Origin of the sequence: Povalibacter sp. (assembly GCF_036520495.1) — a bacterium.
GTDB lineage: Bacteria > Pseudomonadota > Gammaproteobacteria > Steroidobacterales > Steroidobacteraceae > Steroidobacter.
In genome coordinates, this window is sequence record NZ_DATDJO010000050.1 from 1 (window position 1) to 57,671 (window position 57,671).

Here is a 57,671-nt window from a genome sequence, read left to right on the forward strand (position 1 = left end):
CATCAACGATGGCAAGATACGATCAGCGCGAGAATGGAAGTTGGCGATGAACCAGTTCGCTGTGCTGTACGGAGATCGCTTCGTCAGACCCGCGAACTAAATGCAAACCGCCTCGAACACAGAAAATCTGACACGTCCCGCGCGTGATCAATGGCGTTAGAGCCCTCTGCAAGCATTTCTCGGAGACCGACAGTGGAAATCTCGGCCATCGTCAAGAGCTCTGGAGCCGGACACGTAGTCTCTGTCCGTACCGATAGCGCGACCCAAACGCTTGCCATCCCCGGCAAGGATTCCGGCCCAGGATCCGGCGTAAACGGCGGCGAGTTCTTGCTGCTTGCGTTGGCGACCTGCTATTGCAATGACCTTTACCGGGAGGCATCGCGCCTGGGTATTCCCTTGTCCGGGGTGGAAGTCGAGGCTACGGCCGACTTCCCCGGTGTTGGCTTGGCGGCCACGAACATTCGGTATCGGGCCAACGTGTCGTCGTCGGCTGGTCCACCTGCCATCGCGGATCTGCTTCGGCAAACTGACGCAGTGGCAGAAGTGCACAACACTCTTCGCTCCGGGGTGCCGGTGGTTTTTATTGGGGATCTGCCGTGAGTCAGTGACCGGCCGGAGAGACGGGTAATAAGACAGGCAGTGCTCCTGGGTCCGGGTTCAGCTGTCGCGGAGTTCACTTGTCCTCGTACATTCGGGCACGAAGCTCTTGGAGCCCCACTGCCCAAGTCCGAGAATTGGTACGGAAGCGAAGCTCTGGCAGTACAGCTGCCTCAAACAGGGACCTGGCAGACCACCGCCCCCGGAGCGTTAATCGCAGTGAAGCTATTTTGGTGGAGTGCGGGTTTCCGACCGGGCATGGATTCGAATTTGAATGTCACGATCAGGGAACTGAGTGGTGCCACTGTCACCGCCGTGATCTCCAAGCCAACAAATGCACATGCTCCCTCTCTGGGCGGCTGCACCATGCTTACCGGTATCGACTTCCCTCAGCCAGGATGCTGGGAGATCGCCGGTCAATACCTGGGGCAAAGTCTGTCGTTTGTCGTTGAGACCGTCCAGGCGAGCAGTGGTGCCCAATAAGCGGTTGCAGCCGATCGCGCATAGAACGCGCTCCGGCTGAACCGTGACATTGGGCCGCTTGAGGAAATAGGAAATAGACTCAGCGGATCGAGATCGGAAGAAGGTCTGGAAGCAACGAGAGCGTGACTCCGCTCGCTCCGGATATGCGCTCGAACGAGCGCGTCATTGAATTCGTCGTGCTTCGAACTCGATGATGAGATCGACATCATCTCCCACCCAGCCGTTCGCGACGCCGTAGTTCATTCCCCACTCGCTGCGTTTCAGCGTGCCACGCAGCGACATGCCCATGACATACGGTTTCGATGAGCCGCCGATCGGATAGATGCCGCTCTTGTTGAGCGTGCCGGTAAGCCGTAACGGACGGCGCCTGCCCAGGAGCTCGAGCTCGCCATCGACCTGGAAGGTCTTATCGTCACTCCAGTTCGCAGAATCGGCGGTGAAGATCATGCGCGAAGTGCGGGAGGCATCCAGGAAATCGGAGCCGCGCAAGTGATCGTCGCGTTTGTCGTGGGCGGTGAACACGCTGCCGGTCTCGACGACCACGCGCACATTCTTGAGCGAGCGCGTAGCCTCATCGAAGGTGTAGGAGCCTGACGCTTGTCGAAAGAAACCCAGCGTGTTCGCATAACCGAGGTGTTTGACCAGGAAGCCGATCGTGAGGTGCTCTGGATCGAGCTCGTAGCGCTCCTCGGCTGCGTATGTATTCGCGCCGGCGAGGAGTGCCCAAAGGGCAACGCATGGGAAGCACAAACGCATTGCGTAGTTCCAGCCGGTACTCAAGCGGGGTTCACTGCGAACAGTATCGTTGCACGCCAGCATCTGGATCAACTCCTCACTGTCGGATCGTACGTCGGCGCAGGGTCACCGGGCCGCAAAGGGCACAGTGAAGTGTTTTGGGTGGTGGTGCTGTCCGGGGCCGGCGCTGCGAAGGCGTAGAGCAAGGACGGGCCGAGCTGATGCATGCCGCCGAGCGTCTCCCTGGCCGGAAGGAGACCGGAAACGAAGCCGCAGCTTCCGAGTGCGTCGATCACTGCCGGGTTGGTGCTGATCACGTGCACTGGAACGTCCCATGACGCGTTCAATCCGCTCACCATGGCGGGAGGTTGATGATCGCCGATGATGACAACGATCAGATCGTCACGCCGCTGCGTATGCAAATAGCCCGCGAATGTTCGCAGCGAATAGGCCACTGAGTTCGAATAGCTCGGCGACAGGTCGGTCCAATCGGGCGGTTGCGACAGCGAATCCCGCAAAGAGGCCTGGTCGAACGGTTGCGGGTCGAGCATCCGCGACCAGTCCGCTTGATACGGCGGAGTCGGGTGAAACGGCGCGTGCGTTGTGATGGTTGGGAAGAATACGAATAGCGGTCTGCGCTCGTTCGCTGCGCTCGTTCGAGGCGCGAGCTCCAGAGTTTCCAGCCTTGCCAGCGAGAATTGATCGGGGATGCGCCACCAGCCGAATGCCGGACCGCCATAGCCGAGCGACGCGTCGTCGTAGATCCGGTCGAAGCCGTAAAACCCGCCTTCGGGCCAGGGCTTTTTCAAGCCGGGCATGAGCCCGACACGTCGATACCCATGCTCGGCCAGCGCATCGCCGAACAGGCGACGGGATTGCGTCATCAGCAAGTTCCCACGGTTGGCATCTCGCACTTCGATGCCGGAGAGGAAATTCAGGTGCGCCAACCACGAGCCACCGCCGAAGGTGGGCGATTTGACAAATCCGGAGACGACGGTGCGACCAGTGTCGGTGATGGCGGCAGCCAGTTCGGCTCGCGCCGGCTCGAGTGTTTCGAACAGGTGGCGGTTGTCGTAAACCACGCGTCCGTAGGATTCGACGAAGATGACCAGCACGTCGCTGCCATCGATGAGCGATAGCGTGGATGACAGCGCCGGTGACGGTGGCAGCTGCTGCACGGTACCGCGCTCCAGCGCAGCGGCGCCAATCCTTGCGAACTGCTCTCCGAAGGTCTTGCTGATCGGCATGGCGAAGCGGGGAATGCGGGGCCGCTCTTGCGCCAGCTGTTCCTGCGTGAAACCGACGATGACCGCGATTGCGGCGACGGCTGCGACGGCGCGTACGAGCTGGAACTGCAGAGCACCGGTAATGCAGCGCCACGACCAGAGCGCAGCGAAGTGAAGCATCGTAAGGCCGGCAACGGCTGCCAGGATCGAGACAACGAGCAGCCCGGGAGAGGCAACGCGCGTCAGCATCGCAGTGACCGCGCCCAGATACTGAATGTCCCAGTAAAGATTCACCTGGCGGCCATAGAGGGCAGGCGCGGTCACCTCGGCATAACGAACGATCGCGCCGAGCACGAAGATCACTGCGAGTGCGACGAGCCATCGACGCGATATCGTGTATCCCACCTGCAGCCAGGCAGCCATCAGCAACACGATGCCGGCCAGCTCGATCGATAGCTCCTTGGATGGGCGTATGAAAACCGTCGGCCAGACGTTGTGAAACGTAACGAGTGCGTTGAGCAGGTAAAGCGCGGCGATGACCGCGAGCACACGCCACAGGCGAGTTGCGCCGGATGTCTGGCGGTTAGCCGACCTGATGGAACGATGCATCAGGTTGCCGCCGCCGACGTCAGGCCATGCCGCTTGAGCCACACGATGTCGACGAGGAATGACCAGGCAAGTGCGGCGAGGGCGCACGCGCACAGCACAGCACTGATATTTCTATCGACAAATGGCGCGATTGCTATCACCAGCGATACTGTTTGTAGTGCGGCGACGGCCTTGCGCCGATGGCTCGGGGGCAGTGGCTGCCGAAGCCAGGGTCGGACCCACGCGGCGATGACGAAAGCATAACGAATCAGCCCGGAGACAAGGACCCACGCGCCAGCCTTCTCGAACTGCCAGGCCAGTATGCTCAGCGTGAGTATCAGCAAGGCATCCGTTTCCATGTCGAAGCGCGCGCCGTAGGCGCTGCTCATCCGTGTCCGTCGCGCTGCCCAGCCATCGGCTGCGTCGAGAGCGGAGCTGACCATCGCCAGGCCTAGCGCGACAGCCTGGACTTGCGGCGTCGAGCGAGTGCCCACCAGGCCGAGCAGCACCAGCACCATGGTGCCGCGCGTCATGGTGATGAGGTTGGCTGCGCCAACGCGATCAAACGGATGATGAGTTCGCAAGGGACCGAACACGAGCAGGGTGGCGACGGTGACCAGGACCACGGTTCTCGACAGCAGCGTTCCGCCCAGATCGAGCATCGCATCCGCCATCCACGCCAACGTCACCGCAAACAGGATTACCGCTAGAATGCTTCGTAGCGCATTCTTCAGCAGCAGCCGGGGCCATTCATCCAGCATGTCCGATCGCTCTCTCTCGTTCTGGGTTACCGGGCCGGCCCACGGTGAGATCCGGCCACTGCCGCTCACCGCTCCGCGGGTCGGTGAGCTCATCGTACAGGCGCTCTTCAGCGGTGTCAGTCGCGGCACCGAGTCACTGGTATTCAACGGGAACGTCCCGTTGTCAGAGTACGCGCGGATGCGCGCTCCCTTTCAGGAGGGGGACTTCCCGACGCCGGTGAAGTACGGCTACTGCATGGTTGGCAGGGTGCTGCAAGGTGCGCCGGAGTATCAGGGGCGCGATGTGTTTTGTCTGCATCCTCATCAGGACCGCTTCGTGGTCCCGATCTCAGCGGTGCATCCGTTGCCGCCGGATGTGCCTGCGGGGCGCGCCGTGTTGGCCGCCAACATGGAGACGGCGTTGAATGCGGTGTGGGATGCCGGCGTGCTGCCGGGCGATCGTGTCAGCGTGATCGGTGCCGGCAGCGTCGGGTGTCTGGTGGCCTGGTTGGCCGCTCGCATTCCGGGCTGCACGGTCGAATTGATCGATATCAACCCGGCGCGAAAGGCGATCGCATGCAAATTAGGCGCTGAATTTGCATTACCTGACGACGCTCGTGGCGAAGCGGACGTCGTCGTCCACGCAAGCGGTTCTGAAGCGGGGCTCGGGCTCGCTTTGCGCCTGGCCGGCTTCGAGGCCACCGTTCTGGAGTTGAGCTGGTACGGCGATCGGCGAGTGAGCGTGTCGTTAGGCGAAGCATTTCATTCGCGTCGGCTGGTCCTCAAGTCCTCGCAGGTCGGGAACGTCGCCGGCGTCCGGCGGGCGCGTCGTACGCTAGACTCCCGACTACAGCTCGCCCTGTCTCTGTTGAATGATGCGGCTCTCGACGCGCTCATCAATTCAGAAAGCCGCTTCATGGACTTGCCACATACCATGCAGCAACTGTCCAGCGGGTCGGGCGATGTGATCATGCACCGGGTGAGGTACGACTGATGTATAGCGTTTGCGTTCGCGAGCACATGATGATCGCGCACAGTTTCAAAGGCGACGTGTTTGGGCCCGCACAACGGCTGCACGGTGCCACGTACGTCGTGGACGTCGAGTTTCGCAGACGCGAGCTGGATGCGGATTCGATCGTCGTCGACATCGGGCGTGCGAGCGAGGAGCTGAAGTCCATCGTTGCAGCTCTGAATTATCGAAACCTCGACGAAGTGCCGGAATTCCACGGACAGAACACCACGACGGAATTCCTCGCAAAGGCTATTTTCGATCGCCTCGCTGCTGCCGTGCATGCGGGCAAACTGGGTGAAGGCGCACGTGGAATCGAATCGTTGCGCGTGGCGCTGCACGAGTCGCACGTGGCGTGGGCAGCCTACGAGAATAGCCTTTGACGCAGTGGCGGATGCGCGGCTGGAAACCCGAATGACAAGGGGCCGTGCCCTGACCATGGTGCTGCCGGGCGATCTGCTCACCGCCACCGGCGGCTATGAGTACGATCGTCGCATGCTCGATGGTTTGCGACAGCTGGGCTGGAGCTCGAGTGTTGTTTCACTCGATCCCGGCTTTCCGACACCGACTCCGCGTGCGCTGGAAGACGCGGCAGAGCTGATCTCGGCGTTGCCCGCGAACAGTCTCGTCGTGATCGACGGGCTGGCGTTAGGCGCGATGCCGGACGTCGTGCATGCTCACAAGGATCGTTTGCGCATGGTCGGTCTAGTCCATCATCCGCTCGCGGCGGAAACCGGGCTGGCTCCGGAGCTTGCCAATCGGTTGTTCGGATCGGAGCGCCGAGCGCTGCAAGCCATGTGCAGCGTCGTTGTGACCAGCCAGCGTACTCGAGCAGCACTCGCTGACTATGACGTCGCGCCGGACCGGATATCCGTGATCGAGCCGGGAACCGATCAGCCAGTGACGGAGTCGCGCGACTGCGATGAACAGCCCAGCGGTACGGATGCTCCGGTGCGCATGCTTTGTGTTGCCACCATCACAGCGCGCAAGGGACATGAGTTGCTCATCGAGGCGCTCACCGAGTTGACCGATCTGAATTGGACACTCACGTGCGTAGGCAGCCTGGAGCGCAGCCCGGCGACTGTGCGTGCGTTGAGAGCGCGCATCGCGGCAGCGGGGTTGGAAGATCGCGTCGTGCTGATGGGTGAGATCGATGAAGCCGGGCTGAAGTCGCAGTTTCGTGCCGCTGATCTGTTCGTATTGGCAACATGCTACGAAGGCTACGGCATGGCCATAGCGCAGGCGCTTGTGCATGGCCTGCCGATCATCAGCACACGCACTGGCGCGATCGAGGAACTGGTGGGTCCCGATGCCGGCGCGCTGATAGAGCCTGGCGATCGCACCGCTTTGCGCGATGCGTTGTCGCGAGTGTTGTCCGATGCTGATCTGCGACGACGCTTTGCTGATGGCGCACGTGTGGCTGGCGCCAAGGTGCCGGACTGGGGCATGGCCTGTGAAAAGATGGCTGAGGTCCTGACCTGCGTTTCCTGCGCGCGGCCGGACGCGAGCGGAGCAATGTGATGGGTGGCTTCAGCGCCCAGTGGCTCGAGCTGCGCGAGCCTTTCGATTCACGTGCCCGTAGCCAGGAACTCGTGATCGCTCTGGGTTCGCTGCTACCGTTGCGACCGCTGCAAGTGTTGGACTTTGGAGCGGGTACCGGGGCGAACGTTCGCTACATGGCCCCGCTGCTTGAGGGCAGGCAGCACTGGCAAACACTGGATAACGACCGCGAACTGATCGCGCGGCAACCGTCGCAGCTCGCGGATGAGCGCTTCGAATGCAATGTCTCGCCACAGCATTTCGATCTTGCGGCTGGTCTTGAGTCGCTGCCGCTATCGGGATGTCAGCTCGTGACGGCCTCGGCGCTGCTCGATCTGGTTTCCGCTGCCTGGTTGGAGTCGCTGGCATTCCATTGCGCGGCGCTGGGTCTGCCAGCGCTGTTCTCTTTGAACTATGACGGGCGCGTGCAATGTCTGCCGGAGGACCCGGATGACAGTTGGATCATCGCACTGGTGAATCGGCATCAGCGGCTCGATAAAGGGTTTGGACCCGCGCTCGGCCCGGATGCCACCAGCCACGCATGTCGCGTGTTTGAATCACGCGGATTTCAGTCGCGTACCACGCCGAGCGATTGGGTGATCGGGCCCGAGGGCCAATCGTTGCAGCGGGAACTGATTGCGGGCTGGGTAGCAGCCGCCTGCGAGATGGCGCCTCAGGAAGCCACTTGCATCGAGCAGTGGGGCAAACGGCGCCACGCCCACGCGGAGGCCGGCAGGTCGCGGATTCAAGTCGGCCATCAGGATTTCCTGGCGTGGCCTAAAGCACTCTGCGGATGATCGGCGCGACGCTCTCGGCCGCGGAATGACTGCGCATGTCGCAGTCGAAGAGAATATCCCCACCTAACGCATAGACGCGCGGCGGCGGTCGCACGCAATCCTGCAGCTGTGCGGCGGAGGGGATACGCAGCCCGGGGCGACCTTCGCCAATAACAAAAGGAGCGACGACGATATGCATTCGATCGATCAATCCCGCCGCGAGGAAGGCTGAAACGGTGACACCGCCGCCTTCGACGAGAATGGTCCGCAGGCCCCGCGACCGTAACTCGCCCAATAGCGCAGGCAGATCCAGTTGACCGCCCAGTGTGGCGACCTCGAGCTCCTGCACGTTGGCGGACTCGAGTTCCGAAGGCAGCGGCACACCTCGAGCCCGGACCCGCAGTGTCGGGGCTTCGCCATCGCGAAACACACCTCGAGTGAGCGGTAGTCGCAGTTTCGGATCGAGCACGACACGCACCGGGTTCGGGCCGTCCACCAATCGTGTGGTCAGGCGCGGATTGTCGGCTGCAACGGTGCCCGCACCGACGATGACGCAGTCGCTGAGCGCGCGCAGACAATGCAGATGCACGATGCTCGTCGGCCCGGTCACGAAGTGAGAATGCCCACTCGCGGTAGCAATAAATCCGTCGAGACTTTGCCCAAGCTGGGCCAGGACCAAAGGGGGAGCGGGACGAGCCGCGAGTAGCGGCAGATACATATCCAGACAGACCTGGCGTTCGTCCGACGCGTCAAGGAGTGATCGCCAACCCTGATCGTATCTCAGTATCGGCCGCGCCGCGCGGGTGGCGGCCGGTGTCAGCTTCTCACCGTCAAACGCGAATAGCGCTCCATTTTCTATTTGATCGCCAGCGCGATTCGCAGCGGCCACCGCGCGGATCAGCGGCCATGCCTGTTCGTAAAGATTCGTCATAGACCCTGTTGAAGAATTCGCGGTACGCTGTTGGCGCGTGATCGCAGGGAAACTTCGCAGGGATGCTACCGTACCGGCCAGACGCATACTTGCAAAGACGCTCAACGTGCACGCAATAAACGGTGATCCGGCGCTAGTCGCCATCGAACGCGCCATCCATGAGTTACGTTGTGGGCGGGCTGTGTATTGCTGCGAAACAGACAGTTCCGGCACGGTTCTGCGCGGCATGCTGGTGGCCGCTGCTGAGAGGACATCAGCAGCCTTGTTGGCGCGCGTGGTGGCGCTGGCGGGCGAGGCTGATCCGGCGCTCGCGATCACCAGAGAGCGCGCCGACATCCTGGGTCTTTGCCCATCCACTGACCTGGCGAGCGGCCAGCGCGATGGCGCAGTGTTGAAAGGTCATGCGCTCAGATCGGAATCGGTCGTGGCATGGCTCGCCGGTGCACACCCTGGCAATTCCGAATCGATCGCATCGGGTCGCCGCTTGTCGGTGGAAGCAGGCGACGCATACACCGGCGCTACCCTGAAGCTGGCCAAAAGTGCTCGCTTGTTGCCCGCTGTCTTGATGGTCCCGTCACCGCCGCCGTCGAGCGACGTACTGACGATCACAACCGCTCAGCTTAAGCGGCTCGCTCCGTCGACAAGCCTCGATCTCGAGCGGGTCAGCGAGGCACGGGTTCCTCTCGCGGGTCACGAGGATTGCCGCCTGGTGTTGTTTCGGGACAATCGCGACGCTTCCGAGCATGTCGCGGTGCTGATTGGCTCGCAGCAACACGCGACTGTTCCGGTACGTTTGCATTCCGCGTGTCTGACCGGAGATCTGCTGGCCAGCTTGCGCTGTGAGTGCGGCGATCAGTTGCGAATGGCGGTTGATCAGTTGGCTGCCGTCGGTGGCGGCGTGCTGCTCTATCTTGCACAGGAAGGGCGCGGCATCGGGCTGGCGAACAAGCTCCGCGCCTACAGCTTGCAGGATACGGGAATGGATACCATCGAGGCCGACAGGCACTTGGGCTTCGGCGCGGATGAGCGCAGTTACCTTGCGGCGGCGAGCATGCTCAAGCATTTGGGCATGACGCGTATCAGGCTACTCACCAACAATCTGAACAAGATCGAGGGGCTGAGCAACGCAGGCATCGAAGTGGTGGGCGGTCAACGGCTGATCGGTGCGGTGAGCCGGCACAACGCTCGCTATCTGCATGCCAAGCGCGAACGAGCCGGGCATTTAATGCCCGAGATCAATCTGGACGAGTTCCTCTAGCCTGGTCGCCGGGTTTGTGTCGCAGTGTCGTCAGGGGAGTGCTCCGACACTCGTCAATGAGCGTTGCGAGTTTATCGGCCTGGTAGGACAACAACTGCGCTCCGCGTTCTGCATCTGCCCGAGCTGCATTTCCACAGACGCCGTTCGCGTTGAGGTCCTCGCTCATCCAGCCAAATCCAATGGGCTTTTCCGGACCGAGCAGCTCGTTGCGGGCTGCCATGTCGTGAGTGAGCGCTCTGAAGTCGGCGAGCGCCTGCTGGCGGACCAATTCCGGCCGCAAATGCAACATCAGCGATGTTTCCATTTCGCCGCCATGAATGCCGTGTCTTAACTCCTCTTCTTCGAACAGTGCTGGTGGACTGCCAAAGGAAAAGTAATTCGCGCGCACCACCAGCATTCCCAACTCCTGCCGCAATCGCAGCGCAGCCAGCTGCACGAGCGGGGTGTTCCCGCCGTGAGTATTGAGGATGACGAGCTTGCGCAGGCCGGTTCGCGCAACGCTGCGACCGATCTCCAGCCAAGTGGCGAGCAAGGGTTCCGCCGCGACGCTCAACGTGCCCGCAAACGAAACATGTTCCAGACTGTGGCCGATGGCCACCGGTGGCAGCACGAGCAGGCCTTCCCGCACTCTTTGCATCGTCAAACGCACTAATCCATCGCAGATGATGGCATCCGTGGCGAGCGGCAGGTGCGGCCCATGTTGTTCCACGGCGCTTACTGGCAGCAGCGCAACCGTGTCCTCAGGGTGTAGGTCGAGCAGGTCGCGAGTGGTGCAGTTCTCCCAGTAGCAGGTAGCGATCATCGCGTTAATGTAGCATCACAGCGCACGGATCCGCATTCCATGCGCGACGGCGTACTCCCCTTGCGAGGGCTCTCCAGTGCTCATTCATGAGCACTGATGCAGTGCATCTAGCGCTCAAGGACACTGAGTCCTAACCAGAAAAATTCCGTCGTATGACTGACGACTGGTTGCAGCTGTCCCAGCCAGTTGCTGCGATTGTAGAGCGCCTTCGCAATTAGATGCGTTACGCCGCTTGCTCTCTGAAGTTCGCCACCTGACGTGATCGACGAGTGCAGCGGACGTGAGCTTCAGTGCATTGCCAAGACCAAACGAATCCCGTTCCAGAAACTCAAGCTGTGATTGTTTGGTTCGCTGCCATCTGGAGATCTTTCTGAAGTCGTCGATGTACCAGCGGCTCAGGCTTTTTGGGGGACCGATCCCCAAACTGGCTGCGGGCCAGTTCGCCAGGGCTTTCCAGCGCGACTTCTCGAGCCTTGGCCCATTTCTCCGCGGCGGCGCAATGCATGAAAGTCTTCGCTTCGCTGTGAACCACGAACTTCCCTTTGCGCAAGTGAATCTGGGCCGTGTAGCGCAGCGTCCCATCAGATTTACGGCGCCGCCTGATAGTGGCCATACAATGTCCTGAAATTGGAGGGTACAAGGTATTCTTGTCACCTCTTTGTCCCCTCCGCAACCCACGAATCCCCCCAAATCCGCAGGAATCTCGCACAAACGCCGATGACGGAAAACGCTATAAAACTAGGCACTTTGGACGGAAAACGCAGTGTTTCTCTGGATCGGCGCATCAGCGTTGCCCCGATGATGGACTACACGGATAGACACTGTCGGTATCTGTTGCGGCTGCTGAGTCCGTCGGCTTTGCTGTACACGGAAATGATCACGTCGGCCGCTATCGTCCGGGGTAATGCGACCCGGTTGCTGGCTTTCGATCCTGCAGAGCATCCCGTGGCGTTGCAGTTGGGGGGCAGCGATCCCCGTGAGCTTGCTGATGCGGCGAAAGTCGGGGCAGACGCTGGTTACGATGAGATCAATCTGAATTGCGGTTGTCCCAGCGATCGGGTCAAGAGCGGGCGCTTCGGTGCGTGTCTCATGGGTGAGGCATCACTAGTGGCTGACGGTGTGGCGGCGATGCGCGATGTCGTCGATATTCCTGTCACCGTCAAATGCCGTATCGGCATCGATCCGTCGCCGTCGCCGCAGATGGATGAGTATGAATTTCTTCGCGACTTCGTGGGCACGGTCGCGCGGGCTGGCTGCGACACGTTCGTCGTGCATGCGCGCCGTGCCATCCTGAATGGATTGAGTCCCAAGGAGAACCGCGAGATTCCACCACTGCGCTACGACATAGCCGCGCGACTGTGCGGTGACTTTCCTGCGCTCACGTTTGTTGTGAACGGCGGTGTGCGTACGGTGGAGGAAGTGCGTTCTCACCTGGAGAATTTCGACGGCGCGATGCTGGGGCGCGAGGCCTATCACAATCCCTATGTGCTGGCGCATCTGCACCAGGCGTTGATCGATCCGTCGTGGTCGCTGCCTTCGCGCGAAGCCGTCGTCGAGCAGTACGCGACGTATTGCGGAGCGCGCATCGCAGAAGGGCAGCGACTGCGGACGATGGTGAGGCACATTCAGGGGCTGTATGCGGGACTGCCGAACGTGCGTGCGTGGAGGCGCTTCCTGTCGGAGCAGTCCGCGCAGCCGGCAGCGAACGCGGACGTATTGATCGAAGCACTACGGATCGTTGTCTGATCCGTCATTCCGTCTTCGATTGCAATCGACCGAAGTCTCCCTGTTTCGTGGCCGCGAGCCACGCGGTGACGGCAAACGCGGCCACGGATTGATCGAGCGTCCTGGCGTCGATCTTGGCCAGCGTATCGTTCGCGGTGTGGTGAATGTCGAAGTAGTTCGTCGCGTCGAGGGACAGGTCCAGCACGGGAACACCAGCTTCGCGCAGTGGCCGCAGGTCCGCACCCCCGGATGCGGTGTTCATGCCGCTTTCGAGGTTCAGCGGTTGCAGAACCTTGAGCATCTGTGAGATGGCCGGCAGCGCTTCCGGCGCCACGCGCGAATCGAGTCGCCACACGGGACCCTGGCCGAGATCGGCTTCGAACGCGACCACATGGCGATTCATTTCTTCACCGATCTGACGGGCATATTCGCGTGCGCCAGACAGTCCGAACTCTTCGTTGGCGAACAGCACGACCCGGATGGTGCGTGCGGGTTTGCGTCCGAGCCGACCGATCAATCGCGCGGCCTCCATCACGATGGCCACGCCCGCGCCATCGTCGACGGCACCCGGGCCCACATCCCAGGAGTCGAGGTGTGCGCCGAGCAGCACGACCTCGTCCGCGCGCTCACCGCCGGGAATTTCGCCGATGACATTGGCGGACCATGCCGGCGGCAACTCGCGGGCCGTCGAATGCAGGTGCAGTCGCACGGGTTTACCGGCGTTGACTTGTCGCGCGAGCAGGTCGGCATCAGGATTCGAAACGGCGAACGCCGGAATACGCGGCGCGTCGGCGCGATAGGTGAGGCCGCCTGTGTGCGCGATGCGATCGGGTGACGTGCCGACGGAGCGGATAACCAGCGCCACTGCGCCGAGGTCGGCAGCGATGCTCGGTCCCTGCGAGCGGATGGCCACTGTCGCGCCATAGCCGCTCGCATCGCGCGTGCGCTCCATGCGCTGATCGATGAAGACGATCCGGCCCTTCACGGCATCCGCCGACAAAGCCTTGAGCGCGTCGAGCGATTCCACGCGGACGACGGACGCTTCGATGCCTTCTTCGGCTGTGCCCACGCTGCCGCCGAGAGCCACCGCCACGAGCGGCTGTGGGAATGGCGCGAGAATCGATACTTCCGCTGTACCGCGCACCCAGCGCGGCACCAATACATCCTGTGTGCGGACCTGCGAGAACCCGAGCGTGCCCAATGTGTTCAGCGCCCACCGGACCGCGGCCGTATCGCCCGCGGACCCTGCGAATCGCGGGCCGACCTCCGTGACCAGCGAACTGACGTGCTCGTACGCCCTGGTCCCCTCCGTTGCGCGATCCCGCAGGGTCGCGGCGAGATCAAGATCCCCTTCCGACCAGTCTGCTGACATGACAAGGGCAGGGCACCACAGCGCCAGGCAGGCAAAAAACGCTGCAAAACGTGGAGGAAATTCAACCTTGGCAGTCATCGGGAGAACTCCGGTCGACGTGAACCCCTTCGGACGGGCGAGCTTATGTAGCGTTGTGTATATAATGCCAGCGCTTTCCGGCGATGTGCCGGGCAGTCCCGGCAGAGCCCGCTGTAGCGGCACAGGGCACGCCACTCCGGAGGAGTGCATTGCCGGTAATACGAACGATGGATCGGTCCGTTGCGATATCGCCATGGACCCCGGCGCGGATCCGCTGAGATTGAGCATCAAGAGGTCATGGGCAAAGACATCGAACTGGCCATTCTGTTCGCCGATGTCGTCGGCAGCACCCGGATCTATGAAGTCATGGGCGACCTGCGCGCGCGCGACATGGTGCTGACCTGCGTGGAGATCATGCGCTCGGCCACGGAACAGAATCACGGCACCGTGATCAAGACCATCGGCGATGAGATCATGGCGACGTTCCCCACGCCGAACGATGCGGTGAATGCGGCCAGCCGCATGCAGCACGATATCCGCACGCACTCAGGTCTCAAGGTCGAAGGTCAGTCCATCGCGATTCGCATCGGTGGGCACTTTGGTCCGGTGGTCCTCGAGAATCGCGATATTTTCGGTGCGGCCGTCCATACCGCGAATCGCATGACCAGCCAGGCGAAGGCCGGCCAGGTCATGATCACGAGCGCGATGGTCAGCCGGCTCGCGCCCGAGTGGCGCTCCTCGGTCCGGCAGATCGATGTGGCCACGCTGAAGGGCAAGACCAGCGAAGACGAGCTGTACGAAGTGCTGTGGCAGAAGGAAGACGCCACCAGCATGCTGCCCGCGATCGCGCTGAGTGCCGCGGTTTCGCGCGAAAAGCATCGCCCGCGGCGTCTGAATCTCAAATTCCTTGGGCAGGATCTCGTCGTCGACGATACCCACAGCAACATCACCATCGGCCGTGCCGAAGAGAACGATGTCGTCGTGAAGGGCAACCTGATCTCGCGCCTGCACGCGCGTATCGAGTTCAGCCGGGGCAAGTTCCTGCTGGTGGACCAGAGCACGAACGGGACGTTCGTCACCACGAAGGAGGGCGAGGAAGCCTTCGTTCGCCGCGACAGCATGCAGCTCAAGAGTGAAGGGATGATCGGGTTCGGCCGGGTGCCGGAAAACGGCTCGCCGCTGACGCTGCGGTACAGCTGCGAAGAGTAGGCTCTAGGGTCTAGCCCGGGCAGGAAGTGACCCGACAAGCCCGGCGAAGGTAACGCTCTGTCTCTTCAGGTCCAGGTAGCGCTGATCAAGTCGTCATCCTCGCGTAGGCGGGGATCCATCTTCCTGCTTCAAGTGGATACTGACCAACGGAAATCCCTGTGAGGCTGCCTGCGCGGCAACGACTAGAGAAGGGGCTTGATCAGCGTTTACCTGGCCCCTAGCCCCTGGCCCCTTCTTCCTTACCCCAGTCTCGCCGCCACGCTGCGCTGCTCTTCGCGCAGCTTCTCTGGCACGTGCTCCTGGAACTCATCGAGGTACTTGCCGATTGCCTCGATCTCCTGGCGCCAGGCCGGTACATCGACGGAAAGCAGTGTGCGCAGTGTGTCCTCGTCGATGTCGATGCCGTCGACGTTCAGATCGTCGGGGGAGGGCAGGTAGCCGATGGGCGACTCGATCGCTTCGGTCTTGCCGTCGCAGCGATTCGCAACCCACTGCAGCACGCGCAGGTTTTCGCCGTAACCCGGCCACATGAACTTGCCGTTCTTGTCCTGGCGGAACCAGTTGACGTGGAAGATGCGCGGCAGCGTGCTGGTCTTGCTCTCCAGCGACAGCCAGTGTTTCCAGTAGTCGCCGAAGTTGTAGCCGCAGAATGGTTTCATGGCCATGGAATCGCGGCGCACGACACCCATCTGGCCGACCGCGGCCGCAGTCGTTTCGGAAGCCATGCCGGCGCCGACCAGCACGCCATGCGACCAGCTGCGGGCTTCATAGACGAGCGGTGCGACTTCACGCCGGCGGCCGCCGAACAGGATCGCGGAGATCGGCACGCCATCAGGCGCTTCTGCCAGCGAGGAGTAAATCGGGTTCTGCCTGGCCGATACGGTGAAGCGCGAATTCGGATGCGCCGCCGCGCCCTGACCGGAGTAGGGCTTGCCCTGCCAGTCGGTGGCAGGAGTGCCGCTTTCCATGCCTTCCCACCAGGGCTGGTTGTCCGCGGTCAGTGCGACGTTCGTGAAAATCGTGTCGCGCTGAATCATGTCGTAGGCGTTCTTGTTGGTCTTGCGGTTCGTGCCAGGCACGACGCCGAAGTAACCGGCCTCCGGATTGATGGCGCGCAGCTGGCCATCCTTGCCGACCTGCATCCAGCAGATGTCATCGCCGACGGTCCAGATCTTCCAGCCCGGCATCGATTCCGGCGGCACGAGCATCGCCAGATTCGTCTTGCCGCAGGCTGATGGGAACGCGCCAGCGATATAGTGCGTGTGGCCTTCGGGGCTCTGGATGCCCATGATGAGCATGTGCTCGGCCAGCCAGCCTTCATCGCGCGCCTGCCAGCTGGCAATGCGCAGCGCATGACATTTCTTGCCGAGCAGCGCGTTGCCGCCGTAGCCCGAGCCCACGCTCTTGATCGAGAGTTCTTCGGGGAAGTGCATGATGAAGCGACGCTCGGGATCGAGATCGCCGATCGAATGCAGGCCTTTCACGAACGTGCCCTCGCGCTCGATGCGTCGCAGCGCCTCTTCGCCCATGCGCGTCATGATGCGCATGTTCGCGACGACGTAAGGACTGTCGGTGATCTCCACGCCGCAGCGCGAGTAGGGCGAGTCGATGGGGCCCATGCAGTACGGAATCACGTACATGGTGCGGCCGCGCATCGCGCCTTCGAACAGTGCGTCGATCTTGCGGTGCGCCTCCGCAGGATCCATCCAGATATTGTTGGGGCCGGCGTCCTCGCGCGAGCGCGTGCAGACGAACGTCAGGTGTTCGACGCGTGCGACGTCGGAAGGATTCGAGCGGTGCAGGTAGCAGTTCGGGTGGGTAGTGGGGTTCAGCTTGATAAGATCGCCGCTGGCGAGCATCACCTCGATCAGGCCAGCGTTCTCGGCGTCCGACCCGGTGCACCAATGGATTGAATCAGGCCTGGTCAGTCGTGCGATCTCTTCTACCCAACCATTCAGCGACGCATTCATGCTCATCTCGACGCAAACCTCCGACGGTGGCCGCCTGACAGACGGATCTGCAGGCCGCAAGAAAAAACCGGGAGTGGGAGTATACCGGGCGTCCACGCTGTCGTTGAACCTTTACTGACCTCCTACAATCGTCGTTATGTTCATGATTCTTCAGCCCGCATGTTCCTCCGAGCCGCCCCGGCCTGCAGTTCCGGGATCGCCATGATCCAGGGATTACGTGACACCGCGTTGTTCGACCGCCTGCAGATCGGCATGCGTTGCGTGGGCCTGGGACTTTTTGCCCTGTGCACCACTTTTCGGGCGACTGCTGCGGACGAGGTCGAAGTCACGCTGGTGGCCGAGGTGCGAGAGGAAGTGCCGGCCCCTGGCGGTCGGCGCATCGTACGCCTCGTTCCAGCCAGGACGCTGGAGCAGGGGCAGGAAATTTTCTACACCGTCCGCATCCGCAATCCCGCCAGCGTTGCCGCGAAGAATGTCGAGGTCGTGCAGCTCGTTCCCGAAAACACTCACTACGTGTCCGGGTCGGCGACCGGACCGGGTGTCGAAGTCAGCGTCTCTGCCGATGGCGGGCGGACCTTTGGCAAGGAAGGGCAGCTCACGGTCGTGGATCAGTCGGCCATCGCGCTGATGGAGGCCACGACCATCGATCCTGCAGCGCTCACGCGTCCCGCAAGGCCACAGGACTACACGCACATTCGTTGGCGTCTGCGTAATGCACTCGCCCCAGGCGCTGTTGCATTGGCGCGCTTCCGGGCGGTATTCCGCTGATGCACGACTGGGAAGAAATCTTCGGCGCAGACGGCCCTCTCGCGCGCTCGGTGCCCGGGTTCACGACGCGGCCCGAGCAGATTGCGATGGCTCAGGAGGTGTCCAGCGCGCTGCGCGCGGGTGGACGCCTGATCGTCGAAGCCGGCACCGGCACGGGAAAAACCTACGCATACCTGGTGCCGGTGCTGCTGTCGCGCAAGCGCGTGATCGTGTCGACGGGGACTCGCACGCTGCAGGATCAGCTGTTCCGCCGCGATCTGCCGACCGTCACAGGGGCGCTCGGTCTGCCGGTGCGGGTGGCGCTGTTGAAAGGGCGCACCAATTATCTGTGTCTGCACCGGCTCGAGCTCGCGGAACAGCAGGCGGTCGCGCGCGGACTGCGCCGCGAAGTCGCGACCGCGCTGCCCTACGTGCGCGACTGGGCCCAGATCACGCGCAACGGCGATATCGCGGAACTCGCGCGGTTCAGCGAATCCGAACCGGTGTGGCCGTGGGTTACGTCGAATCGCGATAACTGCCTCGGTGCGGAATGCAGCTTCTTCGATCGCTGTCACGTGATGAAGGCGCGGCGTGAAGCGCAGGCCTCCGATGTCGTCGTCGTGAACCATCATTTGCTGATGGCCGATCTGGTGCTCAAGGAGGAGGGCTTCGGCGATCTGTTGCCGGGGGCCGATGCCATCGTCATCGACGAGGCGCACCAATTGCCGGATGTCGCGTCAGCGTTCCTCGGCTTTGCCGTATCGGGCTGGCAGCTGCAGGCCCTGGCGCGCGATCTTGCGATCGAACTCGTGGCCAGTGCGACGCAGATCGATATCGCATCTTCGTTCGCACAGACACTCGAGCGACGCATCATCGATCTGCAGGACGCGCTCGGTACCGGTCAGCAGCGTCATGAATCCGGGCACTGGCCGAACGGAGTGATCGAATCCCTCGAGGCCTTGCAGTTTTCGCTCGGCGATCTCAACAAGGCGCTGGCCAATGTTCCGGCCGATCAGCCGGGGCTGGCATCGGTGCGCCGCCGCGCAGCGGATCTCGGTGCGCGGATGAGTCTGTTACTCGAACACGGGGATGAAGCAGCCGCGGCCAGCGTGCGTTGGGCGCAAGTGAATCGCAACGGCATTTCCTTTCACTACGTACCCGTCGATGTGGCCGAACAATTGGGCGACTTGATCGGTACGCACTCGAGTGCCTGGATCTGCACGTCCGCAACGCTGGCCGTCGGTGATGACTTCAATCACTTCATCCGTCGCGTCGGAATCGTCGAACCCGCGACGGCCAAGTTCGGCAGCCCGTTCGATTTCCAGCAGCAGGCGCTGTTGTACCTGCCCCAGGGGATCGATCCGCCGTCATCGTCCAGGCACACGCGCCAGGTAGTGGATGCCGCGTTGCCGGTGCTGCAGGCCAGTGGCGGGCGTGCGTTCCTGCTCTTCACGAGTCATCGCGCGTTACGCGAGGCGGCGGACGTGCTGCAGCAGCGACTGGGTTCGACTGCGCCGTATCCGATCCTGGTGCAGGGCGATGCCCCACGCGAGATTCTGCTCAAACGTTTTCGCGAGCTGGGTAACGCGGTGCTGCTGGGCACGAGCAGCTTCTGGGAAGGCATCGATGTCAAGGGTGCTGCGCTGTCGGTCGTCGTGATCGACAAGTTGCCGTTTGCGGTGCCCGACGATCCGGTGCTCAAGGCGCGTCTTGCCGCCATCGAGCGTCGCGGCGGCAATGCATTTTTCGAAGAGCAGGTGCCGCAAGCCGTCATCGCCTTGAAGCAGGGTGTCGGACGGCTGATTCGCGATCGCGATGATTTCGGCGTCATCATGCTCTGCGATCAGCGCGTGCGTTCGCGTGCGTATGGGCGCATCTTTCTGCAGAGCCTGCCGGCGATGCCGGTCACGACGCAGTTGCCCGAAGTGACCGGGTTCCTGACGACGCGCCTGGCCGAGATCGGGTTGATTGTTCCAATGACGAAGAGTGGTTCATGAAAGTTCTTGCCATCGACACGGCCACGGAGCGTTGCTCGGTGGCGTTGCGCATCGACGGACAGACGATCGATCGCGTGATCGATACGCCGCGTGGACATGCCGACATGATTCTGCCGCTGGTGCGCGATGTGCTGGCCGAGGGCGGGGTGCAACTCGCCGAACTGGATGGAATCGCTTACGGCCGCGGGCCGGGGGGCTTCACCGGAGTACGCATCGCCATTGGCGTCGTGCAGGGACTGGCGTTCGGCGCCGGACTCACGACCGTCGGAGTTTCCAATCTGGCCGCCGTGGCGCAGCAGGTGGCCCGGATCGGCGAACGCACACTGGTGTGCATGGATGCCCGGATGAACGAAGTCTACTGGGGTCTCTACGACTGCGCCGATGACGGATTGGTCGTCGGCGTCGGCATCGAGAGCGTCGCGGCTCCTGCGTCCGTGAGCATCGCTATCGGTAATGTCATGCGCGCTGCCGGCAGCGGCTTTGCTGCCTATCCGGAACTCGCACAGAGGTTTTCCGACCTGTCGCCGGTCCATGCATTGCCGCGCGCAATGGAAATCGCTCTGCTGGGCGAGGCATCCTTATTGAGAGGAGAGGGCCGGCCGGCGCATGAAGCGCAACCGGTGTACCTGCGTGACAACGTGGCGATCGCCAAGAAGTGACATGTGACAGGAGTGCGGTATTCACCGTAGGGGCTGCGGCCTTCATCGGACTGTAACAATCGATTGCTGTAATGTTGCAGACAAACGACCCCGCTCATCTCGTTGAATTGCTTTAATTCATGGCAGCCAGACAGATTCTGATCGTTGAAGACGAACGCCCGATCCGGGAAATGATTGCGTTCGGATTACGCCGCAGCGGCTTCGAAGTCCGCGAGGCGGCCGATGTCAGTGCTGCACGGGCGAGCATCGCCGATCGCCGGCCCGACCTGGTTCTGGTGGACTGGATGCTGCCCGAAATGAGCGGGCTCGAACTCACGCGGGCGTTGAAGCGTGACAAGGAAACGCAGGAAGTGCCGGTCATCATGCTCACGGCGCGTGCGGATGAGCAGGACAAGGTGCTGGCTCTGGACGGCGGCGCTGACGACTACGTCACCAAGCCCTTCTCGCCGCGCGAACTGCTGGCGCGGATCAATGCGGTGCTGCGTCGTTCAGCGACCGGCAGCGCGGAAGAAGTGATCGACGCCGAAGGACTCGTACTGGATGCAGGCAGTCACCGGGTCACGGTCGGCGAGCGCACGGTACAGCTCGGTCCCACCGAGTATCGCCTGCTGTCGTTCTTCATGACCCACGCGGAACGGGTGTACAGTCGCACGCAGCTCCTCGACCGGGTATGGGGCGGCAATGTTTATGTGGAAGAGCGGACCGTCGATGTGCATATTCGCCGCCTGCGCAAGGCACTCGAGGCCTTCAACTACGATCGCTTCATCCAGACAGTGCGCGGTTCCGGTTACAGGTTCTCGACGCGCGCGGAGTAGCGCGTGAAATTATTCAGCCGAGTGTCCTCCGCCGGCTGGCAGGCGGCCACGCGATTCGCCATTGCCATTGTGCTGGCATCACTGGTCGGACTCATCATCGGGCGCACCTGGATGGTGCTGGCGCTGGTGCTTGGCGTTTACCTGCTCGTCCAGTTCTGGAATCTGCTGCGTCTCGAACGCTGGCTGTCGCATCGTCGCGTCGAACTGCCGCCCGATATCAGCGGTCCCTGGGGCGAGGTCATTGCCATCGTCGACCGTCTCTATCGTCGCAAGAACTATCATCGTGCGCAGGTCACGGGTCTGCTGCGCGAATTCCGCCGCCTGACGACGGCGATGCCGGAAGGGGCAATCCTGCTGGGGTCCGAACACGAGATCCTCTGGTTCAACGGTCGTGCGGCCGGCTGGCTCAACCTGCATCGCAAGCGCGATGTCGGTATCCGCATCGAGAATCTGATCCGGCACCCGGCCTTCGTCGAATATCTCAAGCACGGCCGGCCTGTCGATGGGGTGGTCGTGTACGAGCCGGTCGACGGTGGTCATTATCTGTCAATCACCGTGGTGCGGACGCGGGGATCGCAGCGTCAGTTGCTGATCGTGCGCGATGTCAGTCGCGAAATGCGCATTGAGTCGATCCGCAAGGACTTCGTGGCGAACGCATCGCACGAATTACGTTCGCCGCTGACGGTGATCTCCGGATATCTCGATGCGTTGTCGGACGACCAGAGCCTCGATCCGGCGTGGCACTCGCCGGTGCTCGAAATGCGCCGCCAGGCGGAGCGCATGAGCAGCATCATCAGCGATCTGCTGGAGCTGTCGAAGCTGGAGTCGGGGGATCGTCGCCATATCGAGCGCCCCGTGGATGTGGGCGGCATGCTGTCGCTCCTGCGGCGGGAAGCGACCTCGGCAGAGCAGGGTTCGCATTCGGTGACATTGCAAGCCGATGAAGATCATTGGCTGCTCGGCGCCGAGAGCGAGATCCATTCGATCGTGTCCAATCTGGTGTCGAATGCGGTGAAGTACACGCCGCCCGGCGGTGAGATATCGCTGCGCTGGTGGGTGGACAAGGACGGCGGCCATGTCAGCGTGCGTGACACGGGTGTAGGCATCGCCGAGGAGCACATCCCGCGGCTCACCGAACGCTTCTATCGTGTCGATTCCGGCCGTTCGCGCGAGATGGGAGGATCCGGATTGGGTCTGGCCATCGTCAGGCATGCTTTGAACCGGCACGAAGCCACGCTCAACATCGAAAGCGTCGAAGGCAAGGGAAGCACGTTCACCTGTCACTTTCCGCCGCATCGCGTGATCTCGCGCGCGGCCGTCGAGCAAGCGGCGGCACTCCAGGCCTGAGGTCAATGGCGCGACTCAAGCGCGTGCGCGCATTGCAGATCCAGGATCGAGAAATTCCCCGTGGAGATCGTGGATCCGTCTCCGCTGGCTTAACCAAGCGCAGTTGAGTCTTCGAGATGCGTTTGCGAGGACGCGCCGATACGAGTAAATCCAATCGCAACGTGACGGCAACATGACTGCAATGTTGGCTTCCCAGACTACACAAATCATTCCTGGTGTCGTCTTGGGAGGCGGATTAGATGAGAGCTTTCAATTGGGTCGTTGCAGGTGCAGTGGCGGTGGCTCTGGCGGGATGTGGCGCGGATGAAATTTCTTCGGCGGGCAGTGCGGGCAACGTCACCATCACCAATCCGCCTGCGACCAATCCAACGCCTGCGCCGGATCCGGATCCGCAAGGTGTGGAGCCCGCCAACGGCTGTCCCACGATCGCTGATCCGGCAGGCCTGAGAGACGACGGCACCATCACCGGACCGACGGGGACCTATCGCGTCTGCGCGTTGCCGAATCGACTGAATGTCAGTGTCACGCTGAACCGCGTTCCCGGTCTGTTGTATGCGCTGGACGGCCGTGTCGATGTTGGAGTCGATCGCGGCGCCGCACCGACCGCCGATGCGCCCGTCGTCCTGACCATCCAGCCAGGTGTCGTGGTCTTCGCGAAGACAGGCGTGTCGTGGCTGGCGGTGAACCGCGGCAACCGTATCCAGGCGGCCGGTACGGCGACGCAGCCGATCGTGTTCACCAGTCGCGACAACGTGCTGGGTCTGACCAACGATGACGCCCAGGGTCAATGGGGTGGTGTCGTATTGCTGGGTCGCGCGCCCATCACGGATTGCACGGTTGCTCCGGCGGCGACACCGGGAACAGTCAATTGCGAGCGGCAGACCGAAGGTTCGGTGGATCCTGCTTACTACGGCGGCGCGACGCCCAACGACAACAGCGGCACGATCCGTTACGTGCAGATCCGTTACTCCGGCTATGTTCTTTCCGGCAACAGCGAACTGCAGTCGCTGACGCTCGGAGGCGCAGGCAGCGGCACGACGATCGAATACTTCCAATCCCACAACAGCTCCGACGACGGCTTCGAAAATTTCGGCGGCACTGCGCCCATGCGCCGCGTCGTCGTGACCGGCGCGGATGACGACGGCCTCGACCTCGATGTCGGTTACAAGGGCACGATCCAGTACGTGATCGCGGTCCAGAAGACCTCCGGCGCTGCGGACTCCATGATCGAGCTCGACTCCGCCAACGCGCTCGAGGATCAGACGCCGCGCACACACCTGAAGCTCGCCAACTTCACCGTCGTCCATCGTAATCCGGCGAGCGGCAACAACGCCGCCATGCTGTTCCGCGGCAAGGCGGATGCGACTCTGGTGAATGGTGTGGTGACCAGCCCGATGGCGTGCCTGCGCCTGAATGGCAGCAACATCCTGACGGCCGATGCTGCTACGGAAAAGGCGGGCCCGCCGCTGTTCCAGTCCGTTGTCATGCAGTGTGCCGCAGCGCCGTTCGTCGGTTCGGGCGGTGTCACGGCTCAGCAGGTGGCGGATACCTTCAGCGCGGGCACCAGCGTCAGTGCTGCGTTCACGGCGACGCTGACCAATACCTTCGTCAATGGTGCAAGCGAGGCAGCGGCGGTGGCCGCGGATCCCAAGCTCGTGGATGCCGCGTTCGACACGACCAACTACGTCGGCGCCGTCAAGGATGCCAATGACACGTGGTACGCAGGCTGGACCTGCAACTCGGTGATCGCGAACTTCGGTTCGACCAGCACGGCTTGCACGTCGCTGCCATCGCTCGCGCAGTAACAGCAACTCCGCGTGCGGCGAGTCGCAACCGTCGTGACTCGCCGCGCGTGGCGCTCGAACAATCCGGAAAAGCAGCAGGAATACACATGGCCAAACCACGCACCTGGGGCTTGGTGCTCGCCGCCACCGCGTTCTCCACCCATGCATTCGCTCAGGCGCCCGTCGAGGTCAATGCCTCGCAGTCGGCAGAAGCAACGCTGGCGTCTACGCGAGAGCCTGCGGCGGCGAACTCAGTCGACGTTTCCATGCCCGGCGGCATTCCCGGGGTCGTGGTGGTGGGTCGCCGCGAGCGCGATGTGCAGCGGGAAACGACGCAGGTCATCACGGTGCTGTCGCAGGACGATATCGCCAGAACGGGCGAAGGCGACATCGCGGGTGCGCTCGGACGCGTCACCGGGCTGAGCGTGGTTGGCGGCGGATTCGTCTACGTGCGTGGCCTGGGTGACCGTTATTCGCTGGCGCTGCTGAATGGTTCGCCATTGCCTAGCCCTGAGCCCATGCGTCGCGCTGTGCCGCTCAACCTGTTCCCGACGGACGTGGTGGCGTCCTCGCTGGTGCAGAAAACCTATTCACCGAACTTCCCTGGCGAATTCGGTGGTGGCGTTATCAATCTGACCACTCTGGCCATACCGACGGCGCCGTTCCTCGATGTGAATCTTGGTGTCAGCGGCGACACCGAGACGACGGGGCAGCTTGGCTACGACTACTACGGCAACAAACGTGACTGGACCGGGTACGGCAATCGCGACACGCCAGCGGCGCTCGCGGAGTTCTTCGCGAGCGGACAGCGTCTGAGTTCGGGTACCGTGGATTCCGGTGCCATTGCCGGGCAGTTGGTCAGTCGCAGTAACGGTCTGGTGCAGACGGTCGGTGAAATTCCAGCGAATTTCTCCGGGAAGATCACTGCCGGCGACGCCTGGCAGTTCGACGAGTCCGAGCTTGGAGTCATCGCCACGGCCGGATTCAGTAACGGCTGGCGTACCCGCGACAACATCGAGCAGACGCCTGCCAGCTTCGATCTGTCCGGACTCGACCATGACTACCGCAAGGTCTCGACCGAGAACCAGGCCGTCGCCAATGCGCTGTTGGGCCTCGGCTATGAGTTCGGCGAGGGCCACACGCTGCGCTGGACCAACCTTTACATCCACGACACGCTCAAGCGCACGAGTCTGGCGGAAGGTAAACAGAACAGTCAGGCGCTCGGCCAGGACTTCCGCGAGCAAACCACGGCGCTGTACGAACGCGAGTTGCTGAGCACGCAACTGACGGGCGGCTTCAACCTGGATCCGGTGAAGGTCAGCACCCGGGCGTCGTATTCGACGTCGAAGCGCGAAGCGCCGTACGAACTGGGCATCGGCTATGTGCGCACGAACCAGGCAGCGAGTCCTTATGGCGGCTATTTCATCAATCGTCTCGACAACGGCCAGAGCGGCTTTGCGGAGATCGCATTCTCCGACCTGCAGGAAGACCTGTGGTCGGCCGGAGTGGATCTCACCGCGCAGCTCATGCCGCGACTGGTGCTGTCCGGAGGACTGGATATTGCGGATACGCAGCGCGACTCGACACGGCGCGCGTTCCAGATCGTGGCGCCGTCGAGCTTCCCGAGCGGCGTCGGGATGCTGCGGCCGGATTATCTGCTCAGCGCGGGAATCATCGACTTCTACGACATCGGACTGGTCGAGACGACGGAGACCGATCCCGCCTTTGCCGCCAGACTTCGCACCGAGGCGGCCTATGCCCAGGTGCAGGCGGAAGTGGCCGTCGGGCTCGAACTCAGCGTCGGTGCGCGCTATGAGCAGGGTGAGCAGGACGTTCGCCCGCTGCAGGTGTTCGACACTCTGACGAATTCCGGTGCGTCGACCAATATCGCGAACGACTACCTGCTGCCGGCGGCGACGCTCACCTACAGGTTCCGCGACGACATGCAGATGCGCCTGCATGCATCGAAAACCGTCGCGCGACCGCAGTTCCGTGAGCTGATGTTCCAGCGGTACTACGATCCGGAGGCCAATCGCACCTATCGCGGCAATCCGCTGCTGACGGACAGCGAATTCGTCAATGCCGAAGCGCGCTACGAATGGTACTTCGCGCCCGAGCAACGCTTCTCCGTCGCCGGGTTCTACAAGGAAATCGATCAGCCAATCGAAACGTTCACCGGCTTCAACGACAACACCACCGAAACCAGCTTCGCCAACGCGCCGCAAGCCGTGCTCTACGGCGCAGAACTGGAAGTGCAGAAGTATTTCCCGCTCGATGAACGGTTCGGCAGCGGGATCCTCGGCTCGCGCCGTGCGGTGGTGATCGCCAACTACACCTACACCAACTCGCAGATCAACGTCGAAGCGGGCGATACGGTGAGCGTGTTCGGCACGGCGACGCAGCCGGCGAGCCATTTCTTCGTCGACGGCTCACCGCTGACGGGCCAGTCGGACCATATCGTCAACCTGCAGTTCGGGCTGGAGAGTCCTGGCCGGTTGTCGCAGCAGACGATCCTGCTGTCGTATGCGAGCGATCGGGTGACGAGCCGCGGCCCCTCGGGAATGCCGGACTTCTACGAATCGACTGGCTTGCGAGTGGATCTCGTAGCGCGCGAAGCGCTGCGCCTGTTCAACACCGACATGGAGTTCAAGCTGGAAGCACGCAATATTTTCGGCGAAGGCTACGAAGAGTTTCAGGAGCGCGGCGAAAACACCGTCTACTACAATCGCTACGATGTGGGCACGACGATCTCTGCATCGGTCACGGTGGCCTTCTGATATCGGCAATGCGGTGATGGGCAGGGCGGTGGGATGCCTGGCATCACCCCCCATGAGCCGATAAAGCAGTGATGCATCCGCGTATCTCCTGTGGGTCCGACTCGCGTATTTCCTGTGGGTCCGACTTTAGTCGGACATCCGGATCTCCAGACCTGTCCGGCTGAAGTCGGACCCCTCAGCAGAGAATATGATGCGCGCTCATCCAGTGCCCGCGAGTGATCCAGCGTCTGAAGTGTGACGGCAGGATGACATCACGCTTGCGGTGGCGCAGTTCCTGGCGAAAGCGGCGGCATTTGTCGATGCATGTCGGGAGCACCGCAGCCACCATCAACAGCGACCTTAACGAGTTCGTCATCCCGCGTTCACGAGGGCAGCATGAACACATGCAAATCCTCGCCGACTGCAATCTCTCTGTAACAGTGCGCCGGTATAAAACCGGTCATCGGCCCGCCGCAGCTTCAAGACCAACGTTGGCGGGCGTACTCACTAACACGGGAGTTCATGACGTGAAGAACATGCTGATTGCTACCGCAGTCACGGTTGCCCTGTTGCAGCTGCCGGCCGGCGCCTTCGCCGCCAGCGCGGACGATCTGGGTCAGATTCGCGAACAACTGCAGACGCTCATGCAGCGGGTCGACAGGCTGGAGCAGGAGAATACCGAGCTCAAGTCCGAGAACCAGACGCTCAAGGCCCAGGATGATTATCTCAAGGCCGAAACCAAGGGCCTGCGCAAGGATACGGCGACGCTGCAATCGGACGCCGGGAAAGTGAAGGGCGCAGACTGGGCTGGTCGTATCAGTGCCAAGGGTGACCTGCGCTATCGCTACGAGTGGATCGAAGATCCCACGCGCAAGGGTGTCGTGGCGGGATTGCAGGGTTTCAACGACGAGCAACAGACCCGTCAGCGGATCCGGGCACGGCTGGGCTTCGATGCCAGAGTCACGGATTCCCTGCTGGTCGGATTGCAGGTGGCGACGGGCGGCGAAGACCCGCGTTCCTCCAATCAGACACTGGGCGGCGTCAACTCGCGCAAGGCGATCGGCTTCGATCTCGCCTATTTCGACTGGAAGTTCGCCGACTGGGGCAATCTGCTCGGCGGCAAGATGAAGTATCCGTTCGTGCGTCCGGGACAGAGCCTGTTCTACGACAACGACGTGAATCCCGAAGGGCTGGCGATGCAGTTCAGTCGCGGCATGTTCTTCGGCAGCGCGTTCGGCTTCCTCATCGAGGAGCGCAACAATGCAGCCCGTTCTTCGAGTTCGAGTTCCGGCACACCGCCGGTGACGATCACGTCACTCACGAACTGCATCGCCGACGCCGGTCGTACGTGCAGCAAGGATATCTACACGCTGGGTGCCCAGTTCGGCATACGGATGCCCGTGGGCGCATCCACCCTGGTGGCCGGTGTCGGTTATTCGGATCTCAGGAACGGCCAGGGCCAGCGGCCCTTCTTCAACGCGAATGCCAATGGCAACACGTTGACCGGTCCGTTCAGCGGTCTCGCCCATGATTTCAATATCATCGAGGGCTTCGCCGAGTTCAACTCCCAGATCGGCGCGCTGCCGCTGCAGGTGTGGGCCAACTACGCACAGAACCAGGATCCCGACGATCTGAACACCGCATGGGCAGCAGGGGTGTTGTTCGGTAAAGCCAGCAACTACCACACCTGGGAAGCGGGCGTCCTGTACGAGGTTCTGGGGAAGGATGCGTTGTTCGCTCAGGTCGTGGACTCGGATTTCGGCGATGGCACGACGGACACCCAGGGTTGGGTACTGCGCGCCGGATATGCCCCGTGGAAGAACGTGTCGCTCAACGCGACGTACTTCCTCAATCAGCGCTTCGTCGATGTGCCGGTCAACGCGGTCTTTGGCACCAAGACCGACTACGATCGCCTGCAGATCGACTTCAACCTGAAGTTCTGATCGTTGAGAATTTCACACGGGGATCACGCGGGCACGGGGCGACGAAGAGATTCTATCGACGGATCTTTCCCTCCCCGTGCTCTCGTCCCGCGGCATTTCCCCGTGGGATTTGCGGTGGTCGCTTTCGATCGTGTCCCCCGTGGAGTTCTTCTTTTCCTGTCGCGCTTGCGGCCGCAAGTTGCGACGGGTATACAAGACTCAAGTCGCCTACAGCCGGTTGTGTCATGGAAAAAGCCGATCTCTCGCATCACATTCTCAGTCGTTACAACGATGACCTCGAACGCGTTCGTACCAACGTGTTGCAGATGGGCGGGCTCGTCGAAGAGCAGCTGAAGCTGGCAGTCGAGGCGCTGGTCGAGGGCGACAGCCGGCTCGGCGAACAGGTCGCGCACGGCGATGTGAAAGTCAACGCGATGGAAGTCGCGATCGACGATGACTGCAGCCGCATCCTGGCCACGCGCAGCCCGGCCGCATCCGACCTGCGATTGATCGTCGCGGTCATCAAGACCATCACCGACCTCGAGCGTATCGGCGACGAGGCCGAGAAGATCGGGTACATCGGTTCCAGGCTTGCGGCCGTCGAACGTCCCGCCGATCGCTATCGTGAGATCAAGCACCTCGGCCGTCTCGTCGGCGACATGGTGCACGAAGCCCTCGATGCCTTCGCCCGTCTCGACGCCGAAGGCGCCGTGGCCATTGCCAAGAAGGACCGGCTGGTCGATGAGGAATACGAAGCGATCCAGCGCCAGGTCATCACGTTCATGATGGAAGATCCGCGCACCATCCGCCGCGCGCTGGATGTGCTGTGGGTCGCCCGGGCGCTCGAACGTATCGGCGATCACGCCAAGAACGTGTGCGAGTACGTCGTCTACATGGTCTACGGCAAGGACATCCGGCACGTGTCGCTGGAAGACGTCGAAAAGCAGATGCAGTCGCGTAGCCAGCGCGCTGCGGATTCTGGTCGCTAGTGGCAATGCTGCTTGCCTGAGCGTGTGCGCGCATTCCAGATCCTGAAGACCGGGGAAATCTTCGGTTCTGCCTCGCCGGCGCTTATTGCAGCGCTTACGGAGAGGAGGGGTGCTGGCGGACGGGAAGACGATCCCGATAGACTCGCCGCATGATGTCACTGCCTGTATCGCGCCGCGTCGGCAACTCCCTCGGTTTCCTGTTCTGCGCATGCCTGATGGGCTATGCGCTCTATGCGCAGTACGTGCTCGGCCTCGAGCCGTGTCCGTTGTGCATCTTTCAGCGCGTGGCCGTCATCAGCGTCGGGGTGCTGTTCCTGATCGCGGCACTGCATAACCCTGGGCGGACGGGCGCGCGCTGGTATGGGGGGCTGCTCCTGTTCGCCGTGCTGGCGGGCAGTCTCATCTGCATCAGGCATCTGTGGATTCAGGCTCAGCCACCCGGAACGGTCGCGGCCTGCGGCGCCAGCCTCGACTACCTGATGGACATCATGCCGGTGACCGACGTGATCACGAAGGTGCTCACGGGCTCGGGCGAGTGCGGCAAGGTCGACTGGACGCTGCTCGGGCTGTCCATGCCCTGGTGGGTGCTGTTGTCGTTGCTCGCCGCTGGCGTGTGGGCGGCGCTCGTGAATCTGCGCCCGGTGGCCGGCAACAACTGAAATTCAGCCGGAAATCTTCATCCATCCCGAATCGGACGCCAGTACCAACTCTGTGGTTACCGGCCTCCAGCGCGGAGTGACGAGGACGCTGCCCTCGTCACTTCTTTCCGAGCAACAGCTCCATCGTGCGTTCGTACGTCGATGTCAGCGTGTCGACATCGGCGATCCGCACGTTCTCATTCACCTTGTGAATCGTGGCGTTGATCACGCCGAGTTCGACCACCTGCGCGCCCGTCGGGGCGATGAAGCGGCCGTCGGACGTACCGCCCGTGGTCGACATCTGCGGCGAACGGCCCGTGTTCTCTTTCACAGCGATGCGAACGGCATCTGACAGCACACCCGGCGGAGTGAAGAAGGGCAGGCCCGACACGAACCACTCCAGCGTGTAATTGACCTTGTGGCGATCGAGGATGCCCGTGATGGTCTGCTGCATTTTCTCGACGGTCTGTTCCGTCGAAAAACGGATGTTGAAGCGCGCCTTCAGTTCTCCCGGAACCACGTTCGGCGCCCCGGTGCCGGCGTTGATGTTCGAGATCTGGAAGGTGGTCGGCTGGAAGAACTCGTTGCCCTTGTCCCAGGTACGTGTCGAGAGTTCGGCGAGCGCGGGTGCGACAGCGTGTACCGGGTTGTCCGCGAGGTGCGGGTAGGCCACGTGGCCCTGGATGCCGTGCACCGTCAGCTTTCCCGAAAGTGAGCCGCGGCGACCGATCTTGATGGTGTCGCCCAGGGCATCGGTGCTCGTGGGTTCGCCGACGAGGCACCAGTCGATCTTCTCGTTGCGGGCCTCCAGCACTTCCATCACGCGGCGGGTGCCATCGACCGACGGTCCTTCCTCGTCACTCGTGAGCAGGAACGCCAGCGTGCCCTGGTGATCGGCATGACGGGCGATGAAGCGCTCGGTGGCCACGATCATCGCCGCCAGTCCGCTCTTCATGTCTGCCGCGCCGCGCCCGTACAGCGCGCCATCGCGGATGACGGGTTCGAACGGATCCGAGTGCCATTCCTCGCGCGGGCCGGTCGGCACCACGTCGGTGTGGCCGGCAAAGCACAGCACCGGTCCCTCGGTTCCGTGACGGGCCCAGATGTTTTCCACCGGACCGTAGGTCAGCCGTTCGACCTTGAATCCCAACGCCTCCAGCCGCTCGGAGATGATCTGCAGGCACCCATGGTCCTCGGGGCTGACCGAGGGTCGTCGGATCAACTCCTGGGTCAATTGGATCGTGGGGGAGAGGACGGCGGAGGATCGGGGCGGACTGCTGCTCATTTTGTAGGCGGTATGAAGTAGTCGTTCGGAAGGCGGGAAAGCGGGCGAAGGGCGCGGACTTATAGCGAACGAGGGGCAGTCGGGCAAGGTGTCTGCCTGCCGCGCCTCTGTTACGGCTCTGTTGCAGTCTGCCCGGGATGCCGGCGCCGCGCTTCGCCGCAGTTACATCTGCTGTAACACGATTGTCATGCGGGGTGGGCAGACTCCCGCGTCATGGTTGGCCGGCACGGTATGCGTGCTGGCCGGTATTCCCCTCAAGAGGTTCAAATCCATGAAGTTGTGGCACAAATTGAGCGCTTCGATGCTGATGAGCGGGATGGCTGTCCTGGCGGCTCCGCACGTGGCACAGGCGCAGAGCATCGTCAAAATCGACGGTTCCAGCACAGTCTTCCCGATCGCAGAAGCGGTGGCGGAAGAATTCCAGATCTCCAAGCGCGGCAAGGTCCGCGTAACGGTCGGCATCGCGGGCACGGGCGGCGGCTTCAAGCGTTTCTGCCGCGGCGAGACCGACATTTCCAATGCGTCGCGCCCGATCCTCAAAGAGGAGATGGACGCCTGCCGCGCGGCCGGAGTGAAGTACCTGGAAATCCCGGTGGCGTTCGATGCGCTGACCGTGGTCGTCAACAAGTCCAATACCTTCGTCAAATCCCTGACGGTCGCGGACCTGAAGAAGATGTGGGAGCCGAGCGCCCAGGGCCGTGTCTCGAAGTGGAACCAGGTGCGTTCGGAATGGCCGGCTGAGAACCTCATGCTGTTCGGCCCCGGCGCGGATTCGGGCACCTTCGACTACTTCACCGAAGCAATCACCGGCAAGGCCAAGGCGAGCCGTGGCGATTTCACTGCCAGCGAAGACGACAACGTGCTGGTGCAGGGCGTCGAGAACAACAAGACGGCGCTCGGCTACTTCGGTTATGCGTACTACATCGCGCACAAGGATCGCCTGACGGCGGTGCCGATCGTGAACGGCAAGGGCCAGGCGGTCAGTCCGAGCCTGGAAGGCGTCATCGATGGCAGCTATGAGCCGCTGTCGCGTCCGCTCTTCATCTACGTGCGCGAATCGTCGGCGCAGCGGCCCGAAATCCAGGAATTCATCAAGTTCTATCTCACCGAGGGCGCGAAGCTCGTGAAGGAAGTCGGTTACGTGCCGCTGCCCGAGAAGGCTTACCAGCTCGCACTCAAGCACTTCACGGATCGCAAGCTCGGCACGGTGTTTGGCGGCGTTCCTGAAGTCGGGGTCACCATCGACAACCTGCTGGCTCGCGAAGGCAAGTTGTAACGGAAGGGGGCTGCTGGGCTCCGGAGCGCCGGGCGGCTGGCCAGATGGAGGAGGATTCCCTTCGCCTTCTGGCCAGTAACCCGGCGCCAGACAGCACTTAGCCTCATGTCAACGTCGCATGTCGGCGGACGAATCAGTAAAGTTCGCCCCGTCACTGAATGGCCCAAACGCCGCAACGGTTCGGCATACCCGACCTGAAGAGTTCGTCGCTTGAATCAGAATATTTCCAGTCCGGGCCAGTTGGTAAAGGCGTTGCGCTATCGAAAGATGCGCGATCGCATCATCGAGTTCTTCCTGCTGGCCGCCGGACTCGTGGCCGTGTTCACGACCCTCGCCATCGTCGCCATCCTGGTGTACGAGTCGAGCGCGTTCTTCGAACACGTGACGATCAAGGAATTCCTCACCGACACGATGTGGACGCCGCTGTTCGCGGACGCCCACTACGGAATCATGCCGCTGGTGGCCGGCACGCTGACCACCACCATGGTGGCCCTGCTGGTGGCCGTACCGCTGGGCACGACCATCGCGATCTACCTCAGCGAATTCGCGCCGTACCAGGTGCGTGAGACCGTCAAGCCGATTCTGGAGCTGCTCGGCGCCGTGCCGACCGTGGTGTATGGCTACTTCGCGCTCACGATGGTCACGCCGGTGCTGCAATACTTCATGCCGGATCTGCCGGGCTTCAACATGCTGAGCGCCGGGTTGGTCATCGGCCTGATGATCGTGCCGTACGTGAGTTCAGTGAGCGAGGATGCGATGCGCGCCGTGCCGCGGTACATGCGCGAAGGCTCCTATGCAATGGGCGCGACGCGTCTGCAGACCGCGCTGCGTGTGGTGGTTCCCGGCGCCTTCTCGGGTCTGGCGGCGGCGTTCATTCTCGGTATCTCGCGCGCGGTCGGTGAGACCATGGTGGTGGCCATCGCCGCCGGCATGCAGCCCAATCTGACGTTCGATCCGCGCGAGCCGGCGGCGACGATCACGGCCTACATCGTCCAGGTCAGTCTCGGCGATCTGCCGCACGGCAGTATCGGTTACCAGAGTATTTTCGCCGCGGGCCTGGTGCTGATGCTGATCACGCTGGTCTTCAATGTCATCGGCTTCTCGTTGACGCGCCGTTTTCGTGAGGCCTACTGATGAGCGCCAACTCCGCCACGTTCCGGGACATGGAAGCAGTGCGTGCCGGCCTGACCCGCCGCAAGATGCTCGACAAGATCTTCGTGATCGTCGGGCTGATCGTGATGCTGGCCTGTCTGGCCGTGCTCGCCGTGCTGTTCATCGATCTGGTGCGCGATGGCTCGCCGCGTTTCAGTGTGGATTTCTTCACCAACTTTGCTTCGCGCAATGCCGAGCGGGCGGGCATCCTCGCTGCCTGGGTGGGCACCACACTGGTCATGGTGGTGACGGCATGCTGCGCCGTGCCGGTGGGCGTCGCGGCGGCGATCTATCTGGAAGAGTACGCGCCGAAGAACTGGTTCACCGCCGTCATAGAAATCAATGTCACCAATCTCGCGGGTGTGCCCTCGATCGTGTACGGCCTGCTGGCATTGGGATTGTTCGTCTACCAGTTCGACCTGGGGCAGAGCATCGCGGCGGCGGGTCTCACACTGGCGCTGCTGATCCTGCCGATCGTCATCGTCGCGACGCGCGAAGCCATCCGTTCGGTGCCAAACTCGATTCGCGAAGCAGCCTATGGATTGGGCGCGACGCGCTGGGAAGTGACGAAGGACCACGTGCTGCCGTATTCCACCGGCGGCGTGCTCACCGGCATGATCCTCGGATTGTCGCGAGCCATCGGCGAAACGGCGCCCATCATTACCATCGGTGCGCTGAGCTTCATTGCCTTCCTGCCGCAGTCGCCGTTCCAGAGCGAATTTCCATTCCTCTCGTTCAAGTGGCTCAACGATCCGTTCACCGTGATGCCGATCCAGATGTTCAACTGGGTGTCGCGGCCGGATCAGGCGTTCCAGGCCAATGCCGCCGCCGCCGGTGCGATCCTGCTCGGCATGACGCTGCTCATGAACGGTGTGGCGATCTGGATCCGCTATCGGTTCCGCAAGAAGATCAACTGGTAAGAGCGATCAGGTGAGTGTGAAGCAAGTGACGACCGAATCAGCCCCTACCAGTGTCGCTGCCGTGCCGGCAGCCAGGCGTGCCCAGGAGATTCCTTTGCAGAACGATGCGTCGGTGCGCGCGGCTCAGGCCACGCCGAAGATTTCCATCAGTGTCGATGACACGCGCAAGGTCCGCACGCTCGACGTCAAGGCGGCGGTCGACAATCTCAATTTCTATTATGGCCAGCATCAGGCGCTGAAGAACCTGACGATTCCGATCGCGGACAAGCAGGTCACCGCGCTGATCGGTCCGTCGGGCTGCGGCAAGAGCACGTTCCTGCGCTGCTTCAATCGCATGCACGATCTGCAGCCGGGGACGCGCTATGAGGGCAGCATCACGCTGCATCCGGACAATCTGAATCTGGTCGGTGCGAACGTGGATCCGATCGAGGTCCGCATGCGTATCGGCATGGTGTTCCAGAAACCGAATCCGTTTCCGAAATCGATCTTCGAGAATGTTGCGTACGGCCTGCGCCTGCGCGGTGTGCGCAATCGCGCAACACTCGCGGAGGAGGTCGAGAAGGCACTGCGCGGCGCCGCACTCTGGGACGAGGCCAAGGATCGTCTGCAGGATTCCGCTCTTGCGCTGTCCGGCGGTCAGATGCAGCGTCTGTGTATCGCGCGTGCCCTGGCGACCACGCCCGAAATCCTGCTGTTCGACGAACCCACCTCGGCGCTGGATCCGATCGCGACTGCAAAGATCGAAGAACTCATTTCGACGCTGCGCGACCAGGTCACCGTCCTGATCGTGACGCACAACATGCAGCAGGCCGCCCGGGTGTCGGATTACACGGCCTTCATGTACCTCGGCGAACTGATCGAATTCGACGAAGCCGCCAAGATCTTCACGAACCCGAGCAAGAAGGCGACGGAAGACTACATCACCGGTCGATACGGCTGATGCAGTGATCGTGCGGATCACCGTCCGGCCATGAAGTCCCTCACATCCACTTCTGATCCTGCCGAGGGTCACACCGCCAAGGTGTTCGACGCTGCGCTGTCGGAACTGCGTCTGCACGTGGTGATGATGGGCGGGCTCGCAATCGACCAGGTCTCCGCTGCGATGCGCGCACTGCTCGACGGCGACGCCGCACTGGCGCAGCTGGTGCTGGCGCGCGAATCGCGTATCAATGAGTTCGAGCGCGACGTCGATCGCGAAGCTTTCAGGCTCATCGCACTGCATCAGCCGGTGGCGAGCGATCTGCGCATGACCCTGGCGGTTTCCCGCATCACCGTCGAACTCGAACGGGTGGGCGACGAGGCCAAGAAAATCGCCAAGTTCGCCGCGCGGCTTGCGATGGGCGAACCGACCGGTCCGGTTCTGGCGGTGGCGCGCTATCTGCGTCACATGGCGGATCTGACGGCAGGCATGCTGAGAGAAGCGGTGCGTGCGCTGGATGAAGCGGACGCCGGGCTGGCGCGCGGCGTGGCGGGCCGTGATTCAGAACTCGATGCCGAATTCGCCGCAGCGCTGCGCCAGTTGCTGACGTTGGCGATGCAGGATCAGCGTTTCTTCAGTGCCACCATCGATACCGTGTTCGCCCTCAAGGGGCTCGAACGCATCGGCGATCACGCCAAGAACATCGCCGAGCAGGTGCAGTTCGTCACCAGCGGTGAGGATGTGCGGTATCGGAAGCAGGGCGGTGCGGTGAACGAGTGATCACCGCACCGCTGCCTCGATCGATTATTCCCGCAACAGTTCGTTGATGCTCACCTTCGAGCGTGTCTGCGCATCGACGCGCTTCACGATCACGGCGCAGTACAGGTTGTACTTGCCGCCGCGCGGCAGCGAGCCGGAGACGACGACCGCGCCGGCGGGAACGCGACCGTAGGTCACTTCATCGCGTTCGCGATCGTAAATCGGCGTGCTGGCGCCGATGAACACACCCATCGAAATCACCGCGCCTTCTTCGACGATCACGCCTTCGACGATTTCCGAGCGGGCGCCGATGAAGCAGCCGTCCTCGATGATGGTCGGGTTGGCCTGCAGCGGTTCGAGCACACCACCCAATCCGGCGCCGCCCGAGAGATGCACGTTCTTGCCCACCTGCGCGCAGGACCCCACGGTCGCCCACGTGTCGACCATCGTGCCTTCGCCGACGTAGGCGCCGATGTTGACGTAGGAAGGCATGAGGATCGCGTTCGACGCCACGAAGGCGCCGCGACGCACGATGGCATGCGGCACTACGCGCACGCCTTCGGCACGGAAGCGCGCGTCGTCATAGTCCGCGTACTTGAGCGGTACCTTGTCGAAGAACTGTGTGAAGCCGGCATCGATGGTGCGGTTGTCGTTCAGGCGAAACGACAGCAGCACGGCTTTCTTCAGCCACTGATTGACGTGCCATGTACCGTCGCGCTTCTCGGCGACGCGTGCCTTGCCGCTGTCGAGCAGCGTAATGGCTTCCTCGACGGCATTGCGCACGTCGGCAGGGGCATTGCCGGGCGAGAACTGGGTGCGCTGCTCGAAGGCAGCATCGATGACTGAAGCGAGAGATGACATGGTGATGAAATGATCCGGTGATGACGATCGCAGCGGAAGTCTACCCGCTTCGCCTGCATCACTTCATCACCGATCACTACATCACTGGTTCGCGACGAAGTCCCGAATGCGCTGTGCGGCTGCCACGCATTCAGGGACGTTCGCGACCAGGGAAATGCGCACCCGGCCGCGCCCTGGATTGCCAGCGATTCCGGGTCGGGCGATGTAGCTGCCCGGCAGGACCGTAACGTTCTGTTTCTCGAACAGTTCACGGACGAACTGTTCGTCGTCTTTGACGCGGGGCCACAGGTAAAAGCTGGCTTCGGGCGCGGCGACGTCCATCACCTCGCGCAGGATGGGCACGACGCGCGCGAATTTCTCGCGATAGAGGCGGCGGTTCTCGATGACGTGCTGTTCGTCGTTCCACGCGGCGATGCTCGCGAGCTGTACGTAACCCGGCATCGCGCAGCCATGGTAGGTGCGATAGAGCAGGAAGGGTTTGATCACCGCCGGATCGCCCGCAACGAAGCCCGAGCGCAGGCCAGGGACGTTGGAGCGCTTCGACAGACTGTGAAAAACCAGGCAGCGCTCGAACTCGTTGTGACCCACGGCAACGGCAGCCTGCAGCAATCCCGGCGGCGGGCTCGACTCATCGAGGTAGATCTCGCTGTAGCATTCATCGGAGGCCACCACGAAGCCGTAGCGATCCGCGAGTTCGAGTGCGCGCTTCAGATAGTCGAGGCTCGCGACGGCGCCGGTCGGATTGCCGGGCGAACACAGGAACAGCAACTGGCAGCGGTTCCACACGTCCGGCGATACGCCATCGAGATCCGGCAGGAACTCATTGTCGCGATCGTTACCCATGAACCAGGGTTCAGCCTCGGCGAGCAGCGCCGCGCCTTCATAGATCTGATAGAACGGGTTCGGCATCACGACTAGCGGCCGCTTGCTGCGATCGGTGATGGCCTGCGTCGCGGCGAACAGTGCTTCACGCGTGCCGTTCACCGGCAGGATCATCGAGTCCGGATTCACTGCTTTTGCCGGCAACTGAAAGCGGCGCGTCAGCCACGCCGCAACGGCCTGACGAAATTCCGGCAGACCAAGCGTCAACGGGTAGCTGCCGAGGGTGCTCAGACTCTGCGTCAGGGCCTCGAGCACGAAGCTCGGCGGCGTATGTCGTGGCTCGCCGATATAGAGCGCAATCGGCGCCAGCGATGCCGGCGGTTGCGCTCCCGCGAGCAATGCACGCAGGCGCTCGAACGGATAGGGCTGCAGGCTGGTCAGCGACGGATTCATGCAATGGCCTTGTTCGCGACGTCCAGTGCGGCCGTGAGTCGGGCGGTGAGGCGCTCGCACGCCGCCGTATCGAGGTGCGTGCCGTTGTCGTTGGTCACATAGAAGACGTCTTCGGCGCGTTCGCCGACGGTCATGACTTTCGACGTGAAGATGTGGATCCGCTCGTTCATGAAGGCCTTGGCAACCTGCGACAGCAGGCCGGGCCGGTCGCCGGCGATCAACTCGATGATGGTGCGATGGTTGACCGGATCTTCCACGAACGTGATCTGCGTCGGCGTCGTGAACATGCGCACCTGACGCGGAGCGCGACGCGTGACCGTCGTGAACGCTGCGGCATCCGGCTTGGCAAGTTCGTGGGACAAGTGCTGTTCGATATCGCGGATTCGGTTGCGGTCGGTGATCTCGGCGCCCGTGTCCTCGAGCACGTGATAGACGTCGAGGCTGAAGCCGTCGCCGGTGGGAGTGATCCGCGCATCGACGATGTTCAATCCGAGCTGGTCCAGCAGCGCAGTGGTGCGTGCGAAGCTCTGCTGCGCCTGCGGGGTGTAAGTGGAAATGGCCGTGCCGCCGCGACCCGACTGCTGTTCCACGGAGACCAGTGATGAGTTGTCGTCTTTCTCGCGCATGGCGAGCAGGCGCGTGTGCCAGGCAATCTCTTCCGGAGTGTGACGCAGGAAATAATCATCGGTCAGGTGCGGCCACACTTCGTCGACTTTCTCTGCCGCAATGCCGGAGCGACCGAGCAGCTCCCGCGCGCGCGACTGAGTTTCGGAAATGAGTTCCTCGCGATCGATCGGGCTTTCGAGGCCGCGCCGCAACGCCTGTTTGGTGCGCTCGTAGAACTCCGAGAACAGCGATGACTTCCAGTTGTTCCACAACTTTGGATTGGTGCCGCGCACGTCCGCGACGGTCAGCACGTACAGATAGTCGAGGTGGTTCTGATCGCCGACGTGATTGGCGAATTCGTGCAGGACTTTCGGATCGCTGATGTCCTTCTTCTGCGCGGTGACGGACAGGATCAGGTGGTTGCGCACCAGCCAGGCGACCAGGCGCGCGTCATAGCGCGACAGGCCCTGTTCGAGGCAGAACGCCTCGGCGTCCACCGAACCGAGGTCCGAGTGATCGCCGCCGCGACCCTTGGCAATGTCGTGAAAGATGGCCGCCATGTAGGCCAGTTCCGGCTTCGGCAGCGACTGCATGATGCGCGACAGGGCCGGGAATTCATGGTCGTACTTCGGCATCGCCAGACGCCGCAGGTTGCTGACCACGAACAGCGTGTGCGCATCGACGGTGTAGGCGTGGAACAGATCGTATTGCATCCGTCCGACGATGCGGCCGAAGGCGGGAATGTAGCGGCCGAGCACGCCATAGAGATTCATGCGCCGCAATTCGTGAGTGACGCCGAGCGGCGCACTCAGGATCTCGAAGAACAGTCGATGATTGCGCGGGTGCTGGCGGAACTCTTCGTCGATCAGCCACAGATGACGGGTCAGCTGACGAATGGTCGCGGCGCGGACGCCACGGATCTCCGGATGCTGCTCGATGACGACAAAGAGTTCGAGCAGCGCGGACGGATAACGATCGAACACGTCCTCGCTGGTGATTTCGACGTAGTCGCTGCGGATCTGGAAGCGCGGATTCACCGGCACCGGCGTGACGTTGGCATCGGACAGGATCGCTTCGCGAAACAGCTGCAGCAGCATTTCGTTCAACAGGCTCACGTCCATTGCCGTGCGGTAGTAGCGCTGCATGAACTGTTCGACGGCGAGCGTGTAGGTCGCGTCTTCGTAGCCGAACATCGTCGCCAGCTTGATCTGGTGATCGAACAGCAGCCGGTCTTCGCGGCGATTGGTCAGAACGTGCAGGGCGAAGCGGATCTTCCACAGGAAGGCCTGGGCGGTCTTCAGCTTGCGCAGTTCGGCGCGTGTCAGGAAGCCGTGATCGACCAGCTGGTCGAGCGAATCGGCATTGAAGTGCCGCTTGGCGACCCAGCCGATGGTCTGGATGTCGCGCAGCCCGCCCGGGCTCGACTTCACGTTGGGCTCGAGGTTGTAGGCGGTGTCGTGATAGCGATGGTGTCGGGCCGTCTGTTCCGCCACCTTGGCTTCGAAGAAATCGCGGGTCGGCCAGACGCGCTCGGGCGCCAGGGCGCGGCGCATGGCCTCCAGCAGCTGTTCGGGACCGATCAGCAGCCGTGCCTCGATCATGGTGGTGGCCACGCTGACGTCGGCGGCGCTTTCGCGCTGGCAGTCGTCGATGGTCCGCACGCTGTGGCCGACTTCGAGGCCGATGTCCCACATGAAGGTGAGGAAGCGCTCGAGATTCGACTGCCACGGCGTCGATTCGCTCTTCGGCAGCAGGATCATGATGTCGATGTCGGAGCACAGGTTCAGCTCGCCGCGGCCGTAGCCGCCGACGGCGATCAGTGCGACGTCGCGCGCGAAGTTCCCGACATGCAGTTTCCAGGCGTTCTTGAGCAGGGCATCGACGAGGCGGGCGCGGTCGCGCACCAGGGTTTCGACGGGCTGGTCGTCGGCGAAGCGTGCCTTGAGGCGATTGTCGCCTTCGGCGAGTGCTTCGCGAAACGCTGCGATGTTCGGTTCGGAGCCGGTCGCCTGCAGTCGCTGCTGCAGGCTGTTGAGGTAGTCCCAGCTCGGATCTGTCGTGGCCGTGCTGGTCTCGTCGATATCGTCGGGCGTCACAAAGGGCATGGGCAATCTTCTTGTGGGATCAACGCTCGGCGGCGCTGAGCGTGAGCACTTCGTATCCCGAGTCGGTTACCAGCACGGTGTGTTCCCACTGTGCGGACAGCGAGTGATCCTTCGTGACCACGGTCCAGCCGTCCGCCAGCAGCTTCACGTCGCGTTTGCCGGCATTGATCATGGGCTCGACGGTGAAAGTCATCCCGGGTGCGAGTTCGACTCCCGGATCGCGCTGGCGATAATGCAGGATCTGCGGATCCTCGTGAAAGATTCGGCCGATGCCGTGTCCGCAGTACTCGCGCACGATCGACAGATGCAGCGGATCGATCATGGTCTGAATCGCCGCGCCGATGTCGCCGATCCGGGCGCCCGGGCGCACCTGACGGATGCCGGTCCACATGGCCTCACGCGTGACGTCGACCAGGCGCTGGACCGCGGGGTTCACCTTGCCGATCGTGAACATGCGACTGGTATCGCCGTGCCAGCCGTCCTTGATGACGGTGATGTCGAGATTGATGATGTCGCCCTGTTTGAGGCGACGATCGCTCGGGATCCCATGGCAGACCACATGGTTGACCGACGTGCAGATGGACTTGGGGAAACCCCGATAGTTGAGGGGGGCAGGGATGGCGCGCTGCACATCCACGATGTAGTTATGGCAGCGCTCGTTCAGCTCATCCGTGGTCACACCGGCGACGACATAGGGGCCGATCATGTCGAGGACGTCGGCCGCCAGCCGGCCTGCCTCGCGCATAGAGGCTTGTTCTGCCGGGGTTTTAATCGTCACCTGCATAGTTTCGGGAACGTCAGTTAGGAGGTAAGGGGGACCGCTGGCCACACATGATCGATGCCATCGAAAACGGGGCGCGGTCAGCGGTGGGCAGTATGCGGGCGGAAGCGCCGGATGGAAGGGTCAGGTTGGGAAATGTGCCGCGAGCGCGAGCGGCAAATTTCCGGGAAAAAACCTGTGGTCAATCATCGAGTTTATGGTATAAAGCGCGCGCTTTTTTGGCAACGAATCCGTCTTTTCAATATCTCTCACACTGGCCGACACGTGCGACGGGGTGCCTGGGAAACCAGGTCGTCGTATGGGACCAGTGGAGGCTCAACCCCCCAAGGAGTTTTCTCATGTCCAGCGTGTCCATGCGACAGATGCTGGAAGCGGGTGTTCATTTCGGACATCAGACCCGCTTCTGGAACCCCAAAATGGCTCAGTACATTTTCGGGGAACGCAATCGAATTCACATCATCAACCTCGAAAAGACGCTGCCCCTGTACAACGAGGCTGCGACCTTCATTCGTCAGGTTGTCGCCGATGGCGGCAAGGTGCTCTTCGTCGGCACCAAGCGCTCGGCTCGCGAAGCCATCAAGACCGAAGCGCAGCGCTGCGGCATGCCCTATGTCAGCCATCGCTGGCTGGGCGGCATGCTCACCAATTTCAAGACTGTGCGTCAGTCGATCAAGCGCCTCACCACTCTCGACGAGATGGCCGCTAACGGCACGCTCGATCAGCATCGCAAGCGCGAAGCGCAGGGCCTGCGCCGCGAACGCGAGAAGCTGGAGCGCAGCCTCGGCGGTATCAAGAACATGGAATCGCTTCCCGACGTGCTGTTCGTTATCGACGTCGGTCACGAGCGCATCGCCATCCATGAGGCGAAGAAGCTCGGCATTCCCGTCGTTGCCGTCGTCGATACCAACTGTGCCCCCGACGATGTCGATTACGTCATTCCCGGCAATGACGATGCAATGCGCGCCATTCAGCTCTACGGCGCCGGCATTGCCGAAGCCGTGACGGACGGCCGGTCCTCCCTGCCCGAAGTGCCGACCGGCGAAGACGAATTCGTCGAACTCGATGCCGAAGGCAAGCTGAAGTCGCGGGCCGATGGGTCCGCACCGCCAGCACGTCGCGGTGGCAAGCCTGCTGCGGTCAAAAAGAAGGCAGGGGTGCGCAAGCGTCCGGCACAGGATGACCTTCCTGCCGCCGCCCCAGCCGATCTCGAGGACGTCGATTCCGATTCGACTGCAGCTGACGTCATGGCGAGCCGCCTGGCCGCCTCCCGTGCCGTCACGCCGGCCGCAGTGGGCGCTACGCCAGCCGCAGTGGAAGCTACGCCAGCCGCAGCGGACGCTACGCCGGCTGTCACGCCGCCTGTCGAGGCGAAGTAATCCATGGCCGTTACAGCAGAAGCAGTCAAGCAGCTCCGCGAGCGTACTGGCGCGGGCATGATGGAGTGCAAGAAGGCGCTCACCGAGACCAATGGTGACCTGGACGCCGCCGCCGAGCTGATGCGCAAGGCTGGTCTTGCCAAGGCCGACAAGAAGGCTACGCGCGTGGCTGCCGAAGGCGTGATCGCCATCGAGCGGTCGGCCGATGCGAAGCGCGCGGCGATCGTCGAGGTCAATTGCGAAACGGATTTCGTGGCCCGCGAAAACGACTTCAAGGCCTTTGCCACGAGCGTGGCGAAAGTCGCGCTGGAACAGCATCCGGCCTCGCTGGATGCGCTGCTGGCGTCGAAGTCCGAGAGCGGTGCAAGCCTCGACGAAGTGCGTCGTGTCCTGATCGCCAAGATCGGCGAGAACGTCAGCGTGCGCCGTTTCGATGTCGTCGAATCGCCTGTCGTCGTGGGCGCCTACCTGCATGGTTCCCGCATCGGCGCCCTGGTCGCCCTGAAGAAGGGTGAAGAGGCGGTTGCCAAGGACATCGCGATGCATGTTGCTGCCATCAATCCGCCGCATGTGTCGGCCGACCAGATTCCTGCCGACCTCCTGAAGAGCGAGCAGGCGATCCATGTCGAGCTGACCAAGCAGGATCCCAAGATGGCCGGCAAGCCGGAGGCGATCGTCGTCAAGGTTGCCGAAGGTCGCACGCGCAAGTGGATCAACGAGATCACGCTGCTTGGCCAGCCCTTCGTGAAGGACGACAAGCAGAGCGTCGAGCAGTATCTGAAGCAGGCGGACAGCGAAGTCGTGTCGTTCGTGCGCTATGAAGTGGGCGCCGGCATCGAAAAGAAGCAGGAGGACTTCGCTGAGGAAGTAAGGAAGCAGGTGGAGAGCGCCAAGGCGCAACCCCGCTGAAGCCGACAGTTCGCGATTGAGAGAACCCCGCCCCGGCGGGGTTCTCTATAATAGGGTGGCGGAAGCGTGGCGCGGACAGGGATTGCTCTGCCGCTGCCCTCCCGCAACGGTTTCCCCAGGCAGGCAACATGACCGAACCCACCAAGACCTCGACGACTTCCTCATTCCCTTCGGGCACCGGCCTGCGCCGCATTCTCCTCAAGCTCTCCGGCGAGGCGCTGATGGGCGAGGAGGACTACGGCATCGACCCCAAGATGCTCAAGCGGGTCGCCGGAGAGATTCGTGAAGTGATGGGTCTGGGGTTGCAGGTTGCCATCGTGATCGGCGGCGGCAATATTTTCCGCGGCGCCGGACTCGCCGGCTCTGGCATGGATCGGGTCACTGGCGACCACATGGGCATGCTGGCGACCGTAATGAATTCGCTGGCGCTGCAGGATGCCGTCGAAGGACTCGGCATGTATGCGCGGGTCATGTCCGCCATCCGCATCAACGAGGTGTGCGAGGAGTACATCCGTCGCCGCGCCGTGCGCCATCTCGAGAAGGGCCGGGTGACCATACTTGCCGCAGGCACGGGCAACCCGTTCTTCACCACCGACACCGCGGCCAGTCTGCGCGCCATCGAGATCAATGCCGACCTGCTGCTGAAGGCCACCAAGGTCGACGGCATCTATTCCGACGATCCGAAGAAGAACCCAGCCGCCACGCGCTATCAGCGGCTCACGTTCGACAAGGTGCTGACCGATCGGCTCAACGTCATGGACGCCACCGCCATCGTCATGTGCCGCGACAACAACCTGCCACTGCGCGTATTCGACCTGACCAAGCCCGGCGAACTGATGCGTATCGTTCGCGGCGAAGACGTCGGTACGCTGGTAACGAATCCTTGATAGGCAGTGAACGGCGCGACTCCATCCCGTCGCCCACCGTTGGCCCGTCATCGCCCGACTGGAGATTGCAATGATCGACGACCTCAAGAAAGACGCCATCGAACGCATGCAGAAATGCGTGGTTGCACTGAAGAATGAGCTGAAGCGCCTGCGCACCGGCCGGGCTCACCCGAGCCTGCTCGACCACATTCGTGTCGACTACTACGGCAACGAGGTGCCCCTCAACCAGGTCGCGAACGTCGCTCTCGAAGATGCGCGCACCATCACGGTGACGCCATGGGAGAAGCCGATGGTGCAGGCCATCGAGAAGGCGATCATGAAGTCCGATCTCGGTCTGATGCCGGCAACTGCCGGGACCGTGATTCGCGTGCCGATGCCGCCGCTGACCGAAGAGCGCCGTCGCGATCTCGCCAAAGTAGTGCGCCACGAGGCGGAAGGTGCGCGCGTGGCGGTCCGCAATGTGCGCCGCGACGTCCTCAGCGATCTCAAGGATCTCGTGAAAGAAAAGATCGTGACCCAGGACGACGATCGACGCGTGCAGGAAGAAGTGCAGAAGCTCACCGACAAGTACGTCGCCGAGATCGATCAGGTGCTGGCCGACAAGGAAAAGGAACTGATGCAGGTCTGACCGGCCCGCTTCACTTCGCATCATCAGATCACCAGCAATGGCATCCTCTGCGGCCAGTCCGAATAAAACCTCGTCTGCGTCATTGCCGCGCCATATCGCGGTGATCATGGATGGCAATGGCCGATGGGCGGCGAAGCGTGCACTGCCGCGGCCGGCGGGTCACCGCATGGGCGTCAAGGCGGTGAAACAGACGGTCGAAGGATGCGCCAAGCGCGGCGTCGAGGTTCTGACCCTGTTCGCCTTCTCCAGCGAGAACTGGCAGCGTCCGCGCGAAGAGGTTTCCATGCTGATGGGGCGTTTCCTCGAAGCGCTCGACAATGAAGTGGATGACCTGCACAAGAACAACATCCGTATCCGTTTCATCGGCCGGCTCGAACAGCTGTCGACTGCGCTGCGTGACCGGATTCAGGCAGCCGAGACATTGACGGCCCACAACACCCGAATGACCCTGGTGATCGCCATCGCGTACGGTGGACGCTGGGATATCGCCGCCGCGAGCCGCGAAATCGCCCGGCGCTGCATCGCCGGCGAACTGCGCGTCGAAGAAATCGAAGAAGCGACGCTGGGCGACTGCATGTCACTGGCAGGGTTGCCGGATCCCGATCTGTTCATCCGCACGGGCGGTGAGCAGCGCATCAGCAACTTCCTGCTCTGGAACCTTGCCTACACCGAGCTGTATTTCTGCGACACGCTCTGGCCGGACTTCGGTGATGCCGAACTTGCGGCGGCGATCGACCATTTCGGTGGGCGACAACGCCGCTTCGGATTGGTGCCCGGACAGGTCGAGTCGCGCTGATGCTGCGACAGCGGATCATCACGGCACTGGTGCTCGCGCCGTTGGCGCTCTTGGTAGTGCTGTGGGTTCCGCATCAAGTCACGATGGCGGTGTTCGCTGTCCTGGTGCTTGCCGGGGCCTGGGAGTGGGCGGCTTTTCCGGGATTCGTCTCCAATTCCGCCCGCATCGCGTATATGGTCGCTGTGGCTGCGGCGCTCGCGGCCTGCTGGTGGATGGGCCCGGAGCAGATCCAATGGGTTCTCTACGCAGCCATGGCGTGGTGGTTGATTGCGCTGTTCTGGATTGCGTTCCTGCCGACGTACATGAATCGCGTGCTGGGCATGGTCGCTGGATTTCTCGTGCTGGTACCGGCCTGGGTGGCGCTGGTGTGGCTGCACGATCTGAATCCGCACCTGGTGTTGTTCGTCGTGTTGCTGGTCGTGGCCGCCGATGTGGGCGCCTACTTCGGCGGCCGCAAGTTCGGACGCCACAAGCTTGCGCCCAGGGTCAGCCCCGGCAAGACCTGGGAAGGCGTGGCTGGCGGGCTGGTCGCCGCGGCGTTGCTGGCGGCCATCGGTGTCGTCTGGTTCGACTTCAGTGCAATTCCGTTCCTCATCGTCAGCGCCGTGGTCGTCGTGGCTTCGGTCGTCGGCGATCTCACGGAAAGCCTGTTCAAACGCCATGCGGGACTCAAAGACAGCGGCAGCCTGCTGCCCGGTCATGGCGGTGTGCTCGATCGCGTGGATAGCGTCACTGCGGCGGCTCCGGTCTTCCTCGTAGGGCTCGAATTCCTGGGACGGCTCGCATGAGCACAGTGGCGCCCGTGCGTGTGGCCGTGCTCGGATCGACGGGCAGCATCGGCGTCAGCACCCTGGATGTGCTCGCGAGACATCCCGATCGCTACGCTGTCGCGGCGCTGACGGCGCACACCAATGTCGAGCGGCTGCGCGAGCAGTGCGTCAGGTTCCGCCCTGAGTTTGCCGTCGTCTCAGGGGCCGTGGCTGCCGCCCGCCTCGAGCAGGAGTTGCGACAGGCCGGCATCGCCACGCGAGTTCTCGCGGGTGAGGACGCTCTGTGCGAGGTGGCTTCGCATGAGCGGACGCAGATCGTCATGGCGGGTATCGTCGGCGCGGCCGGACTGCGATCCAGTCTTGCCGCGGCGCGGGCAGGCAAGCGGATTCTGCTGGCCAACAAGGAGGCGCTGGTGATGTCCGGGCCGCTCTTCATGGAGGCGGTCCGGGAAGGCGGGGCGACGTTGTTGCCGGTGGACAGTGAGCACAACGCCATCTTCCAGTGCCTGCCATCGGATAGCCGCGCTGGCGTGCGCAGCGCCGGGGTCAGTCGGGTGCTGTTGACGGCGTCAGGGGGGCCATTTCTGCGAACCCCCCGTGATGCACTGCGGGCAGTGACGGCCGATCAGGCCTGTGCGCATCCGCGCTGGGTCATGGGCCGCAAGATCTCCGTCGATTCGGCGACCTTGATGAACAAGGGACTCGAACTCATCGAGGCCTGCCTGTTGTTCAACCTGCCGCCGTCGCAGGTCGAAGTCGTCGTGCATCCGCAGAGCATCGTGCATTCCCTGGTCGAATACTGCGACGGCTCGATGCTGGCGCAACTTGGGAACCCGGACATGCGTGTGCCTATTGCTCATGCGCTCGGCTGGCCGCAGCGCATAGCCTCCGGTGTAGAATCGCTCGACATCGTGCGGGCCGGGCGGCTCGATTTCGAAACGCCCGACCTGGAGAAGTTTCCCTGCCTGGCGCTGGCGCGCCGCGCCGCCGAAGCCGGGGGCACCGCTCCCGCAGTGCTGAATGCGGCGAATGAAATTGCTGTCGGCGCTTTCCTGAACGGTCAGCTCGCCTTCCTGGAGATCCCGATCATCATCGATCAAGTCCTGTCGCAGCACAGGGTACATTCAGTCACGTCGCTGCAGGATGTCATGGCGGCGGACGGCTGGGCTCGGATGCAGGCGCTGGCGCGGCTGGGACTCGCCGGCCCGACTGCGGGAGTGTGCGCATGATTACGACGGACAGCCCGGCAGAGATCCTGACTGCCATCATCACGTTCATCGTTGCGATCGGCATCCTCGTTGCGGTCCACGAGTTCGGCCACTTCTGGGTCGCTCGCCGCCTCGGCATCAAGGTGCTGCGTTTCTCGATCGGTTTCGGCAAGCCGTTGTGGCAGCGCGTCGCCGGCAAGGACCAGGTCGAGTACGTCATCGCTGCGATCCCGTTGGGCGGCTACGTGAAGCTGCTGGACGAACGCGAAGGCAGCGTTCCGGCGCACGAAGCACACCGCTCATTCAATCGCGCGCCAGTGTGGAAGCGCATCGCGGTGCTGCTCGCGGGTCCGGCGTTCAATCTCCTCTTTGCCGTCGCGATGTATTGGGTGCTGTTCACCGCCGGCCAACCGACCTTGAAGCCCATCGTCGGCGAAGTGACGGTCGATTCGATCGCCAGTCGTGCCGGCCTGCGTTACGAGGACACGATTCTCGCCATCGACGGCAAGCCGGTGGAGACGCTGGAAGCGGCCATGCTGGGCACGCTGGACGACCTCATCGACGATGGCAATATCGGCATGCGTGTGCGGGGCATCGACGGCACCGAGCGCGACGTCCTCCTGCAAACCGGTGACAAGCGCCGCGCGCTTACTCAGGCCGACACGATGCTGCAGGGCCTCGGTTTCGATTTCTGGCGTCCGCGCGTCGAGGCCGACGTGGGCCAATTGGTCCCTGACGGCGCTGCAGCGAAGGCCGGATTGGCCGTAGGCGACAGAATTGTCAGAGTCGACCAACAGGAAGTGACTGATTTCCAGCAACTGGTGCAATTGATCAAGCCGAATGCGAACCGTGAAGTCCTGTTCACGGTGGAACGCGACGGGCAGACATTGCAGCTGCCGGTGACGATTGCCGAGTCGATCGAGAACGGCGAGTCCGTCGGGCGCATTGGCGTGGGTTCCAGCGGCAAGATCCTGGAAGGCAGCATCAAGCTCGACGACATGCGGGCCGTACAGAAGTACGGGCCGCTGGCAGCGGTGGGCGAGGCCGCTGCCAAAACCTGGGACACCTCGGTTTTCACGCTGCGAATCGTCGGCCGGATCGTGACCGGCGATGTGTCGCTCAAGAACCTGTCCGGTCCGATCGCCATTGCCGAGACGACCGGTTTCGCGGCGCGCCAGGGCTGGCGTACCTTTTTCAGCACGCTGGCGCTGATCAGCATCAGTCTGGGCGTGCTGAATCTCCTGCCCATCCCCATCCTCGACGGCGGACAGATTGTTTATCAACTCGCGGAACTGGTCAAAGGCAAGCCGGTCTCAGAGCGAGCACAGCTGTTTGGCCAGCAGATCGGCATCGCGGTGCTGATCCTGATGATGTCGCTGGCGTTTTATAACGATATCGCGCGACACCTGGCGCCGTAATCTGACCTGCAGGGCTCAACTCTGATGCGTTTGAGAACAATTATCCATGCAACGCTCGCGCTCGCGGCCGGCACTGCCATCGTCGCTTACCCGATAACCGCCACGGCCCAGTCGTCTGCCCAGACGTTCACGGTCGGTGATATCCGCATCGAGGGCCTGCAACGCATTTCCGAGGGCACGGTTTTCAACTACCTGCCCGTGAACATCGGCGATCAGCTCGACCCGCGTCGCGTCTCGGAGTCGATGCGCGCGCTGTATGCGACGGGTTTCTTCAAGGACGTGGAGATGCGTCGCGACGGCGGCACGCTCGTCATTGCCGTGGTCGAACGGCCATCGATCGAGAGCTTCGAGATCAAGGGCAACAAGGACATCAAGACCGAGGATCTGCAGCGTTCGCTGCGCAACGTCGGCCTGGCCACGGGCAAGACCTTCGACCAGTCCGTCCTCGATGAGGTGAAGCAGTACCTCACCGACCAGTATTTCTCACGCGGCAAATACGCGGTGCGCGTCGATGCCAAGGTCGAGGAAGTCCCTGGCAACAAGGTCAAGGTGTCGGTCGACATCGTCGAGGGCAAGCGTGCCCGTATTCGTCAGATCAACATCGCCGGCAACACCGCATTTCCCGACGAGGATCTGCAGGAGACCTTCGAGCTCAAGACGCCGAACTGGTTGTCCTGGTACAAGCAGGATGACCGCTACGCGCGCGAAGCGCTGTCGGGCGACCTGGAAAAGCTGCGCTCGTATTACATGGATCGCGGCTATGCGAATTTTGCGGTCACCTCCACTCAGGTGGCCATTGCGCCCGAGAAAGATGACATCTTCGTCACGATCAACGTGAACGAAGGCGATGTCTACAAGGTCTCCGATGTGAAGATCGCCGGCAACATGGTCATCCCGGAGGCGCAACTGAAGCGGCTGATCCTGATACAGCCGGGCGATACCTACTCGCGCAAGTTCATCACGGCCACGACGGAGGCCATGAAACTGCGCCTGGGTTTCGACGGCTATGCGTTCGCGACCATCGATCCAGTTCCGCAGGCCAACGAGGAGACCAAGGAAATTTCCCTGACTTTCGTCGTCGATCCCAAGAACCGCGTGTACGTCCGCCGTGTGAACTTCAACGGCACTACCGGCGTCAACGACGAAGTCTTCCGGCGGGAAATGCGTCAGCTCGAAGGCGCGTACCTGTCGAACACGGCGGTCGAACGCTCCAAGCAGCGCATCCAGCGCCTGCCGTTCATCGAGAAGGTCGATGTCGAGAACACCCCGGTGCCGGGTGCGGCTGACCTCGTGGATGTGGATTTCGAGATCAAGGAAGGTCTGCCGGGCCAGTTCGGCGGCGGTATCGGCTACTCCGAATCGCAGTCGGTGATCCTCAACGGCAGCTTCACGCACTCGAATTTCATGGGCACGGGCAATCGCGTGCAGGCGGAAATCAACTCGGGTCGCTATGCCAAGAGTTACAGCTTCTCGCATACCGATCCGTATACGACGATCGATGGTGTACGGCGCACGATCTCGCTGGGTTATCGCGACGTCACGCAGTTCACGTCGGCCACGTCGGATTTCGACACGACCACGGCGACCGCGGGCATCGGCTACGACTATCCGATCACCGAGTATCAGTACCTCAGCTTCGGCCTGTCGGCACAGCAGGCGGAACTTGCAACCACATCGCTCGGCAGCGCCGCGGAAGCAAACGAATGGGTACAGAACAATGGCAATCCGGAGTTCGAATGCCTGTCGCAGACCGATCCGGCGATCCCCTGCGAGGAGTTTCCGAACTACGCGTTGTTCCGCTCCAAGTTCAAGACCTTCGAATTGAACACGGGCTGGAGCTTCGACTCGCGCAATCGCACGATCTTCGCGACCGCCGGCACGCGGCAGCGCCTGAGTCTGAGCTACACGCTGCCGGGCAGCGAGGTGGAGTTCTGGACTGCATCCTACGATCTGCTGAAGTTCATCCCGATCTGGCGGGACTTCAAGCTCATGGTCAATGTCGAACTCGCTTATGGCGAGCCGCTGGGCGATACGACCGGTTTGCCACCGTATCGTCAGTATTTTGCGGGTGGACCGGACTCCGTTCGCGGTTACCGCGAGAGCCGGCTGGGCCCGAAGGACAGCTTCGGGCGCCCGTACGGTGGCAACATCAAGACCATCGCGCAGACGGAATTGCTGCTGCCGATGCCTGAGAAGTGGCGCAACAGCGCGCGATTCAGCCTGTTCTACGATATCGGTAATGTTTTCTCCAACCAGAACATCAATTTCGTCGGGCCGGCCGACCCGATAACCGGGGTGCAGCAGCCCGTCGACTACAACTTCAGCTATGATGAGCTGAAGCAATCGGCAGGTGTCGCCGTGCAGTGGCTGGCGCCTCTCGGTGTGTTCAGGTTCAGCTACGCGATTCCGCTCAATGCGGTGACCGGGGACACGCCGAACCGATACGGGGACGAAAGGGAAGGCTTCCAGTTCTCGATCGGCCAGGCGTTCTGATATTCAACAGGCACAACTCGGACGAAGGTTCTCTTCCATGACACGTTTGAGCATTTCCGGACTTGTTCTCTCGACCGGCCTGGCGCTGCTTGCGCCTCTCGGTGCGGCCCATGCCGATCTCAAAATGGCAGTGGTGAACGTACCTCGGCTGCTGGAGGAAGCACCTCAGGCCAAGGCGGCCATGCAGGCCTTGCAGGATGAATTCGCGCCGCGCCAGCGTTCCATCGTCGCGCAGCAAAAAGACCTGAAGACCAAGGAAGAGAAGCTGCAGCGCGACGGGGCCGTCATGGCCGAGAACGAGCGTCGCAACGCTGAAAAGGATCTGCGCGACGGTCAGCGCGAGATGCAGCGCAAGCAGAATGAGTATGTGGAAGATCTGAACCTGCGCCGCAACGAAGAGCTCGGCAAGCTGCAGCGTTCGTTGCTGCAGGAAGTGCAGGTGTTTGCGCGCGCGGCGAACTATGACGTCGTACTCGGCGATGGCGTGTTGTACGTCAACGAGTCGATGGACATAACTGCGCAGGTACTGAACGCGCTGCAGTCGCGCTACAAGTCCGGCGCCACCGCTCCGCGCCCTGCGACAGCAGCGCCCGCCAAGCCGGCGACGCCGCCGGCGAAGCCGTAATCCCCGGCAAAAGCGGAGAGCCCCCATGGGTTTCACACTGGGGGAATTGGCAGTTCGCTTCGGCTGTTCGCTGAAGGGCGATCCGGATGCGCGCGTTTCCCGTGTCGCCACGCTGGAAGAGGCGGAGTCGGACGCTGTCACGTTCCTCGCCAATCCCAAGTACCGGCGTCATCTGTCGACGACGCGCGCCGGTGCGGTGATCGTCGAACCGCGTCTGGCGGACGCCTGTCCCGGCGCGGCATTGATTGCAGCGAATCCGTACGCGACCTACGCCCGGATCGCGGCTCTGTTGCATCCGCCGCTCGCGGTTCCTGCCGGGATTCATGCGGCGGCCATCGTCGATCCCTCGGCACAGGTCGATCCCACGGCCGCGGTCGCTCCCAAGGCGGTCATCGAGGCTGGCGCGATCATCGGCGCCAGGGCCGTCATTGGTCCGGGTTGCGTCATCATGCAGGGTGCCCGCGTCGGCGCCGACACGCGCCTCGTCGCGAATGTCACGCTTTGCCACCAGGTCACCATCGGCGAGCGCTGCCTGCTGCACCCCGGCGTCGTCATCGGAGCCGATGGCTTCGGTCTCGCGCCGGAGCGCGGTGAATGGATCAAGGTGCCGCAGGTCGGCAGCGTGCAGGTCGGCAACGACGTCGAGATTGGCGCCAACACCACAATCGACCGTGGCGCCATCGAAGACACGGTGATCGGTGAGGGCGTCAAGCTCGACAACCAGATCCAGATCGCCCACAACGTCCGCATCGGCGCGCATACGGTAATGGCAGCCTGCGCCGGCATTGCCGGCAGCACCACGGTCGGACAGCGTTGCATGATCGGCGGCATGGTCGGCATTGCCGGTCATCTGACGGTCTGCGACGACGTCGTGTTGACGGGCCTGTCGTTCGTTTCCAGCAGTATCCGCAAGCCCGGTTCCTACTCGAGCGGGCTACCCATCGACGAAACCGCCAGATTCCGCAAGAATGCGGCGCGTTTCTACCAGCTGGACGAATTGGCGCGCCAGGTCCGACAACTCCGGCGCGTCGTCGGGGACGGCACGGGCGCAGATGACGCGGAGCAACCGTCAGGTGACGAACCATCGTCGCCGGCCGTTGCCGATCACAAGAGAAGCGAATGACCGAGACTGGCAAGACAGAGCAGGGCGAACAGGTCCTGAGCATGGACATCAACGAGGTGCTGCGCCGACTGCCGCACCGTTATCCCTTCCTGCTGGTCGATCGGGTGCAGGAATGCATTGCCGGAAAAACCATCCGGGCGCTCAAGAACGTCACGTACAACGAGCACTTTTTCCCGGGTCATTTTCCGCATCGCCCGGTGTTCCCAGGCGTCATCATTCTCGAGGCGCTGGCGCAGACCGCGGGCATCCTGGCCTTCGTCACGGCCGGCCAGTATCCGGATGCGGAGCGGCCGATGTATTTCGTCGGCATCGACAATGCGCGCTTCCGTCGCCCGGTCGAGCCAGGCGATCAGTTGATCCTCAAGGCGAAGCTGGAGCGCACCATGCGCGGCATCTGGAAGTTCTCGACGTCGGCCGAGGTCGACGGCGAGGAAGTCACCAGCGCCGACATGATGGTCGCGCCGGGAACGGGTAAATAAACTCGCGCCATGGCCATTCATCCCACAGCCCTGATTGCGCCGGATGCGATCCTCGCGCCCGATGTCGAGATCGGCGCCTATTCCGTGGTCGGACCAGGAGTGACGATCGGCGCCGAGTGCTGGGTCGGCCCCCATGTCGTCATCGACGGACCGACGACGATTGGTTGCGGCAACAAGATATTCCAGTTCGCGTCCATCGGCGCCGCGCCCCAGGATCTCAAGTACAAGGGCGAGCCGACCCGCCTGGAGATCGGCGATCGCAACGTGTTCCGCGAGAACTGCACCATCAATCGCGGCACGACCAAGGATCAGCTGGTCACGCGCATCGGCAGCGACAATCTGTTCATGGCAGGTTCGCACGTCGGTCACGACTGCGTGATCGGTTCGCATTGCGTCTTTGCCAACTACGCGACCCTGGGCGGTCACGTCGAAATGGGCGATTGGGTGCATCTCGGCGGATTCGCCGGCGTGCATCAGTTCTGCAAGGTCGGCGCACACGCCTTCATCGCGAACAACACGGCCGTGACCCGCGATGTGCCGCCGTATGTGATGGCGGTCGGTCGTCCGGCCGAACCGCACAGCGTGAACGCCGAGGGGCTCAAACGCCGCGGCTTCTCCGCGGACCAGATCCGCAACATCCGCAAAGCCTATCGGGTGCTCTATCGCTCGAAGCTCAAGCTCGTCGATGCCACCGAGGAGTTGAGCGCCCTGGTCGACGAGCAGCCTGAACTCAAGGCCTTCGTCGATTTCCTGCAGGACACGACGCCACGCCGCGAACGTGTCGGGATCGTGAGATGAAACGGGCTGTCGGGCGCCGGGCTCCGCGCCCTGGCATGAAGTAACGAAGGCGATGTCACCTTCTGGCCAGAGCCCAGAGCCCAGCGCCCAGCACTCCCCATTCATCGTCCTCGTCGCCGGAGAGGCGTCGGGCGACAATCTCGGCGCGAAACTCATCCAGGCGATTCGCGAACGGATCCCCAACGCCCGCTTCGCCGGCATTGCCGGGCCGCGCATGATTGCCGAGGGCTGTGAGCCATGGGAACGCGTCGAGAGCCTGTCCGTGATGGGCCTGGTCGAAATCATTCCGCACCTGCCGCGCCTGCTGCGCATCCAGCGCTCGCTGATCGCGCGTTTGCTGGCGTCACCGCCGGACGTTTACGTCGGCGTCGATGCCAAGGAATTCAACCTGCGGCTCGCGCCCGCGCTCAAACGCCGCGGAATTCCTGTCGTCCAGTACGTGAGCCCCCAGATCTGGGCATGGCGACAGGGACGCGTGAAAACGATCGGCAATGCCGTCGACCTGGTGCTGTGCCTGCTGCCGTTCGAGCGGCCCTTCTACGATGCGCATCAGGTGAAGGCCGAGTTCGTGGGTCATCCGCTGGCCGATCAGATTCCGCTGACGCTCGACCCGCTGGCTGCGCGACGTTCGCTCGGGCTCGATGAGGCAGGGAGCTACGTGGCGCTTCTGCCGGGCAGTCGCGGCGGCGAGGTGACCCGGCTCAGTCCGGACTTTGCCGCAACCGTCGCCTGGCTGCATGAGCGGCGGCCGCAGCTGCGCTTCATCGCCGCCATGGCGAGCGGCAAGGTCCGATCGATCTTCGAGCAGGCGCTTGCTGCGGCCGGTGTGCGCGATCGGGTCGTGATCGTCGACGTCAGGGCTCAGGAAGTGATGGCCGCCAGCGACGCCATCCTGGTGGCGTCTGGCACGGCGACGCTCGAAGCCACGCTGGTCAAGCGGCCGATGGTGGTGGCTTATCGGTTGAGCTGGCTGACAAGTTTCCTGCTCAAGCACTTGAAACTGTTCAAGGCACCATTCTTCGCGCAACCCAATCTGTTGGCGGGCGAACGGATCGTGCCGGAGTATTTCAACGCCGAGGTCCGGGCCGATGTGCTCGGGCCGGCCCTGATTGAACAACTCGAGCGTGCCGATCGTGCGGAGCTCGTGCAAACTTTCACCCAGATCCACGAGACCCTGCGACGCGACGCCAGTGCGCGCGCAGCGGAAGCCATCATCGCGCTGATGCAGACATCGCAGCGCGCCGCCGGGTGACCGTCGCGGCGCCCTGAAGGGTTTGTCACGACGGGTAAGAACGACGTTGAAATCACCTGAATCTTCCATCGCGCCGGGCGCGTCCTACAGTCTGGCCCTGAACCGGCCCGGCCTCATCGCGGGTGTCGACGAGGCCGGACGCGGTCCGCTGGCAGGTCCGGTCGTGGCAGCTGCCGTCGTGCTGGATCCGCGCCGTCGGATTCGCGGCATCCGCGATTCGAAGCAACTCGATGCGGCCGCACGTGAGGAGCTCGCACCGAAAATTCGGCGCCACGCACTCGCCTGGTCGGTGGCCTGGGCCGACGTGGAAGAAATCGACTGTCTGAATATCCTGGAAG

General features: G+C 62.6%; 50 protein-coding genes and 1 pseudogene (1 of these 51 running past the window's edge). 38 read left to right on the forward strand and 13 right to left on the reverse strand.

The features are described 5' to 3' along the window. Positions 1–192 precede the first annotated feature (192 nt). Positions 193–600 (forward strand): OsmC family protein, encoded by a 408-nt coding sequence (locus VIZ63_RS17565; protein ID WP_331610990.1) that lies wholly within the window; start codon positions 193–195, stop codon positions 598–600. Between the two features lie 642 nt (positions 601–1,242). Here VIZ63_RS17565 and VIZ63_RS17570 read toward each other — a convergent pair. From VIZ63_RS17570 to VIZ63_RS17580, 3 genes are read right to left on the reverse strand one after another with little or no spacing between them, the layout of a single operon-like run. Further along, positions 1,243–1,860, reverse strand: coding sequence for a YceI family protein (locus VIZ63_RS17570; RefSeq protein WP_331610991.1), 618 nt, complete (start codon positions 1,858–1,860; stop codon positions 1,243–1,245). Positions 1,861–1,904: 44 nt separating this feature from the next. Next, positions 1,905–3,650, reverse strand: a complete 1,746-nt coding sequence (locus VIZ63_RS17575; RefSeq protein ID WP_331610992.1) for a sulfatase-like hydrolase/transferase — start codon at positions 3,648–3,650, stop codon at positions 1,905–1,907. Beyond that, positions 3,650–4,390: a CDP-alcohol phosphatidyltransferase family protein gene (locus VIZ63_RS17580; protein WP_331610994.1), complete on the reverse strand. Its 741-nt coding sequence runs from the start codon at positions 4,388–4,390 to the stop codon at positions 3,650–3,652. Before VIZ63_RS17580 ends, VIZ63_RS17575 begins: the two co-directional genes overlap by 1 nt. Here VIZ63_RS17580 and VIZ63_RS17585 point away from each other — a divergent pair. From VIZ63_RS17585 to VIZ63_RS17600, 4 genes are read left to right on the forward strand one after another with little or no spacing between them, the layout of a single operon-like run. Then, a complete protein-coding gene (locus tag VIZ63_RS17585) occupies positions 4,389–5,363 on the forward strand; it encodes a zinc-binding alcohol dehydrogenase (protein ID WP_331610996.1) in 975 nt (324 codons plus the stop codon). The genes VIZ63_RS17580 and VIZ63_RS17585 overlap by 2 nt on opposite strands. Then, entirely contained in the window at positions 5,363–5,761 is a 399-nt protein-coding gene (locus VIZ63_RS17590) for a 6-carboxytetrahydropterin synthase (protein ID WP_331610997.1), read from the forward strand. Before VIZ63_RS17585 ends, VIZ63_RS17590 begins: the two co-directional genes overlap by 1 nt. Positions 5,762–5,792: 31 nt before the next feature. Further along, on the forward strand, positions 5,793–6,899 hold the full coding sequence (locus VIZ63_RS17595) for a glycosyltransferase family 4 protein (RefSeq protein WP_331610998.1): 1,107 nt from the start codon (positions 5,793–5,795) through the stop codon (positions 6,897–6,899). Further along, a complete protein-coding gene (locus VIZ63_RS17600) occupies positions 6,899–7,714 on the forward strand; it encodes a hypothetical protein (protein WP_331610999.1) in 816 nt (271 codons plus the stop codon). Before VIZ63_RS17595 ends, VIZ63_RS17600 begins: the two co-directional genes overlap by 1 nt. Here VIZ63_RS17600 and VIZ63_RS17605 read toward each other — a convergent pair. Beyond that, complete coding sequence (locus tag VIZ63_RS17605) at positions 7,695–8,624, reverse strand: RibD family protein (RefSeq protein WP_331611000.1); 930 nt, start codon at positions 8,622–8,624, stop codon at positions 7,695–7,697. The genes VIZ63_RS17600 and VIZ63_RS17605 overlap by 20 nt on opposite strands. Positions 8,625–8,661: 37 nt before the next feature. Here VIZ63_RS17605 and VIZ63_RS17610 point away from each other — a divergent pair, with 37 nt between their 5' ends. Then, complete coding sequence (locus VIZ63_RS17610; protein ID WP_331611001.1) at positions 8,662–9,882, forward strand: GTP cyclohydrolase II; 1,221 nt, start codon at positions 8,662–8,664, stop codon at positions 9,880–9,882. On the opposite strand, the gene VIZ63_RS17615 is transcribed toward VIZ63_RS17610, so the two are convergent. Next, a complete protein-coding gene (locus VIZ63_RS17615; RefSeq protein WP_331611002.1) occupies positions 9,860–10,684 on the reverse strand; it encodes a creatininase family protein in 825 nt (274 codons plus the stop codon). The two genes, VIZ63_RS17610 and VIZ63_RS17615, sit on opposite strands and share 23 nt — an antisense overlap. A 328-nt stretch (positions 10,685–11,012) precedes the next feature. After that, positions 11,013–11,297, reverse strand: a complete 285-nt coding sequence (locus VIZ63_RS17620) for a hypothetical protein (protein WP_331611003.1) — start codon at positions 11,295–11,297, stop codon at positions 11,013–11,015. 104 nt (positions 11,298–11,401) lie between these two features. Here VIZ63_RS17620 and dusA point away from each other — a divergent pair, with 104 nt between their 5' ends. Continuing rightward, positions 11,402–12,430, forward strand: a complete 1,029-nt coding sequence (gene dusA / locus VIZ63_RS17625) for a tRNA dihydrouridine(20/20a) synthase DusA (protein WP_331611004.1) — start codon at positions 11,402–11,404, stop codon at positions 12,428–12,430. A 4-nt stretch (positions 12,431–12,434) separates the two neighbouring features. On the opposite strand, the gene VIZ63_RS17630 is transcribed toward dusA, so the two are convergent. After that, complete coding sequence (locus VIZ63_RS17630; RefSeq protein WP_331611005.1) at positions 12,435–13,781, reverse strand: M20/M25/M40 family metallo-hydrolase; 1,347 nt, start codon at positions 13,779–13,781, stop codon at positions 12,435–12,437. Positions 13,782–14,096: 315 nt separating this feature from the next. Between VIZ63_RS17630 and VIZ63_RS17635 the strand changes: the two genes are divergently transcribed. Continuing rightward, a complete protein-coding gene (locus VIZ63_RS17635) occupies positions 14,097–15,008 on the forward strand; it encodes an adenylate/guanylate cyclase domain-containing protein (RefSeq protein ID WP_331611007.1) in 912 nt (303 codons plus the stop codon). Between the two features lie 239 nt (positions 15,009–15,247). Here VIZ63_RS17635 and VIZ63_RS17640 read toward each other — a convergent pair whose 3' ends face one another. Continuing rightward, entirely contained in the window at positions 15,248–16,984 is a 1,737-nt protein-coding gene (locus VIZ63_RS17640) for a phosphoenolpyruvate carboxykinase (GTP) (RefSeq protein WP_349261217.1), read from the reverse strand. A 195-nt stretch (positions 16,985–17,179) separates the two neighbouring features. On the opposite strand from VIZ63_RS17640, the gene VIZ63_RS17645 reads away from it, so the two are divergent. The 10 genes from VIZ63_RS17645 to VIZ63_RS17690 all read left to right on the forward strand — a co-directional run bounded on the left by VIZ63_RS17645 (position 17,180) and on the right by VIZ63_RS17690 (position 30,653). After that, positions 17,180–17,746, forward strand: coding sequence for a hypothetical protein (locus tag VIZ63_RS17645; protein WP_331611009.1), 567 nt, complete (start codon positions 17,180–17,182; stop codon positions 17,744–17,746). Further along, a complete protein-coding gene (locus VIZ63_RS17650) occupies positions 17,746–19,722 on the forward strand; it encodes an ATP-dependent DNA helicase (RefSeq protein WP_331611010.1) in 1,977 nt (658 codons plus the stop codon). The genes VIZ63_RS17645 and VIZ63_RS17650 overlap by 1 nt, the downstream gene beginning before the upstream one ends. Next, positions 19,719–20,381: a tRNA (adenosine(37)-N6)-threonylcarbamoyltransferase complex dimerization subunit type 1 TsaB gene (gene tsaB, locus VIZ63_RS17655; protein ID WP_331611012.1), complete on the forward strand. Its 663-nt coding sequence runs from the start codon at positions 19,719–19,721 to the stop codon at positions 20,379–20,381. The genes VIZ63_RS17650 and tsaB overlap by 4 nt, the downstream gene beginning before the upstream one ends. Before the next feature lie 119 nt (positions 20,382–20,500). After that, positions 20,501–21,196, forward strand: a complete 696-nt coding sequence (gene phoB, locus VIZ63_RS17660) for a phosphate regulon transcriptional regulator PhoB (protein WP_331611013.1) — start codon at positions 20,501–20,503, stop codon at positions 21,194–21,196. A 3-nt stretch (positions 21,197–21,199) separates the two neighbouring features. Further along, complete coding sequence (gene phoR, locus VIZ63_RS17665; RefSeq protein ID WP_331611014.1) at positions 21,200–22,543, forward strand: phosphate regulon sensor histidine kinase PhoR; 1,344 nt, start codon at positions 21,200–21,202, stop codon at positions 22,541–22,543. Between the two features lie 239 nt (positions 22,544–22,782). After that, the gene (locus tag VIZ63_RS17670; protein WP_331611015.1) at positions 22,783–24,348 is read left to right on the forward strand and encodes a hypothetical protein; all 1,566 of its coding nucleotides are present in this window, start codon (positions 22,783–22,785) and stop codon (positions 24,346–24,348) included. 86 nt (positions 24,349–24,434) lie between these two features. Continuing rightward, positions 24,435–27,104: a TonB-dependent receptor domain-containing protein gene (locus VIZ63_RS17675; protein WP_331611016.1), complete on the forward strand. Its 2,670-nt coding sequence runs from the start codon at positions 24,435–24,437 to the stop codon at positions 27,102–27,104. 515 nt (positions 27,105–27,619) lie between these two features. Continuing rightward, positions 27,620–29,026, forward strand: coding sequence for a putative porin (locus VIZ63_RS17680; protein WP_331611017.1), 1,407 nt, complete (start codon positions 27,620–27,622; stop codon positions 29,024–29,026). Positions 29,027–29,250: 224 nt separating this feature from the next. Next, positions 29,251–29,994 (forward strand): phosphate signaling complex protein PhoU, encoded by a 744-nt coding sequence (phoU, locus tag VIZ63_RS17685; RefSeq protein ID WP_331611018.1) that lies wholly within the window; start codon positions 29,251–29,253, stop codon positions 29,992–29,994. Between the two features lie 149 nt (positions 29,995–30,143). Beyond that, positions 30,144–30,653, forward strand: a complete 510-nt coding sequence (locus tag VIZ63_RS17690; protein ID WP_331611019.1) for a disulfide bond formation protein B — start codon at positions 30,144–30,146, stop codon at positions 30,651–30,653. 97 nt (positions 30,654–30,750) lie between these two features. On the opposite strand, the gene dapE is transcribed toward VIZ63_RS17690, so the two are convergent. Further along, entirely contained in the window at positions 30,751–31,917 is a 1,167-nt protein-coding gene (gene dapE / locus VIZ63_RS17695; RefSeq protein ID WP_331611020.1) for a succinyl-diaminopimelate desuccinylase, read from the reverse strand. Positions 31,918–32,188: 271 nt separating this feature from the next. On the opposite strand from dapE, the gene VIZ63_RS17700 reads away from it, so the two are divergent. The 5 genes from VIZ63_RS17700 to phoU (VIZ63_RS17720) all read left to right on the forward strand — a co-directional run bounded on the left by VIZ63_RS17700 (position 32,189) and on the right by phoU (VIZ63_RS17720) (position 36,964). Then, complete coding sequence (locus VIZ63_RS17700) at positions 32,189–33,193, forward strand: PstS family phosphate ABC transporter substrate-binding protein (protein WP_331611021.1); 1,005 nt, start codon at positions 32,189–32,191, stop codon at positions 33,191–33,193. A gap of 267 nt (positions 33,194–33,460) precedes the next feature. Next, on the forward strand, positions 33,461–34,327 hold the full coding sequence (pstC, locus tag VIZ63_RS17705; protein WP_349261221.1) for a phosphate ABC transporter permease subunit PstC: 867 nt from the start codon (positions 33,461–33,463) through the stop codon (positions 34,325–34,327). A 29-nt stretch (positions 34,328–34,356) separates the two neighbouring features. Then, a complete protein-coding gene (gene pstA, locus VIZ63_RS17710) occupies positions 34,357–35,265 on the forward strand; it encodes a phosphate ABC transporter permease PstA (RefSeq protein WP_414703811.1) in 909 nt (302 codons plus the stop codon). A 145-nt stretch (positions 35,266–35,410) separates the two neighbouring features. After that, the gene (gene pstB, locus VIZ63_RS17715) at positions 35,411–36,205 is read left to right on the forward strand and encodes a phosphate ABC transporter ATP-binding protein PstB (protein WP_349261222.1); all 795 of its coding nucleotides are present in this window, start codon (positions 35,411–35,413) and stop codon (positions 36,203–36,205) included. A 30-nt stretch (positions 36,206–36,235) separates the two neighbouring features. Next, positions 36,236–36,964 carry a phosphate signaling complex protein PhoU gene (phoU, locus tag VIZ63_RS17720; protein ID WP_331611025.1) on the forward strand — a complete coding sequence of 243 codons (729 nt, stop codon included), beginning with the start codon at positions 36,236–36,238 and terminating at the stop codon, positions 36,962–36,964. Positions 36,965–36,988: 24 nt separating this feature from the next. Here phoU (VIZ63_RS17720) and dapD read toward each other — a convergent pair whose 3' ends face one another. From dapD to map, 4 genes are all read right to left on the reverse strand, one after another. Then, the gene (gene dapD / locus VIZ63_RS17725) at positions 36,989–37,804 is read right to left on the reverse strand and encodes a 2,3,4,5-tetrahydropyridine-2,6-dicarboxylate N-succinyltransferase (protein WP_331611026.1); all 816 of its coding nucleotides are present in this window, start codon (positions 37,802–37,804) and stop codon (positions 36,989–36,991) included. A gap of 81 nt (positions 37,805–37,885) precedes the next feature. Beyond that, complete coding sequence (dapC, locus tag VIZ63_RS17730) at positions 37,886–39,079, reverse strand: succinyldiaminopimelate transaminase (protein ID WP_331611027.1); 1,194 nt, start codon at positions 39,077–39,079, stop codon at positions 37,886–37,888. Beyond that, a complete protein-coding gene (gene glnD / locus VIZ63_RS17735) occupies positions 39,076–41,790 on the reverse strand; it encodes a [protein-PII] uridylyltransferase (protein WP_331611028.1) in 2,715 nt (904 codons plus the stop codon). The genes dapC and glnD overlap by 4 nt, the downstream gene beginning before the upstream one ends. 19 nt (positions 41,791–41,809) lie before the next feature. Beyond that, positions 41,810–42,574 carry a type I methionyl aminopeptidase gene (map, locus tag VIZ63_RS17740; protein WP_331611029.1) on the reverse strand — a complete coding sequence of 255 codons (765 nt, stop codon included), beginning with the start codon at positions 42,572–42,574 and terminating at the stop codon, positions 41,810–41,812. A gap of 335 nt (positions 42,575–42,909) precedes the next feature. Between map and rpsB the strand changes: the two are divergent. The 15 genes and pseudogenes from rpsB to VIZ63_RS17815 all read left to right on the forward strand — a co-directional run. Beyond that, positions 42,910–43,677: pseudogene (rpsB, locus tag VIZ63_RS17745) on the forward strand (30S ribosomal protein S2); the annotation flags it as partial. A 273-nt stretch (positions 43,678–43,950) separates the two neighbouring features. Then, a complete protein-coding gene (gene tsf, locus VIZ63_RS17750; RefSeq protein WP_331611030.1) occupies positions 43,951–44,856 on the forward strand; it encodes a translation elongation factor Ts in 906 nt (301 codons plus the stop codon). A 128-nt stretch (positions 44,857–44,984) separates the two neighbouring features. Further along, the gene (gene pyrH, locus VIZ63_RS17755; RefSeq protein ID WP_331611031.1) at positions 44,985–45,743 is read left to right on the forward strand and encodes a UMP kinase; all 759 of its coding nucleotides are present in this window, start codon (positions 44,985–44,987) and stop codon (positions 45,741–45,743) included. Positions 45,744–45,813: 70 nt separating this feature from the next. Continuing rightward, a complete protein-coding gene (frr, locus tag VIZ63_RS17760; RefSeq protein WP_331611032.1) occupies positions 45,814–46,371 on the forward strand; it encodes a ribosome recycling factor in 558 nt (185 codons plus the stop codon). 37 nt (positions 46,372–46,408) lie between these two features. Then, positions 46,409–47,167 (forward strand): polyprenyl diphosphate synthase, encoded by a 759-nt coding sequence (uppS, locus tag VIZ63_RS17765; protein WP_331611033.1) that lies wholly within the window; start codon positions 46,409–46,411, stop codon positions 47,165–47,167. Then, positions 47,167–47,955: a phosphatidate cytidylyltransferase gene (locus VIZ63_RS17770; RefSeq protein WP_331611034.1), complete on the forward strand. Its 789-nt coding sequence runs from the start codon at positions 47,167–47,169 to the stop codon at positions 47,953–47,955. Before uppS ends, VIZ63_RS17770 begins: the two co-directional genes overlap by 1 nt. Further along, positions 47,952–49,166, forward strand: coding sequence for a 1-deoxy-D-xylulose-5-phosphate reductoisomerase (gene ispC, locus VIZ63_RS17775; protein ID WP_331611035.1), 1,215 nt, complete (start codon positions 47,952–47,954; stop codon positions 49,164–49,166). The genes VIZ63_RS17770 and ispC overlap by 4 nt, the downstream gene beginning before the upstream one ends. Then, positions 49,163–50,563, forward strand: coding sequence for an RIP metalloprotease RseP (rseP, locus tag VIZ63_RS17780; RefSeq protein WP_331611036.1), 1,401 nt, complete (start codon positions 49,163–49,165; stop codon positions 50,561–50,563). Before ispC ends, rseP begins: the two co-directional genes overlap by 4 nt. Positions 50,564–50,593: 30 nt before the next feature. Then, a complete protein-coding gene (gene bamA, locus VIZ63_RS17785) occupies positions 50,594–53,056 on the forward strand; it encodes an outer membrane protein assembly factor BamA (protein ID WP_331611037.1) in 2,463 nt (820 codons plus the stop codon). Positions 53,057–53,093: 37 nt separating this feature from the next. Beyond that, positions 53,094–53,681 (forward strand): OmpH family outer membrane protein, encoded by a 588-nt coding sequence (locus tag VIZ63_RS17790; RefSeq protein WP_331611038.1) that lies wholly within the window; start codon positions 53,094–53,096, stop codon positions 53,679–53,681. A 25-nt stretch (positions 53,682–53,706) separates the two neighbouring features. Then, positions 53,707–54,804 (forward strand): UDP-3-O-(3-hydroxymyristoyl)glucosamine N-acyltransferase, encoded by a 1,098-nt coding sequence (gene lpxD / locus VIZ63_RS17795; RefSeq protein ID WP_331611039.1) that lies wholly within the window; start codon positions 53,707–53,709, stop codon positions 54,802–54,804. After that, on the forward strand, positions 54,801–55,283 hold the full coding sequence (fabZ, locus tag VIZ63_RS17800) for a 3-hydroxyacyl-ACP dehydratase FabZ (RefSeq protein ID WP_349261218.1): 483 nt from the start codon (positions 54,801–54,803) through the stop codon (positions 55,281–55,283). The genes lpxD and fabZ overlap by 4 nt, the downstream gene beginning before the upstream one ends. 9 nt (positions 55,284–55,292) lie before the next feature. Beyond that, positions 55,293–56,081, forward strand: coding sequence for an acyl-ACP--UDP-N-acetylglucosamine O-acyltransferase (gene lpxA / locus VIZ63_RS17805; protein ID WP_331611040.1), 789 nt, complete (start codon positions 55,293–55,295; stop codon positions 56,079–56,081). 52 nt (positions 56,082–56,133) lie between these two features. Continuing rightward, positions 56,134–57,333 (forward strand): lipid-A-disaccharide synthase, encoded by a 1,200-nt coding sequence (lpxB, locus tag VIZ63_RS17810; RefSeq protein WP_331611041.1) that lies wholly within the window; start codon positions 56,134–56,136, stop codon positions 57,331–57,333. 67 nt (positions 57,334–57,400) lie between these two features. Continuing rightward, positions 57,401–57,671, forward strand: the 5' end (the start) of a protein-coding gene (locus VIZ63_RS17815; RefSeq protein ID WP_349261223.1) for a ribonuclease HII. 365 nt of this gene lie beyond the right edge of the window; 271 of the gene's 636 nt are visible here — the first part of the coding sequence; its start codon is at positions 57,401–57,403; its stop codon lies beyond the right edge, outside the window.

Excerpts from the sequence above, each read along its gene's own strand:
- VIZ63_RS17650 (WP_331611010.1), top strand. The coding sequence starts at position 17,746 with ATGCACGACTGGGAAGAAATCTTCGGCGCAGACGGCCCTCTCGCGCGC.
- VIZ63_RS17770 (WP_331611034.1), top strand. The coding sequence starts at position 47,167 with ATGCTGCGACAGCGGATCATCACGGCACTGGTGCTCGCGCCGTTGGCG.
- map (WP_331611029.1), bottom strand. The coding sequence starts at position 42,574 with ATGCAGGTGACGATTAAAACCCCGGCAGAACAAGCCTCTATGCGCGAG.
- VIZ63_RS17645 (WP_331611009.1), top strand. The coding sequence starts at position 17,180 with ATGATCCAGGGATTACGTGACACCGCGTTGTTCGACCGCCTGCAGATC.
- fabZ (WP_349261218.1), top strand. The coding sequence starts at position 54,801 with ATGACCGAGACTGGCAAGACAGAGCAGGGCGAACAGGTCCTGAGCATG.
- VIZ63_RS17690 (WP_331611019.1), top strand. The coding sequence starts at position 30,144 with ATGATGTCACTGCCTGTATCGCGCCGCGTCGGCAACTCCCTCGGTTTC.
- VIZ63_RS17630 (WP_331611005.1), bottom strand. The coding sequence starts at position 13,781 with ATGTCAGCAGACTGGTCGGAAGGGGATCTTGATCTCGCCGCGACCCTG.
- dapE (WP_331611020.1), bottom strand. The coding sequence starts at position 31,917 with ATGAGCAGCAGTCCGCCCCGATCCTCCGCCGTCCTCTCCCCCACGATC.
- lpxD (WP_331611039.1), top strand. The coding sequence starts at position 53,707 with ATGGGTTTCACACTGGGGGAATTGGCAGTTCGCTTCGGCTGTTCGCTG.
- tsf (WP_331611030.1), top strand. The coding sequence starts at position 43,951 with ATGGCCGTTACAGCAGAAGCAGTCAAGCAGCTCCGCGAGCGTACTGGC.
- VIZ63_RS17640 (WP_349261217.1), bottom strand. The coding sequence starts at position 16,984 with ATGAGCATGAATGCGTCGCTGAATGGTTGGGTAGAAGAGATCGCACGA.
- VIZ63_RS17675 (WP_331611016.1), top strand. The coding sequence starts at position 24,435 with ATGGCCAAACCACGCACCTGGGGCTTGGTGCTCGCCGCCACCGCGTTC.
- phoU (WP_331611018.1), top strand. The coding sequence starts at position 29,251 with ATGGAAAAAGCCGATCTCTCGCATCACATTCTCAGTCGTTACAACGAT.
- rseP (WP_331611036.1), top strand. The coding sequence starts at position 49,163 with ATGATTACGACGGACAGCCCGGCAGAGATCCTGACTGCCATCATCACG.
- dapD (WP_331611026.1), bottom strand. The coding sequence starts at position 37,804 with ATGTCATCTCTCGCTTCAGTCATCGATGCTGCCTTCGAGCAGCGCACC.
- lpxB (WP_331611041.1), top strand. The coding sequence starts at position 56,134 with ATGTCACCTTCTGGCCAGAGCCCAGAGCCCAGCGCCCAGCACTCCCCA.
- pstC (WP_349261221.1), top strand. The coding sequence starts at position 33,461 with ATGCGCGATCGCATCATCGAGTTCTTCCTGCTGGCCGCCGGACTCGTG.
- VIZ63_RS17575 (WP_331610992.1), bottom strand. The coding sequence starts at position 3,650 with ATGCATCGTTCCATCAGGTCGGCTAACCGCCAGACATCCGGCGCAACT.
- VIZ63_RS17615 (WP_331611002.1), bottom strand. The coding sequence starts at position 10,684 with ATGATCGCTACCTGCTACTGGGAGAACTGCACCACTCGCGACCTGCTC.
- VIZ63_RS17605 (WP_331611000.1), bottom strand. The coding sequence starts at position 8,624 with ATGACGAATCTTTACGAACAGGCATGGCCGCTGATCCGCGCGGTGGCC.
- phoU (WP_331611025.1), top strand. The coding sequence starts at position 36,236 with ATGAAGTCCCTCACATCCACTTCTGATCCTGCCGAGGGTCACACCGCC.
- VIZ63_RS17635 (WP_331611007.1), top strand. The coding sequence starts at position 14,097 with ATGGGCAAAGACATCGAACTGGCCATTCTGTTCGCCGATGTCGTCGGC.
- phoB (WP_331611013.1), top strand. The coding sequence starts at position 20,501 with ATGGCAGCCAGACAGATTCTGATCGTTGAAGACGAACGCCCGATCCGG.
- VIZ63_RS17670 (WP_331611015.1), top strand. The coding sequence starts at position 22,783 with ATGAGAGCTTTCAATTGGGTCGTTGCAGGTGCAGTGGCGGTGGCTCTG.
- dapC (WP_331611027.1), bottom strand. The coding sequence starts at position 39,079 with ATGAATCCGTCGCTGACCAGCCTGCAGCCCTATCCGTTCGAGCGCCTG.
- pyrH (WP_331611031.1), top strand. The coding sequence starts at position 44,985 with ATGACCGAACCCACCAAGACCTCGACGACTTCCTCATTCCCTTCGGGC.
- frr (WP_331611032.1), top strand. The coding sequence starts at position 45,814 with ATGATCGACGACCTCAAGAAAGACGCCATCGAACGCATGCAGAAATGC.
- VIZ63_RS17700 (WP_331611021.1), top strand. The coding sequence starts at position 32,189 with ATGAAGTTGTGGCACAAATTGAGCGCTTCGATGCTGATGAGCGGGATG.
- VIZ63_RS17585 (WP_331610996.1), top strand. The coding sequence starts at position 4,389 with ATGTCCGATCGCTCTCTCTCGTTCTGGGTTACCGGGCCGGCCCACGGT.
- dusA (WP_331611004.1), top strand. The coding sequence starts at position 11,402 with ATGACGGAAAACGCTATAAAACTAGGCACTTTGGACGGAAAACGCAGT.
- VIZ63_RS17600 (WP_331610999.1), top strand. The coding sequence starts at position 6,899 with ATGGGTGGCTTCAGCGCCCAGTGGCTCGAGCTGCGCGAGCCTTTCGAT.
- VIZ63_RS17790 (WP_331611038.1), top strand. The coding sequence starts at position 53,094 with ATGACACGTTTGAGCATTTCCGGACTTGTTCTCTCGACCGGCCTGGCG.
- VIZ63_RS17680 (WP_331611017.1), top strand. The coding sequence starts at position 27,620 with ATGCTGATTGCTACCGCAGTCACGGTTGCCCTGTTGCAGCTGCCGGCC.
- VIZ63_RS17590 (WP_331610997.1), top strand. The coding sequence starts at position 5,363 with ATGTATAGCGTTTGCGTTCGCGAGCACATGATGATCGCGCACAGTTTC.
- lpxA (WP_331611040.1), top strand. The coding sequence starts at position 55,293 with ATGGCCATTCATCCCACAGCCCTGATTGCGCCGGATGCGATCCTCGCG.
- uppS (WP_331611033.1), top strand. The coding sequence starts at position 46,409 with ATGGCATCCTCTGCGGCCAGTCCGAATAAAACCTCGTCTGCGTCATTG.
- pstA (WP_414703811.1), top strand. The coding sequence starts at position 34,357 with ATGGAAGCAGTGCGTGCCGGCCTGACCCGCCGCAAGATGCTCGACAAG.
- glnD (WP_331611028.1), bottom strand. The coding sequence starts at position 41,790 with ATGCCCTTTGTGACGCCCGACGATATCGACGAGACCAGCACGGCCACG.
- VIZ63_RS17580 (WP_331610994.1), bottom strand. The coding sequence starts at position 4,390 with ATGCTGGATGAATGGCCCCGGCTGCTGCTGAAGAATGCGCTACGAAGC.
- ispC (WP_331611035.1), top strand. The coding sequence starts at position 47,952 with ATGAGCACAGTGGCGCCCGTGCGTGTGGCCGTGCTCGGATCGACGGGC.
- VIZ63_RS17620 (WP_331611003.1), bottom strand. The coding sequence starts at position 11,297 with ATGGCCACTATCAGGCGGCGCCGTAAATCTGATGGGACGCTGCGCTAC.
- tsaB (WP_331611012.1), top strand. The coding sequence starts at position 19,719 with ATGAAAGTTCTTGCCATCGACACGGCCACGGAGCGTTGCTCGGTGGCG.
- VIZ63_RS17595 (WP_331610998.1), top strand. The coding sequence starts at position 5,793 with ATGACAAGGGGCCGTGCCCTGACCATGGTGCTGCCGGGCGATCTGCTC.